Annotated in this window: 45 protein-coding genes; 15 read left to right on the top strand and 30 right to left on the bottom strand. The window is 34.4% G+C overall.

Going from position 1 to position 48975, the window contains the following annotated elements:
- The first annotated feature begins 49 nt into the window (after nucleotides 1-49).
- From B0A80_RS05105 to dusB, 5 genes are all read left to right on the top strand, one after another.
- A complete protein-coding gene (locus B0A80_RS05105) occupies nucleotides 50-3736 on the top strand; it encodes a 1-acyl-sn-glycerol-3-phosphate acyltransferase (RefSeq protein WP_089076644.1) in 3687 nt (1228 codons plus the stop codon).
- A complete protein-coding gene (locus B0A80_RS05100) occupies nucleotides 3733-5250 on the top strand; it encodes a phytoene desaturase family protein (RefSeq protein ID WP_089076643.1) in 1518 nt (505 codons plus the stop codon). The genes B0A80_RS05105 and B0A80_RS05100 overlap by 4 nt, the downstream gene beginning before the upstream one ends.
- A 6-nt stretch (nucleotides 5251-5256) precedes the next feature.
- Nucleotides 5257-6924 (top strand): C45 family autoproteolytic acyltransferase/hydolase, encoded by a 1668-nt coding sequence (locus B0A80_RS05095; protein ID WP_089076642.1) that lies wholly within the window; start codon nucleotides 5257-5259, stop codon nucleotides 6922-6924.
- Nucleotides 6921-8216 carry a phenylacetate--CoA ligase family protein gene (locus B0A80_RS05090; protein WP_089076641.1) on the top strand — a complete coding sequence of 432 codons (1296 nt, stop codon included), beginning with the start codon at nucleotides 6921-6923 and terminating at the stop codon, nucleotides 8214-8216. The genes B0A80_RS05095 and B0A80_RS05090 overlap by 4 nt, the downstream gene beginning before the upstream one ends.
- A gap of 143 nt (nucleotides 8217-8359) precedes the next feature.
- Nucleotides 8360-9352, top strand: coding sequence for a tRNA dihydrouridine synthase DusB (gene dusB / locus B0A80_RS05085; protein WP_089076640.1), 993 nt, complete (start codon nucleotides 8360-8362; stop codon nucleotides 9350-9352).
- 57 nt (nucleotides 9353-9409) lie between these two features.
- On the opposite strand, the gene B0A80_RS05080 is transcribed toward dusB, so the two are convergent.
- From B0A80_RS05080 to rbfA, 4 genes are all read right to left on the bottom strand, one after another.
- Complete coding sequence (locus B0A80_RS05080) at nucleotides 9410-10501, bottom strand: hypothetical protein (RefSeq protein ID WP_089076639.1); 1092 nt, start codon at nucleotides 10499-10501, stop codon at nucleotides 9410-9412.
- A 73-nt stretch (nucleotides 10502-10574) separates the two neighbouring features.
- Nucleotides 10575-12002 carry an MATE family efflux transporter gene (locus B0A80_RS05075; protein WP_070906198.1) on the bottom strand — a complete coding sequence of 476 codons (1428 nt, stop codon included), beginning with the start codon at nucleotides 12000-12002 and terminating at the stop codon, nucleotides 10575-10577.
- A gap of 169 nt (nucleotides 12003-12171) precedes the next feature.
- Entirely contained in the window at nucleotides 12172-13371 is a 1200-nt protein-coding gene (locus B0A80_RS05070) for an ABC transporter permease (protein ID WP_089076638.1), read from the bottom strand.
- A gap of 1 nt (nucleotide 13372) precedes the next feature.
- Nucleotides 13373-13765: a 30S ribosome-binding factor RbfA gene (gene rbfA, locus B0A80_RS05065; protein WP_017496883.1), complete on the bottom strand. Its 393-nt coding sequence runs from the start codon at nucleotides 13763-13765 to the stop codon at nucleotides 13373-13375.
- Between the two features lie 230 nt (nucleotides 13766-13995).
- On the opposite strand from rbfA, the gene B0A80_RS05060 reads away from it, so the two are divergent.
- Nucleotides 13996-14415 (top strand): CBS domain-containing protein, encoded by a 420-nt coding sequence (locus B0A80_RS05060; RefSeq protein WP_089076637.1) that lies wholly within the window; start codon nucleotides 13996-13998, stop codon nucleotides 14413-14415.
- Between the two features lie 134 nt (nucleotides 14416-14549).
- Here the strand turns inward: B0A80_RS05060 and B0A80_RS05055 are convergent, their stop codons facing one another.
- From B0A80_RS05055 to B0A80_RS04965, 18 genes are all read right to left on the bottom strand, one after another.
- A complete protein-coding gene (locus tag B0A80_RS05055; protein WP_026110032.1) occupies nucleotides 14550-15803 on the bottom strand; it encodes a murein hydrolase activator EnvC family protein in 1254 nt (417 codons plus the stop codon).
- Between the two features lie 23 nt (nucleotides 15804-15826).
- On the bottom strand, nucleotides 15827-16612 hold the full coding sequence (locus B0A80_RS05050) for a DUF4292 domain-containing protein (protein ID WP_089076636.1): 786 nt from the start codon (nucleotides 16610-16612) through the stop codon (nucleotides 15827-15829).
- 139 nt (nucleotides 16613-16751) lie between these two features.
- Nucleotides 16752-18104 (bottom strand): tetratricopeptide repeat protein, encoded by a 1353-nt coding sequence (locus B0A80_RS05045; protein WP_089076635.1) that lies wholly within the window; start codon nucleotides 18102-18104, stop codon nucleotides 16752-16754.
- Between the two features lie 49 nt (nucleotides 18105-18153).
- Nucleotides 18154-19170: a sugar phosphate nucleotidyltransferase gene (locus B0A80_RS05040; RefSeq protein ID WP_089076634.1), complete on the bottom strand. Its 1017-nt coding sequence runs from the start codon at nucleotides 19168-19170 to the stop codon at nucleotides 18154-18156.
- A gap of 82 nt (nucleotides 19171-19252) precedes the next feature.
- Nucleotides 19253-19687, bottom strand: coding sequence for a dUTP diphosphatase (dut, locus tag B0A80_RS05035; RefSeq protein WP_017496876.1), 435 nt, complete (start codon nucleotides 19685-19687; stop codon nucleotides 19253-19255).
- A gap of 28 nt (nucleotides 19688-19715) precedes the next feature.
- Nucleotides 19716-21176, bottom strand: coding sequence for a lipopolysaccharide biosynthesis protein (locus B0A80_RS05030; protein ID WP_089076633.1), 1461 nt, complete (start codon nucleotides 21174-21176; stop codon nucleotides 19716-19718).
- 94 nt (nucleotides 21177-21270) lie between these two features.
- Nucleotides 21271-21717: a GNAT family N-acetyltransferase gene (locus tag B0A80_RS05025; RefSeq protein WP_089076632.1), complete on the bottom strand. Its 447-nt coding sequence runs from the start codon at nucleotides 21715-21717 to the stop codon at nucleotides 21271-21273.
- 479 nt (nucleotides 21718-22196) lie between these two features.
- Nucleotides 22197-23057 carry an ATP synthase F1 subunit gamma gene (atpG, locus tag B0A80_RS05020; RefSeq protein ID WP_017496873.1) on the bottom strand — a complete coding sequence of 287 codons (861 nt, stop codon included), beginning with the start codon at nucleotides 23055-23057 and terminating at the stop codon, nucleotides 22197-22199.
- Nucleotides 23058-23140: 83 nt separating this feature from the next.
- Complete coding sequence (atpA, locus tag B0A80_RS05015; protein WP_017496872.1) at nucleotides 23141-24718, bottom strand: F0F1 ATP synthase subunit alpha; 1578 nt, start codon at nucleotides 24716-24718, stop codon at nucleotides 23141-23143.
- A gap of 38 nt (nucleotides 24719-24756) precedes the next feature.
- A complete protein-coding gene (gene atpH, locus B0A80_RS05010; RefSeq protein ID WP_089076631.1) occupies nucleotides 24757-25290 on the bottom strand; it encodes an ATP synthase F1 subunit delta in 534 nt (177 codons plus the stop codon).
- A gap of 4 nt (nucleotides 25291-25294) precedes the next feature.
- A complete protein-coding gene (locus tag B0A80_RS05005; RefSeq protein WP_017496870.1) occupies nucleotides 25295-25795 on the bottom strand; it encodes a F0F1 ATP synthase subunit B in 501 nt (166 codons plus the stop codon).
- Nucleotides 25796-25884: 89 nt separating this feature from the next.
- Nucleotides 25885-26082 (bottom strand): ATP synthase F0 subunit C, encoded by a 198-nt coding sequence (atpE, locus tag B0A80_RS05000; protein WP_008465835.1) that lies wholly within the window; start codon nucleotides 26080-26082, stop codon nucleotides 25885-25887.
- A gap of 33 nt (nucleotides 26083-26115) precedes the next feature.
- On the bottom strand, nucleotides 26116-27294 hold the full coding sequence (gene atpB / locus B0A80_RS04995; protein WP_017496869.1) for a F0F1 ATP synthase subunit A: 1179 nt from the start codon (nucleotides 27292-27294) through the stop codon (nucleotides 26116-26118).
- A gap of 566 nt (nucleotides 27295-27860) precedes the next feature.
- Complete coding sequence (locus B0A80_RS04985) at nucleotides 27861-28088, bottom strand: AtpZ/AtpI family protein (RefSeq protein ID WP_070906207.1); 228 nt, start codon at nucleotides 28086-28088, stop codon at nucleotides 27861-27863.
- A complete protein-coding gene (locus tag B0A80_RS04980) occupies nucleotides 28036-28464 on the bottom strand; it encodes a bactofilin family protein (RefSeq protein ID WP_089076630.1) in 429 nt (142 codons plus the stop codon). Before B0A80_RS04980 ends, B0A80_RS04985 begins: the two co-directional genes overlap by 53 nt.
- A gap of 2 nt (nucleotides 28465-28466) precedes the next feature.
- Entirely contained in the window at nucleotides 28467-31085 is a 2619-nt protein-coding gene (porW, locus tag B0A80_RS04975; RefSeq protein WP_089076629.1) for a type IX secretion system periplasmic lipoprotein PorW/SprE, read from the bottom strand.
- Between the two features lie 88 nt (nucleotides 31086-31173).
- Nucleotides 31174-31869 carry an ABC transporter ATP-binding protein gene (locus tag B0A80_RS04970; RefSeq protein WP_089076628.1) on the bottom strand — a complete coding sequence of 232 codons (696 nt, stop codon included), beginning with the start codon at nucleotides 31867-31869 and terminating at the stop codon, nucleotides 31174-31176.
- A 98-nt stretch (nucleotides 31870-31967) separates the two neighbouring features.
- Nucleotides 31968-33428 carry a DUF5687 family protein gene (locus tag B0A80_RS04965; protein WP_089076627.1) on the bottom strand — a complete coding sequence of 487 codons (1461 nt, stop codon included), beginning with the start codon at nucleotides 33426-33428 and terminating at the stop codon, nucleotides 31968-31970.
- Between the two features lie 127 nt (nucleotides 33429-33555).
- Between B0A80_RS04965 and B0A80_RS04960 the strand changes: the two genes are divergently transcribed.
- The 3 genes from B0A80_RS04960 (at nucleotide 33556) to B0A80_RS04950 (ending at nucleotide 35606) form a co-directional block, all read left to right on the top strand.
- Nucleotides 33556-34608 (top strand): ferredoxin--NADP reductase, encoded by a 1053-nt coding sequence (locus B0A80_RS04960; protein WP_070906211.1) that lies wholly within the window; start codon nucleotides 33556-33558, stop codon nucleotides 34606-34608.
- 125 nt (nucleotides 34609-34733) lie between these two features.
- The gene (locus B0A80_RS04955) at nucleotides 34734-35042 is read left to right on the top strand and encodes a hypothetical protein (RefSeq protein WP_070906212.1); all 309 of its coding nucleotides are present in this window, start codon (nucleotides 34734-34736) and stop codon (nucleotides 35040-35042) included.
- A 150-nt stretch (nucleotides 35043-35192) separates the two neighbouring features.
- Complete coding sequence (locus B0A80_RS04950) at nucleotides 35193-35606, top strand: hypothetical protein (RefSeq protein WP_070906213.1); 414 nt, start codon at nucleotides 35193-35195, stop codon at nucleotides 35604-35606.
- Here B0A80_RS04950 and B0A80_RS04945 read toward each other — a convergent pair.
- Together B0A80_RS04945 and B0A80_RS04940 are read right to left on the bottom strand one after the other, a co-directional pair.
- Nucleotides 35595-36602 carry a glycosyltransferase family 9 protein gene (locus B0A80_RS04945; RefSeq protein WP_089076626.1) on the bottom strand — a complete coding sequence of 336 codons (1008 nt, stop codon included), beginning with the start codon at nucleotides 36600-36602 and terminating at the stop codon, nucleotides 35595-35597. The genes B0A80_RS04950 and B0A80_RS04945 overlap by 12 nt on opposite strands.
- Before the next feature lie 40 nt (nucleotides 36603-36642).
- Nucleotides 36643-37248: a DUF4254 domain-containing protein gene (locus tag B0A80_RS04940; RefSeq protein ID WP_070906215.1), complete on the bottom strand. Its 606-nt coding sequence runs from the start codon at nucleotides 37246-37248 to the stop codon at nucleotides 36643-36645.
- 111 nt (nucleotides 37249-37359) lie between these two features.
- Here B0A80_RS04940 and upp point away from each other — a divergent pair, with 111 nt between their 5' ends.
- Nucleotides 37360-38013 (top strand): uracil phosphoribosyltransferase, encoded by a 654-nt coding sequence (gene upp, locus B0A80_RS04935; RefSeq protein ID WP_017496857.1) that lies wholly within the window; start codon nucleotides 37360-37362, stop codon nucleotides 38011-38013.
- Here upp and B0A80_RS04930 read toward each other — a convergent pair.
- Complete coding sequence (locus tag B0A80_RS04930; protein ID WP_070906216.1) at nucleotides 38008-38937, bottom strand: DUF6427 family protein; 930 nt, start codon at nucleotides 38935-38937, stop codon at nucleotides 38008-38010. The two genes, upp and B0A80_RS04930, sit on opposite strands and share 6 nt — an antisense overlap.
- Nucleotides 38938-39078: 141 nt before the next feature.
- Here B0A80_RS04930 and B0A80_RS04925 point away from each other — a divergent pair, with 141 nt between their 5' ends.
- Complete coding sequence (locus B0A80_RS04925; protein ID WP_017496855.1) at nucleotides 39079-39309, top strand: DUF6341 family protein; 231 nt, start codon at nucleotides 39079-39081, stop codon at nucleotides 39307-39309.
- Here B0A80_RS04925 and purD read toward each other — a convergent pair.
- A complete protein-coding gene (purD, locus tag B0A80_RS04920) occupies nucleotides 39301-40575 on the bottom strand; it encodes a phosphoribosylamine--glycine ligase (protein ID WP_017496854.1) in 1275 nt (424 codons plus the stop codon). The two genes, B0A80_RS04925 and purD, sit on opposite strands and share 9 nt — an antisense overlap.
- Before the next feature lie 134 nt (nucleotides 40576-40709).
- Between purD and B0A80_RS04915 the strand changes: the two genes are divergently transcribed.
- The 4 genes from B0A80_RS04915 (at nucleotide 40710) to B0A80_RS04900 (ending at nucleotide 44974) form a co-directional block, all read left to right on the top strand.
- Nucleotides 40710-42020, top strand: coding sequence for a phenylacetate--CoA ligase family protein (locus tag B0A80_RS04915; protein WP_089076625.1), 1311 nt, complete (start codon nucleotides 40710-40712; stop codon nucleotides 42018-42020).
- A 41-nt stretch (nucleotides 42021-42061) separates the two neighbouring features.
- Nucleotides 42062-42592, top strand: coding sequence for an ORF6N domain-containing protein (locus tag B0A80_RS04910; protein WP_089076624.1), 531 nt, complete (start codon nucleotides 42062-42064; stop codon nucleotides 42590-42592).
- 106 nt (nucleotides 42593-42698) lie between these two features.
- Nucleotides 42699-43787, top strand: coding sequence for a non-hydrolyzing UDP-N-acetylglucosamine 2-epimerase (gene wecB, locus B0A80_RS04905; RefSeq protein WP_089076623.1), 1089 nt, complete (start codon nucleotides 42699-42701; stop codon nucleotides 43785-43787).
- Nucleotides 43787-44974: a glycosyltransferase family 4 protein gene (locus B0A80_RS04900; RefSeq protein ID WP_089076622.1), complete on the top strand. Its 1188-nt coding sequence runs from the start codon at nucleotides 43787-43789 to the stop codon at nucleotides 44972-44974. Before wecB ends, B0A80_RS04900 begins: the two co-directional genes overlap by 1 nt.
- 56 nt (nucleotides 44975-45030) lie before the next feature.
- Here the strand turns inward: B0A80_RS04900 and B0A80_RS04895 are convergent, their stop codons facing one another.
- The 4 genes from B0A80_RS04895 to B0A80_RS04880 form a co-directional block, all read right to left on the bottom strand.
- Nucleotides 45031-46014, bottom strand: coding sequence for a UDP-glucuronic acid decarboxylase family protein (locus B0A80_RS04895; protein WP_042564890.1), 984 nt, complete (start codon nucleotides 46012-46014; stop codon nucleotides 45031-45033).
- A 126-nt stretch (nucleotides 46015-46140) separates the two neighbouring features.
- Nucleotides 46141-47085: a hypothetical protein gene (locus tag B0A80_RS04890; RefSeq protein ID WP_089076621.1), complete on the bottom strand. Its 945-nt coding sequence runs from the start codon at nucleotides 47083-47085 to the stop codon at nucleotides 46141-46143.
- Nucleotides 47086-47156: 71 nt separating this feature from the next.
- Complete coding sequence (locus B0A80_RS04885) at nucleotides 47157-48272, bottom strand: glycosyltransferase (protein ID WP_089076620.1); 1116 nt, start codon at nucleotides 48270-48272, stop codon at nucleotides 47157-47159.
- The coding region (locus B0A80_RS04880; protein WP_133063718.1) for a glycosyltransferase family 4 protein at nucleotides 48273-48975 on the bottom strand (703 nt) is incomplete at its 5' end. It abuts the gene before it with no gap.

The following is a 48975-nucleotide window of genomic DNA, read 5'->3' as shown; positions in this document are numbered from 1 at the left end:
TTTCAATCTGTGGCAAAAAAACTGTAAGCAAAAACAATAATAAATAAACATGCATCAATACTTCTACGCCATTCATATGTTTGTAAACCGAAGAAAATCTTTATCGGTTGTTCTGGCTATTTTGATCCTTTTTGTTTTTGGATTTTTTGCCTCTCAAATTAAATTTGAAGAGGATATCACCAAACTGATTCCCACGAATGATAAAACTGATGTCACGGCAAAAGTGCTTAAACAGCTTAATTTTGCTGATAAAACTACCGTTATTTTCAAACTCGATAAAAACGGTACCGAAGACGATCTAAAAGAAATGGCAACTGCTTTTTCAGACAGTGTCACTCAATCCTGCAAGCCCTACGTAAGTGGTATTCAGGGAAAAATTGACGAAGAAAATATTCAGGAAACCATTGATTTCGTCTACCACAATCTGCCTCTTTTTCTGGAAAATAAAGATTATGAAGTCCTGCAAAGTAAACTTCAAAAAGACAGTATCGCGGCGACAGTTCAAGGAAATTATAAATCAATTATCGCTCCATCCGGATTTATCACGAAAGATTTTATTTTACAGGATCCGTTGGGAATCTCCTTTATCGCTTTAAAAAAATTACAGCAATTAAATATTGGTGACGATTTTACGCTTGACAATGGTTTTGTTATGACCAAAGACAAAAAGAAATTACTTCTTTTTATTACCTCAAATCTTCCTTCAAGCGAAACCGAACAGAATACCATTTTTGCATCAAAACTGAAATCCATTCAGGACAATCTGAATCAGAAATTCAAAACCAAAACCTCGATTCATTATTTTGGCTCTGCCCTGATTGCAGTTGCAAATGCCAATCAAATCAAAAGTGATATCATCCTGACCACATCAATCGCGATGTTTACACTGATGCTCATTTTGATTTTGTTTTATAGAAAAGTATTGATTCCGATAATTATTTTTCTTCCTACTGTTTTTGGCGCTTTGTTTGCCATCGCCTTTTTATATTTTGCAAAAGAACAAATTTCTGCTATTTCATTAGGAATTGGTTCTATTTTACTGGGAATCACCATTGATTATTCCCTTCATATTCTCACACACTACAAGCACAACAGCGATATAAAAACCTTGTACAAAGACATTACTATGCCGGTCATCATGAGCAGTTCAACAACGGCTGTTGCCTTTTTGTGCCTGCTTTTTGTAAAATCAGATGCCTTAAATGACTTGGGGATTTTCGCTGCCGTTATCGTAATGGCTTCGGCATTTTTCTCTCTTTTAATTATTCCGCATCTCTACAAACCGAAAGAGAATAACGTAGAACACAAGAAAAATGTGATTGATAAACTGGCTCATTTTTCCTTTCACAACAACAAATTTCTGATTGGTTTTTGTGTTTTAATAGTCATTGTTTCCTGCTTTACTTATAAGAATGTGGGATTCAACAACGATTTGTCACAACTGAATTTTATTCCGACAGAAATAAAAGCGGCTGAAAAAGATCTGGAAGAGAGTACAAGCCTCACCTCCAAAACCATTTATGTAGCATCCTATGGAAATAGTATGGAAGAGGTTTTACGAAATAACTCTGCCCTGTTCTCCGATTTATCAAAAGAAAAACAAAACGGCAAAATATTGAATTTTAGTTCTGTTGGCGGTATTATGCTTTCGCAAAAGGAGCAACAGCAAAAAATCGATCGCTGGAATTCGTTTTGGGACACCAACAAAAAACAGCTTTTACAAACACAACTAATTGCCGAAGGTTCCAAACTCGGATTTAAACCTACTACTTATACCGCTTTTTTTGAGCATTTGAATTTCAAATTCAAACCCATTTCCGCACAGGAATATTTGAAAATACAGGCTTTACAGCTGAAAGAATTTGTAACCGAAAAAAACGGATTCTTCACCATTTCTACGCTCGTAAAAGTGAGTCCTCAACAAAGAGATTCTTTCGTAAAATCAACTGAGACCAAACAAAATCTGATTGCAATTGATCGTCAGCAGATGAATGAAACGTTTTTCAGTACTTTAAAAACCGATTTCAACACACTGGTAAATTATTCGTTTATAGCGGTGATTCTGATTTTATTTTTCTTTTTCCGAAGACTGGAATTGGTTATTGTAAGCTGTATTCCAATTGCTTTAACGGGAATTGTTACGGCTGGGATTATGGGTGTTTTTGGACTTCAGATGAATATATTCAGCTTGATTGTCTGTACCCTGATTTTTGGTCACGGCGTCGATTTCAGTATTTTCATGACCAGCGCCCTTCAAAAAGAATATACAACCGGAAAAAACGAAATTGCTATTTATCGAACCTCTATCATTCTTGCAGTAATCACAACAATTTTAGGAATCGGTGCAATGATTTTTGCTAAACATCCGGCGTTGAGATCTATTTCATCCGTGTCACTAATCGGGGTTTTTGCGGCACTTATTATTACTTTTATTTTTTACCCTATTCTTTTTAAAATATTCATTTCAAACCGCTCGAAAAAAGGAAATCCTCCGTTTGTCTTACGCACTTTTATACACGGTGTCATCTCTTTTTTCTATTACGGTATGGGCGGAATTTTGATGTCGCTTTTCAGCATCACTATTATGCCGCTGCTGCCGATTAAGGAGAAAACAAAAATGAAAGCCTTCCGATACGTGATCTCAAAATTCATGAAATCGGTATTGTATTCCAATCCGTTTATTCATAAAAAAGTCGTGAATAAATTTGGAGAAACCTTCGAAAAACCCGCCATTATTATTGCCAACCATTCTTCTTTCATTGATATTTTGGCAATGGGAATGTTGAGTCCTAAAATTATATTTTTAGTAAGTGACTGGGTGTACAACTCTCCTATTTTTGGCGGTACCGTCAGAAAAGCAGGTTTTTATCCGGTTTCGGAAGGAATTGAAGGCGGAGTAGAACATTTGCGCCAAAAAGTAAACGAAGGGTATTCGTTAATGATTTTCCCCGAAGGAACACGTTCTGAGAGCAATCAGGTTAAACGTTTTCATAAAGGAGCCTTTTATCTGGCTGAGGAATTTAATCTGGATATTATTCCTGTGGTCATTCACGGAGCTTCAGAAGCGATTCCAAAAGGCGATTTTGTCATTCATCACAGCCATCTTACGATTTCAATCCTGGAACGAATTTCTCCGGACAATACTTCTTTCGGAAAAAATTATGCTGAGAGAACCAAGCAAATGAGTGCTTTTTTCAAAGAAGAGTACCAAAAAATCCGTCAACAATTAGAAGGCCCGGACTATTTCAAAAAAATGCTTTTACACAGTTTCGATTATAAAGAAATCGAAATCATCAATAACGTCAAGAGCGATTTAAAAGAGCATCTGGAAGTCTATTATCGTTTAAACAAACAGCTTTCGGCGAAAGACAGAATACTCCATTTATCCAATGATTATGGACAATTAGATGTGTTACTAACCTTGCAGGAGCCTCAGCGAAAAATAACTTCGCTTAATTTTGACGAAGAAAAACGAGCGATTTCAAAAACCAATTATTTCCTCAAAAAAAGAAAAATCTCTTATTTAGATACGCTTGAACCGGCTTTGCAAAATCAATATGATGTTCTTTTGATTTCCGATAAAAATCAAGCGAATGATCTTGAAAAAATCATTTCTCTGACTTCTACGGTAATCTTGCTCCACCATTCTGATTTAAAAAACACTTTGATTACATTTGATTTTGAATGTATTTTTGAAGATAACAGTATAATTGTATTAAAGAAAAAAGGAGCATGAAAGAACATTACGATGTTGTAATTGTTGGCAGTGGATTGGGTGGATTAGTCTCTTCGATTATTCTCGCCAAGGAAGGTTATAGCGTCTGCGTGCTCGAAAAAAACAATCAGTATGGTGGAAATCTCCAGACTTTTGTACGCGATAAAACCATTTTTGATACCGGAATTCATTACATCGGAGGCTTAGGAGAAGGACAAAACCTGTTCAAATATTTCAACTATTTGGGCATTATGGAGCATCTTAACCTCAAAAAAATGGACGATAACGGTTTTGACATCATCTCTTTTGAAGACGATCAAAACGAATATCCTCATGCACAGGGTTACGCTAATTTTACTTCCCAATTGGAACATTTTTTTCCGGAAGAAAAAACCGGTATCGAGGAATACTGCAAAAGAATAAAAACAATTTGCGAATCTTTTCCGCTCTACAATTTAGAATGGGAAGGTAAATACGATAACGAAATCTTAGGCTTAAACGCCAAACAGACGATCGATGAATGTACCCAAAATGAAAAACTGAAAGCAGTTCTTGCCGGTTCTAATTTTTTGTATGCCGGAATTGCCGACAAAACACCTTTTTATGTTCATGCACTTTCTGTAAATTCCTATATTCAAAGTTCGTGGCGCTGCATCAATGGCGGAAGTCAGATTACCAAGCAACTTTTAAAACAGCTCAAAAAATACGGTGGTGAATTTTACAAATACAAAGAAGTTACCCATTTTAATGTTGAAAATAAAAAAGTAACTTCGGTAAACATGAAGGGCGGGACCAATGTTTCCGGGTCCTATTTTATCTCTAACATCGAGCCAAAAACAACTTTGAAAATGACCGGCGAAGAACACTTCCGAAAATCATTTTACAGTAGAGTTCAAAGTCTTGAAGGTGTAATTTCGGCGTTTAGTCTGTACATCGTTTTTAAACCGAAAACTTTCAAATACATCAATCATAACCATTATCATTTTAAGAAAAGCAGCGAAGTCTGGACCGCTCATAACTATGATGATGATTCCTGGCCAAAAGGCTTTATGGCCTCAATGAATGCTTCCAAAAAGCAGGAAGAATGGGCAGAAGGTATGACTTTTATTACCTACATGAAATACGATGATGTAATCCCGTGGGCAACTACTTTTAATACTACGGTTGAAGAAAATGACCGTGGGGAGAGTTACGAAGAATTTAAAGCCAAAAAAGCGGCAAAGTTTTTAGAAGAAATCGAACTGAAATTTCCGGGGATCAAAAACTGTATTCAATCCGTTCATACCTCGACGCCGCTCTCCTATCGCGATTATATTGGCGGGCACAATGGCAATATGTACGGATATGTTAAGGATTCAAATAATCCGATGAAAACGCTGATTCCCTCAAAAACCAAACTGGATAATTTGTATCTTACGGGCCAAAGTATCAACATGCATGGTGTTCTCGGAGTAACTATTGGAGCCGTGGTAACCTGTTCTGAAATTGTTGGTAAAGAATATTTGGTAAACAAAATCAATCAGGCATCTGAATAAAAAGCTATGAAAAACCGAATTATATTCTTTTTATCTATCGGTTTTTTAACGATGCTCGCCTCTTGCGGAACATCAAAATCAATGCGGCACCAGCCTGAGATTGCCAAGTACAATGCGACAAAACCTGTTGTCACTAAACTTTCCGACAGTATTTTTATTTCCGGAAAAAATTCACTTTTAAAAAACAAGCAAGGCCTTTGGGAATTATATGCCGAAGGCGATCCGTTAGAAATCGGACTCAACACTGGGGCTTTATCAGATTCGCTTTTAAAAAAACAAGAACGTATTTTCTTCTCTAAAATACAGGATATTGTTCCGTCAAAATTTCAACAGAAGCTTCTTCGTCATTTCCTGAAATGGTACAATCGAAAACTATATTTGAATGTTCCGGAAGAATATCAAACCGAGATTTTTGGAGTTTCACAATATACCTCACCTGATTTTAATAACATTGCACCACAATACCATCGCAGTTTGTACCTGCATGCTGCACACGACATTGGTCACGCCTTGCAGGATTTGGCTTTAGTGGGCTGTTCGTCTTTTGCGGCATGGGGAGAAAAATCGGAAGACGGAAATTTAATTCTGGGGCGCAACTTTGATTTTTATGTGAACGATGCTTTCGCCGAAAACAAAATCGTAGCGTTTATCAATCCGAAAGAAGGTCACAAATTTATGATGATTACCTGGCCCGGAATGATTGGTGCGGTTTCCGGAATGAATGAAAAAGGCCTAACGGTTACCATTAATGCCGGAAAATCTGAAATTCCGTTAATTGCCAAAACACCCATTTCAATTCTTACGCGCGAAATATTACAGCACGCCAAAAACATAAACGAAGCAATTGCGATTGCCAAAAAAAGAGCCGTTTTTGTATCCGAATCAATTATGGTGGGAAGTGCCGAGGATAACAAAGCCGTTCTGATTGAAGTCACACCTCAAAAAATGGACGTTTACGAGACTCCAAACGGCAATCAATTATTTTGTTCGAATCATTTTCAGGGAGAAGATTTAAAAAACGAAAAACGTAACCAGTTTCAAATGGCCAACAGTCATTCTGAATATCGTATGGAAAAGATGAAGGAACTCTTTTCTGAAAATCCGAAAATCGACCCTGAAATTGCCTCTAAAATTCTTCGAAACAAAGAGGGTTTAAATAATATAAATCTGGGATATGGTAATGAAAAAGCACTTAACCAGCTGATGGCTCATCACGGTGTTATCTTTAAACCTGCTACAAAACAGGTTTGGGTGTCTACAAATCCGTATCAATTAGGCGAATTTGTGTGTTATAATCTGGATAGTATTTTTAAAGAAAGAAAAACGGATCACATTGTTTCCCTGCAGCAAGTAAATTTAGACATTCCAAAAGATCCTTTTTTAGAAACAATAGCCTATAAAAATTACCAAAAATTTAGAGTCGAAGACCACAAATTCGATTTGTATCTGAAAAACAAAGAAACCATAAGTCCTGAATTCATACCGAATTACCAATCGTTAAACCCTAACTATTGGGTTGTGTATTACAAAGCAGGGTTGTACTTTTATCAAAAAAAAGAGTACCGTCTTTCTCAATCCAATTTTGAAAAAGCACTAACAAAAGAAATCACAACTGTTCCTGACAAAACAGTCATTGAAAAATATTTAAAAAAAATCAAAAGAAAATTACAATGATTCCATTAATAGAAAAAAATTCTCTAGAAGAAATTAAAATTTTTCAAGAGCAGAAGTTAGCGGAACTATTACACTATATCAGTCAAAATTCTCCTTTTTACAAACGTCTTTTCGCTGGACAAAATATTGACCTTTCGAAGATTAAAACCCTTGAAGATTTACAGCATTTACCCGTAACAACAAAAGAAGATTTACAAGAGTACAACGATGATTTTTTATGTGTTCCGCAACATCAGATTATTGATTATGCTTCTACTTCCGGAACTTTGGGCGATCCTGTTACTTTTGGTTTAACCGATTCTGACCTGGATCGTCTGGCTTATAACGAAGCCATTTCGTTTGCCTGCGCCGGAATTGCCGAAGGTGATGTGGTACAACTGATGACGACAATTGACAGAAAGTTTATGGCCGGTCTGGCTTATTTTCTGGGACTGCGAAAATTAAAAGTGGGTGTAATCCGCGTTGGTGCCGGAATTCCGGAATTGCAATGGGATTCCATTTTAAAATACAAGCCTTCTTACCTGATTACCGTTCCTTCCTTTTTACTGAAATTAATCGAATATGCCGAGGCACACGGAATTGATTACAACAACTCCAGCATAAAAGGCGCCATTTGTATTGGCGAACCTTTGCGAAATCAGGATTTTTCAATGAATACCCTGTCAAACAAAATCATCGAAAAGTGGAATATTAAGTTGTTCTCCACTTATGCCTCAACCGAAATGAGTACTGCTTTTACCGAATGCGAACACGGTGTTGGCGGTCATCATCATCCGGAATTGATCATTGTAGAAGTTTTAGATGAAAATAATAGGCCTGTAAAAGAAGGTGAAATTGGCGAATTGACTTTTACCACTTTAGGTATCGAAGCCATGCCTTTGCTACGTTTTAAAACCGGAGATATTGTTCAATTACACAATGCTCCCTGCGCCTGCGGGAGAAATACCTTGCGTGTTGGTCCGGTTGTTGGCCGCAAAAAACAAATGATCAAATACAAAGGCACAACACTTTATCCGCCTGCAATGAATGATGTTCTGAGCGGATTTGACAACATCGAAAATCATATTATCGAGATCTCTACCAACGATTTGGGAACCGATGAGATCCTGATAAAAATAGCCGTGAAAAATCAGACTCCTGAATTCTTGCAGGAGATCAAAGATCATTTCAGAGCCAAATTAAGAGTAACCCCAAAAATTGAATTCGCTCCAAAAGAAGCGTTGAATCCTCTGGTTTTTAACCCTATGAGCCGAAAACCTATTCGTTTTTTTGATTACAGAGTTACTGTTTAAAGTTGCTAAGATACTGAGATTCTAAGGTTCTAAGTTTTTCTTTTACTATTAAATAAGAATGAAAACTCAGAACCTTAGCATCTTAGAGACTTAGAATCTTTTAAATTGAACTAAATGTTGTAATTTTGCAAAAAATATTGAAGATGGTCAAGATTGGCAACATAGAATTACCCGAATTTCCTTTATTACTCGCACCGATGGAAGATGTGAGCGATCCACCGTTTCGCAGATTGTGCAAAACACATGGCGCTGACTTAATGTATTCTGAATTTATTTCGTCGGAAGGATTAATTCGTGATGCTATCAAAAGTCGAATGAAGCTGGATATTTTTGATTACGAACGTCCTGTTGGAATCCAGATTTTTGGTGGTGATGAAGAAGCAATGGCACTTTCGTCTAAAATTGTTTCTGCCGTAAAACCGGATTTGGTGGATATTAACTTTGGATGTCCGGTAAAAAAAGTGGTTTGCAAAGGTGCCGGAGCAGGAGTTTTGAAAGATGTCGATCTGATGGTACGTTTAACCAAAGCGGTGATCAGAAGTACCGATTTACCTGTAACGGTAAAAACACGTTTGGGCTGGGATGACAGCTCTATTAATATTGATGAAGTAGCCGAAAGGCTTCAGGATATTGGCGTTCAGGCCTTGACAATTCACGCCAGAACCCGTGCACAAATGTATAAAGGTCATTCGGATTGGTCGCACATTGCACGTGTAAAAAACAACCCGAGAATCACCATGCCTATTTTTGGAAATGGCGATATCGACAGCCCTGAAAAAGCACTAAAATATAAAAATGAATACGGTATCGACGGGATCATGATTGGTCGTGCTGCGATTGGTTATCCGTGGATTTTTAACGAAATCAAGCACTATTTTAATACCGGCGAGCATTTACCTGCTCCTACCGTAATTGATCGTGTTGAAGCCGCCAGAAATCATTTGCAATGGTCTATGGATTGGAAAGGCGAACGCTTGGGAATTGTTGAAATGCGTCGTCATTACACCAATTATTTCAAAGGAATTCACTCTTTTAAAGAATACAAACAAAAACTGGTTACTACCGACGAACCTGAAAATCTTTTCGCTGTTATGAAAGAAATCGAACAGGTTTATGCCGGATATGAATTTGTTTAAATATTTAAATTAATCTTTGTCAAAGTTTAAAACTTCGACAAAGATTATTACTTTTTTTTATTTCTTTACTTTTTCTAACTGTGCCAGTCTTTTTTCAATATCAGAGAACCTTCTGTTTTCTTTTTGAAGTTCATTAATCTTTTTATTCTGTTCAATCGTATAAAGAGTTAACTCTTCAATTTTTTGTAAAAGTTTTATATTCATCTCTGACAAATTAATACCATTATTTTGCATTTCTGTAGCCGAAGCAATCTGAGGTAAATGTTTGTTTTCTTTGATATAATTATCCACAAATTCTAACGATGGTAAATTATAATCTTTCTCAAAAACAAAATCAGCACCGGCATCTACACTAACTCTAACTTCTCTTGAATTAATATCACCTGCTACAGTTAATTTTGCAGTTGGTTTCTGGGTTCCTATACCAACATTTCCATTTTCAGCAATTCTAACTTTTTCAGTTAAATTGCCATTATTATCTGCTTTTGTCCAAAAAGTTAAATATCCACTAAAATGCTCGCCGGATCTAGGCATTCCAATTCTTGCAATTTCTACATCTTCTTGTTTAACCATTATTCTCCCAACATCAACGAATTGTGAATCACCTCTGCTGCTTTTCAAAGAAATTACTGCCGGCCTAGTATCTGAATTGTAAATTTCAAGTTTTTCACTTGGATTAGCAACTCCTATACCTACATTGCCTGTAATAATTTGATCTCCAATAAAATTATTTTTCCCTCTGGTCGCTAATTCATGCCACTTTGGATTGATTGCAGTTGCAACACCAGAAGCTAATTTTCTAAAATATAATCTATCATTTTCCGCTATTGTTGAAGCTATTTGTAATTGATAATTATTGTTAGGATTCGGGTGTCTCACCACAAACAAATGCTGCCATTCATTTTCAGATATTGAACCAATTGCATTAAAACCATTATATGTTCCTGAAAAAACAGGCACTGTAAAATCACTGATGATATTAGACAATCCATTTCCTATCTGCTGTGAATGCATGGTAAAAGCGAACAAACCCACTCCAATTGTAATCTTGATTTTTTTAAATTGATTTTTCATTATTTTAAATTTAAATATTTTGATTGCTTTAAGATTCAAAAGTACCATTTTATCTACGTTTTTATAGTTTGCCACTATTTATACTAAACAAGAAAAACCTTCTATTTTGAAGGTTTTTCTAATATTAAAAAAATATTACTCTTAAGAATTACACCTGAACACGTTTCCATTTTCCTTTTTTATAAAAGAAAATCCCTGCTAAAGTAATAGCCGTTTCAGCAACCGGAATGGCAATGAAAACACCTTTTGGTCCCATATTAAAATGTTTTGCCAGCACAAATGCCAACGGAATCTGAAACAGCCAAAATCCAAAGAAATTAATTCCTGTTGGTGTCCAGGTGTCTCCTGCTCCATTAAACGTGTTGATCAAAACCATCCCGATTCCGTAAAAAATAAATCCGATACTCATAATCTGTAACGCTTCAACAGCAATGGTTTTTACCATTTCATCATTGGTGAAAAATGAGATGATATATTCTCCAAAACACAAGGTAATGATCATAATAGTCGCCATGAAGATGACATTGTATTTTGCTGTAGTATAAACAGATTTCTCCGCGCGCTCAATTTGTTTGGCTCCTAAATTTTGTCCTACCAAAGTCGCAGCGGCATTACTCAATCCCCAGGCCGGAAGAATAAAAAACATCATTATTCTAAGAGCGGTCTGATAACCTGCCGATCCGTGATCTCCTCCTGTTGTTGCCACCAGCTGTGCCAGAAAAATCCAACTGCAGGAAGCGATCACAAACTGTAATACGCCTGGTGCTGCAATTTTTACTAAAGCATTTATCTGTTTAAAATCCGGTAAGAGGTAGGACATTTTAATTTTCAAAACTCCATTTCCGTAGAACAAATGATAAATTTGATACAGGACACCAATACTTCTTCCGGTAGTTGTGGCGATCGCAGCACCAAGTAAACCAAGCGCAGGAATTTCGGCAAAACCATTAATTAGTATCGGGCATAAAATAATATTACAAATATTGGCAATCCAAAGACTTTTCATGGCGATTGCAGCATTTCCGGCACCACGGAAGATTCCATTAATCAGGAATAAAAGCGTAATACTTAAACTCGAACCAATCATAATCTGGGTATATCTAAAACCATGTTCGGCCGCGTCTGCAGATGCTCCCATTAAAAGGAGAATATCTTTGGCATAGATAATTCCAAAAATGCTTAAAAAAATACTTAACACAAATGCAATAACAATGGCCTGCATTCCTGCTTTTGCAGCAGCGACAGGATCTTTTTCTCCAATACGCCTTGCTACGACTGCAGTTGCTGCCATACTTAACCCGATGTCAATAGAATATATAATGGTTAAAACCGATTCGGTTAATCCAACCGTCTGGATTGCAAAACTGCTGTGCTCCAAATGCCCGACAAAATACAAATCGACAAGAGCAAAAACAGATTCCATCATCATTTCCAAAACCATCGGAATGGCTAAGAGAATGACTGCTTTTTTAATGCTTCCTGCGGTATAATCAAAAGACTCATCTCCCTGGAGAGCCTGTTTTAAAGTCGTGTAAATTTTAGAAAATAGATTTTTCTGTATGGTAGTTTCTGTCATAATAAATTAAGATAAATGATAAAATTTGTCCAAATGCAACGATCTGAACTCAAAAAACAAACGTAAGTATCCTAATTATTCTAAAAATAAAATAGGACTAAGCAGAAACTATCATATGCTGTAGATTTTTAAGACGGTAAATATAGGTAATATTTTTCTGGTAGAAATACTAATCAAGAAGCTTTTTACTCACACGGCTGCTGGCAATTAAAGAAGCAACAAAACCAAGTGATACAATGGTTGCCATCACGATGAGTACATTTTCTAAAGTAAAAACGACCGGATAGGCCAAAGTGGGTGTCAGCATAATCAAATTGTATTCTTGTTGAAGCAATACTAAAATGATTCCCAGAACAAGACCAATTATACCTCCAAAAACACTTAACAAAGTTCCCTGAAGAAGGAATATTTTGCGTAAACTGGTGATTTCTGTTCCCAGGTTAAAAAGCGTTTTCAGATTGTGCTTCTTCTCTAAAATCATCATAATTAAAGCACCCACTAAATTAAAAAGAGCCACAATAATTACCAGTGTAAAGATCAGGTACACTACAATGTTTTCGGTATTGAGCATCTTATACAAAGATTCGTTAAGTTGTGCTCTGTTTTTTATGGTGATTTTATTTTTGAATAATTTTTCCAGCTGAGATCTGATCTCAGTTTCATTGGCGTTTTCTTTCAGATTGAATTCTATTCCGGAAATCTGGTTTGTTTTATACATCAGTAATTCCTGCGTCAGACCCAAATCAGCAAAAACATATTTTGAATCTAAATCTTCACTGATGGAGTAAATTGCAACTGGTAAAACATCTGTTTTATTGAATGCTTCTTCCGGATTTTCGATCGCTCCTTTTCCTGGTTTGGGTGCAAATATTTGCAAAGGATTTTCGAAATCAAGAATTCCTAACGAAAAATCACGAGCAATTCCATAACCAATAACCACCTGATAAGTATCCGGTTTTAGCCATTCTCCGTTAAAAAGTTTTTTCCTGATATCGTTAACAACAATATAGTTTTTGTCAACGCCTTTTAAGTAGGTTACCAGCTGTTTGTCTTTAAACAAAAACAAAACCCGTTCTTCGATAATCTTACTGTAGGAAGCAATTCCTTCAATGTTTTTAAGCTGAGTTTCCTGATCCGGCGTTACAAAAAACGATTTTCCGTAAGTGCTTCTTATTTTCAGATCAGGATCTATTTCGTTGGTGAACGAAAGACTGAAAACCTTTAGTCCGCTAAAAACGGACAAAACCACAAACAAAGCCATCGTTCCAACAATAATTCCCATGCTGGCAATACGATTGATGATATTGATAGCATTGTTTTTACTTCTGCTAAAAATATAACGTTTGGCTATGTAAAGGGGGAAATTCAATTTATGATTTTCTTCTTTTTTCTAAAAGATCACGGTTTTCAATTGGGTTTTCTCTGTTAGATAACGCATTATCAATCTTTTCGATATAATCTAAAGAGTCATCAATAAAAAACACCAGGTTAGGTACACGACGCAATTGCAAACGCACACGTTGTGACAAATCGTGTTTGATTAAAGTTGTATTTGACTTTATGCCTTCTAAAGTTTCTTGGGCTTTATCCTGAGGAAAGATGCTTAAATAAACTGTCGCTACCGATAAATCTGTAGTAACACTAACTTTGGATACTGAAATTACTAAATTAGTAATTCCGTTTTTTCGCACTTCACCTTGCAAAATATCAACCAAATCTTTTTGGATGACACCGCCTATTTTTTTCTGTCTGTTTGTTTCCATACTGCAAAAATACTATTTTTAAATTTCAATCGGTGCAATTTCAAATGAACAATAGGATGATTTTTATATTCTCGTTCAATTTCTTTCAAAAATAGCTCTCCTACTAAAGAAAATTCATCCAATCCTCTACTTGTTTCAACATTTTGAGAAGTTGTAAAACATGATAAAGGTCATTTGTTTTATGTGAATTATTTCACAATTTTAATGGAGATAATACAACACTTCCTATTATGAAAAAGAGAGAACCTATCAGTCATATTATGACTAAAAGCGTCATTACTGCAAGTGAAAATGACGACCTTAAAAAAATCGTTGAACTTATAAAACAACACACTATCCGGCATATTCCAATCGTTAGAGGCAAAGAAGTAATTGGTATCATAAGCCGCACGGATATTAATCGCCTAACTTTTGGTGCTTTGTTCGAAGGACAGGAGGAGGCAGACGAAGCTATTTTGGAAATGCTCAGTATTTCTCAAATCATGACTTCAAAGCCAAAAACCGTTTCATCAGATACCAATATTCGGGATTTAGCTCAAATTTTAGTTACGGAGGAATTTCACGCACTTCCCGTTGTCGACAATGGTAAACTTACCGGAATTGTAACGACAACAGATGTTATAAAATATTTACTTGAACAATACGATTAACTTTAAATAAAAAAACCTTTTCACCAGTCTATTTCCGGTGAAAAGGTTTTTATTTAAGTTCTGAATCAACTTTATTATAACACGGTTTTTGGAAACTTTTTAAAAGTTAAACTTAAAACTGCAGTTGACTACTATTATCTGTTTTGCAACCATCCTTCCGGATTGTTATTGGATGTATTTTGAAGAATCAAAAACTTAATGATTGTTTTTCCGGTGTCACCACTGGTTCTCACTTTTCCTATGCTTTGTTTTACATTTACTTTATCACCTTTCTCCACAAAAACCTGACTAAGATTTTGATAAACTGTAAAATAATCTCCATGCTGAATCATAACAGCTCTGTTGATTGGAGACAAAACAATTACACTCGATACTACACCTTCAAATACGGCACGGGCACTTGCTCCTTGTTCTGTTGTAATCTCAACTCCTGAATTATGCACCGTTAAGGACGGATAAAGAGGGTGAGGTTGATCACCATATCCTAATGAAATAAATCCTTTTTCTACCGGCCATGGTAATTTTCCTCTGTTGGCTTTAAAGTCGGCAGCTAAAATTTTTCCTTCCGGAGTCAATGCAATTTTAGAAGAAGAAACCGGAGTTTTAGATGCTGTCGAACCAGGATTTTCTTTTGCTCTTTCCAAGGCAGCTTTTCTGTTGGCTTCTGCAATGGCTTCACGAATCAAACGATCAATTTGTCTGTCAATTCTTTTGGCTTCCTGCTGTTTGCTTCTCGTATCGGCAATAATTTTGTTCTTGTCCTTTTTAATCGAATTAACTAGTTTTTGCTGCTCTTTCTTTTCCGTTTCTAAACTTTGTTTTTCTTTTTCATTTTCAGCAATAATCTTCTTCTTCACAATACGCTGACCATTTAATCTGGCATTATAGTCTTCCAGCTCCGCGGTTTTAGATTGAATTTCTAATCCCTGATTTTTTCTGAAATTGGTATATTGTTTCAAATATTGCGCTCTTTTGTAGGCTTGCAAAAAGCTCTCTGAAGATAAAATAAACATGGCTCTGCTTTGCTCAGATCGGCTTTTGTATGATTTAAGAATCATTTTTGAATAATCTGCCTTTAATACTTCCAGCTCTTTTTTAAGTTTATTAACCTTAACCTGATTGATATACATATCATTACTCAAAAGTTTTTCCTGTTTTGCAGTAGTATTAATCAGCTTTTCTTTCAGCTTGATTTTATTGGATTGAATTAAATAAACATTTACTGCCGATTTTTCTTTTTTCTTTACCGATTGCAGCATCTTTTCATTATCTCTAATTTCCTGCTGAATCTGCGCTTTACGCTGTTCCAGTTTTTCTTGTTGCGAATCTTGTGCCCACATAAAAGTAGTGGCACATATAAAAATTAGGCTTAGGAGAAATTTTGGCATGTTTATATTTTCTTTTTGCAAATTTACTTAATTATAACTTTCTTATAACCACTTGGCACACTGTAAGGAAAAGAAAGTTCTTCGTTAAACGAAATCGTATTGTAATTTAAACTAATATTTGTTTTTCCTTTTGGCTGAATTGCACTGATTTCAATACTTGTTGGAAGTATTCCCTGATTGAAAACCTTACTGTCGGCATAGGAAATCTGCAGGAATCTGTTTTCTGATGGCTGTGAGATCTCTTCTTTTTGCAGCAGGTATTTTTCAGGATCCAAATAGAATGTTTTTTTCAAATTAGAATCTTTTTCATCTTCTAAACGAAAAAGATTATCTACTATCGTTTGGGCATATTTTCCTTTTCTCAAATCATCTAAAGCTTCACCAACCAACAGGTTCTGAACTTTACTGTAATCCAGTTCTGTTCCCAGCCATTTACTTAGACTTGTAAAATCGCCTTCGTAATAGGTACCGTTTATTTTTTCGTAGTAGCTTACTGCTGTTGGCGTAATCAAAGCTTTTGCCATAGTAATACCAAGGAAACGAACACTTACTAAAATTTGTTTGTCTTTTTCAATTTTAATCTCAGCCGTAACATTTTGACTTTGTTTATCGTCAACATATCTCGCACCGGCTTTTACGTACAGCGTTGAAAAATCTAACTTATTGTTATAATGATTCTCTATTACTTTTTTTTCTTCTTTTGGAGTAATTTCTTTTACTTCGCTGGTATTGTTCTGCACTGCAACCGCCTTTGATTTACAAGAAATCATAAAAACGGACAATACCGCTATCGCTATATATTTTTTCATTTACCGCCTTTTTTAATTTTGAATCTGGACAAATCAAAATCTGTTTAATTGTTTATAGTGTTGTTTCAGGTTGTAGAAAACTAAAAATCAAAATCTTAGCATATAAACACATCCCCCTCTTTCCTCTATTTTCTTTCCTCTATTTTCTCTTTTTCAATAATTCATTTGCCTTCAAAAAGTATTCCTCTTTTTTCTTTGCATCTCCCAATCCATTGTAAGTCTCTCCTATTTGAATATTAAAATTTGCCTCCAGTGTTTTGTCCTCTACCACATAATCGAGTCCTATTTCTAAAACGGTTTTTGCGTTTTTAAATTGCTTTAACTGATTGTTTCCTAAACCGGCATAATAATAGAACTGCGGCTGACTTGGATAAACCTCTATCATGCTCATCGCTCTTTTTGTCATTGGCTCAAATTGTTTCGTCTGAGCATACGCTTCAAGCAAAAGCAAATTGGTTTCACGGTCTGTCTCTGAATTGGCTTTTAAATCTTTTTCATAATATTTAATCGCATTTTCAAACTGACCTTTACTGTGATAGAATTTTCCAATTTCTTTGGCCACATCCACATTAGGATCGTTATCAAAATACGAAATGGCTTTCTCTAAATCCGGAGCATACTGTGGGTTTTTGTTCGTATAGATCAAAAACTCATTTAAGGTACGATGTTTTATTTTGGAATCAATTTTTGAACTTCCTAAAATTACATTCATTGTCTTAATCGCTTTATCAGCCTGATTCCCGTCCAGATACACTTTAAACAAACTTACCTGCGCCCATTCTGAAGTTGGAATTTCCTTTGCCAATTGTTTCGCAACATTTAGCGCCTTATCTGTTTCTTCTGATTTTGAATATAAAAAAATCAGATTTACATAATTTGATTCTTCTTTTGGATGCTGCTTTATCTGCTCAATCAAATTATCAATTTCTGCATTTTGATATTTCCCCTGAGATAAGATTTGCAATCTATAGCGATCACGATCTTCTGATTTCCCATACTTCTCATTCATTTCATTGATCGCCACCAACGCTTTGTCAAACTGATTGGTAATCATATACAGCGAAATCAAATCATCTTTGTACTCTTCATCAAAAACCATTATTTTCTGAATGGTTTCAATCGCCAAAGGATAATTTTTGGTTTCATAACTTACGTCATAAATTCCCAACCAATACCATTTGTTTTTAGGATCAAGCTGAGTTGCTTTTTCAAACGAATCCTGTGCACTTCGATAATCTTTTAAGGACAGATAATTTTTCCCAAGTTCAAAATAAGCTACCGCATCATTTGGCTTTAGTTTGATACACTTTTGTAATGAAGTGACAGCCTTATCATAATTTTCAATTCCTTTTTGTTTCAACGATTCATAAAAAGCATCCTGATACTCATCGGTTGCCATAGCAATATCTTCCGGCTCTGTTTGAGCCATAACCGAAATGGGATTGCCAAGCAAAACGAAAAATAAAATTGCGATAACTCCTTTTTGTATCATTTTTTTAAATTTATTTTTAAACAAAAACGAATCTATTCCAACTGATAATCTATTCTAAAACTGAATAATCTCCAATGCTAACACTGCTAAACTTACCATCATAAACCACATGATTTCCAATCATTGCATTGTCAAGCTGTGCATTTTTTATTTGAGAATAAGTTTGTATTAAACTGTTGCTAATTGTACTGTCTGTAACGTGACAACCTTTACCAATGGATACATTTGGACCAACTGTTGTGTTTTTCAACACTACATTTTCGCCAATATAACACGGTGGAATGATAGTTGAGTTTTCCAATTTCACGTCGTAATCTACTAAGTGCTCCCCATCATTGTGTAAAAACCCTAACATTCTTGAATTTGTTTCAACGGTAACATCTTTATTTCCGCAATCCATCCATTCATCCACACTTCCGGTTTTAAACACTTTACCGTTTGCCATCATGGCTTTGATACCGTCGTTAATTTGATATTCTCCACCATTTTGAATGTTATTATCCAAAACTCCCTGAAGTTCCTTTTTCAAATCACCTACTTCTTTAAAATAATAGATTCCAATCACCGCTAAGTCACTAACAAATTCTTTTGGTTTTTCTACTAATTCTATAATTTCATTATTGGCGTTTAACTTTACTACACCAAATGCTTCCGGCTGATCTACTTGTTTTACCCAAATAACGGCATCCGCAGCAGGATCTAATTCAAAATCGGCTCTGATTAAAGTATCTGCGTAAGCAATTACTGCCGGACCTGATAAAGATTCTTTGGCACACATAATCGCGTGACCTGTTCCTAAAGGTAAATCCTGACGGTAGATGGAAGCTTTAGCTCCTAAACTTCCAGCCAATTCTTCTAAACTTGCTACAAGATCGTCTCCAAAAAAAGCCGCGTCTCCTAAAATAAAAGCAACCTCTTCAATAGGTTCTTTTAAAATTTTGGCAATGTCTTCCACCAATCGGTGCACGATCGATTTACCTGCAACTAGAATTAATGGTTTTGGAACTGTTAAAGTATGTGGTCTAAGTCTTGATCCACGACCCGCCATTGGAACGATTATCTTCATTTTTTTATTGAAAGATTAAAAAATTGAAAAATTAAAAAAATAGCAAATCTTTTAATTTTTCAATTTTTAAATTATTAAATTTTTATTTTACTCCTGTACTGCCAAATCCGCCTTCTCCTCTTGACGTTTCAGAAAGTTCTTCAACTTCAATCCACTCTGCTCTTTCATGTTTTGCAATGATAAGTTGTGCGATTCGCTCTCCGTTTTCGATTACGAATTCTTCGTTGGATAAATTTACTAAAATTACGCCTATTTCACCTCTATAATCTGCATCAACAGTTCCTGGAGAGTTTAAAACGGTTACTCCTTTTTTCGCCGCCAGTCCGCTTCTTGGTCTCACTTGTGCCTCATAACCAATGGGTAACTCTATAAAAAGTCCGGTTTTTACAATGGTTCTTTCTAAGGGTTTTAACGTAATAGCTTCTGTTAAATTGGCACGCAAATCCATTCCTGCCGAAGCTATCGTTTCGTAGTTCGGTAAAGCGTGCTGTGATTTATTGATAATTTGTATTTTCATTTTTATTATAAAAGATTAAAAAGTACCCTTACTTTTTATTCATCATTCCTTTGATTGTTTGTTTTTCGTTATGATACACAAAATAGACAAAGCCCAAAAACAACGGGATTCCAACGAAATAGTTTTCTCTAAATCCATAAAAAGAAATAGCCGAAAATACGATTGAAATTCCTAAGTAAGCTCCAATTTTGTTCATATCATAAGGGATTGGATAGTATCTGTTTCCTAAAATATACGAAATCAACATCATACTTCCGTACGCTGAAATAGTCGCAATTGCAGAACCGTAGTAACTGTACTTTGGAATTAAAACATAGTTTAAAATCAAAGTCACGATGGCTCCCGCAATCGAGATATACGCTCCAATTTGTGTTTTGTCTGTCAGTTTATACCAAACCGATAAGTTGTTGTAAATCCCTAAAAAGAAGTTTGCCAAAATGATCAACGGTACCACTTTCATGGCCTCCCAATACGATTTATTATCTAGTAATAAATATTTTAAAACGTCTGCAAATACAATGACACCTAATAAAATCAATGATCCTAAAATCACGAAGTATTTTGTAATCACGGCATAGGTCTGAGGTGCATTTTCGTTTTTCGCATGACTGAAAAAGAAGGGTTCGATTCCTAATCTGAATGCCGTTGCAAATAAAACCATGAACAGTCCAAGTTTATAACAAGCGGAATACGCTCCAACTTCAGATTTTGCAAGATTCTCAGGTAATAGATAACCCAATAAAATTTTATCAAAATGTTCGTTAACCGCAAATGCAAGTCCCGCCACTAAAATAGGCAAACCGTATTTCATCATTTTTTTCCAAAGTACCGGATCAAATTTACGCCCAAGGTAAAGATAGTTTGGTGAAAGCACAATAAAAGTCGCTAAACTCGCTAATAGATTTGCAATGAATATATAAGCAATCTGAAAATTTTCGACATACAAATTATCCCAAACAGAATTAGGGTTTGATGCTGCCAGTTTAGGAAGGTATATCAGGAAGAATATATTCAGTAATAGATTGATTATAACATTACCTATTTTAATAGCCGCATATACCATTGGCCGCTGATTGGCTCTTAACTTAGAAAAAGGAATTAAAACCAAGGCATCTAAAACCAGTATCCATACGGTGTACGTGATGTACTGTACGTCTACTTCGGCCAGAGTTGCCAATGTATTTCTAAAAATTAAGGCTGCAAAAAGGAAAATTATGGACGACCAGAATATTGAAATTGTGGAAGTAGCTATTACATTTTTCTTATCGTCTTCGGCACTGTAAAACCTAAAAAATGCAGTTTCCATTCCATACGAAAGTACCACATTAAAGAAAACCATCCAGGACAAAACAATCGAAACTTCACCGTATTCTGCAGTTGGTAAAATACCTGTGTACAATCTGACTAACAGAAAACTCAGCATTCGCGGCAAAACCGTCGCTAGTCCGTAAATAGCCGTTTGTTTGAATAGATTTTTATATAATCCCAAAATATATGTGTGTAATAAAATTTATAAAACAAAAATAACCAATTCTTTGGTTTATTATTGATTTTGCGCTTCAATAAAAGAACTTGCCGGAATTTTAGTGAGTTAATTTTTCTTCGTCCAAAATTTTAACAAAATGAAAACCTCTTGGCGCGTACCCCTGATTGTAATAGAAACGATGCGCGGCAAAATTTCCGGTAAAAGCATCCAAAACGATACTGCTGCAATCTAAATCCAGGGCTTTTTGCTCGATATAATCCGTCAGTAATTTGCCAATACCTTTTGATCTAACGTCCGGATTTACGACAAAATTGTCTATTTCAAGATATTTACCTGTCCATAGTTTGGTAGCCGACCAGCAACCGGTAATTCCTAAACAAACGCCCTCTTCAAAAACACCTATCTGGATGTAGTTATGTGGAACCATTTCTGAAAGATATGCTGTGTACTTTTCTACTGAAAGATTTGGATAAAGAAATCGCATGGTTTCAATTTGTTCCAGCATTTCTTCGACTGTAGTGAGTTCTTGTATTTGTAGTTTCATTGTTTAAAAAAATAGATTTCAAAAATACTCAATTTTTTCCATTGCTCCTCACAAAATTGAACCGCAACTTCACCTGTAAAATGTATAAAAAAGTTCGAAAATTATATAAATTTCTAAAACCGGTTCTATCTTAACTTTGTAACAAAGGGAATGAGAAAAGCTAGAATACAACCCTTAAAAAAAGCAAAGCATGAGGACAAATAAAGCTAGTTTGTTCCTATAAAAGACAAAGCAACGGGATTGATTCTGCTGAAATGTAACCCTCAAAAAAACAGAGCATTGGGATTAATAAAGCTAGTTTGTTCCCAGAAAAGACAAAGCACTTGGTGATTTATAAAATGGTATTGATTCTCTTTTTTTGACTAAATTGAGAATCACCATTTTATAAGCTTCATTTCCAAAAACAACAACCCTATATATAAAAAAGGAGCCGACATTGATATGCCGGCTCTTTTGCTTTTTCTTATACTGAAATTTTCTTATCCATTTAAAGCTTCCGCTCCACCAACGATTTCTAAGATCTCGTTAGTAATCGCAGCCTGACGTGCTTTGTTGTAAGTTAATTTCAACTGGTTTCTTAATTCAGTTGCGTTGTCAGTTGCTTTGTGCATTGCTGTCATACGTGCTCCGTGTTCTGAAGCAAATGAATCGCGGATTCCTTTATATAATTGTGTTTTCAATGATTTAGGAATCAATGTCAACACGATTTCTTCTTTTGAAGGTTCAAAAATGTAATCTCCTGTAGAAACTGCAGCATCAGATTTAATTGGAGCTAACGGTAAAAACTGTTCTGTCTGAACAATTTGAGTCGCAGCATTTTTAAACTGATTGTAGATCAATTCGATTCTGTCGTACTCTCCAGTAAGGAATTTCTCTGTTAAGTTATCAGCAATTCCGGCAACATTTTCAAAAGTTAAATGATCAAAAATTGCATTATGATGACCGTGTACTTTATGCGTTTTGCTTAAAACATCATTTCCTTTTTTACCAATAGCAAAAACGTCAACTTGTTTTCCTGCGTAAAATTCGGTACGATTCTTAACCTCTTTAATTACGTTAGAATTGAATGCACCACATAAGCCTCTGTTCGAAGTTATGGCTACAAGCAATACTTTTTTTACTTCACGTTGAGTAGTGTAATCACCTCCAACTTCACCATCAAGTGTAGCGGAAAGATTTTGCAACAACTCCGTTAATTTCTCGGCATAAGGGCGCATCGCAGTGATTGCATCTTGTGCTTTCTTAAGCTTTGCAGCAGAAACCATTTTCATAGCCGATGTAATCTGCATCGTCGATGAAACGGAAGTAATTCTATTACGGATTTCCTTTAAATTTGCCATTAATTTTATGTTTATTGTTTGTTGTTTTTAGTTTATTGTTGGGACAAACCACAAACAATAAACTAAAAACTATAAACTAAATATTAGTTATATTTTGCTGAAATTTCTTTTGCTGCTTTTTCGATAACATCAGTAATGTTGTCATCTAACTTACCAGCTTTTAACGCGTTAAGCGTATCTTTATGTTTGCTGTTTAAGTAAGCTAAGAAATCAGCTTCAAATTCTTTTACTTTATTTACAGGTACATTTCTTAATAAGTTTTTAGAACCTGCATAAATAATAGCTACTTGATTTTCAACAGGATAAGGATCATTTAAACCTTGTTTCAAGATTTCAACGTTTCTTTTTCCTTTTTCAATTACGTTTAAAGTAACTGAATCTAAGTCAGAACCAAATTTAGCGAAAGCTTCTAATTCACGGAATTGAGCTTGATCTAATTTTAAAGTTCCTGAAACTTTTTTCATTGATTTAATCTGAGCATTACCTCCAACACGAGATACAGAGATACCTACGTTGATCGCAGGACGAACTCCAGAGTTGAACAAATCTCCATCAAGGAAAATCTGACCATCTGTAATCGAAATTACGTTTGTTGGGATATATGCAGAAACGTCACCAGCCTGAGTTTCGATAATTGGTAATGCAGTTAATGAACCACCACCTTTTACGATAGACTTGATAGAATCTGGTAAATCGTTCATGTTTTTAGCAATTCCGTCATCAGCAATTACTTTACAAGCACGCTCTAATAAACGAGAGTGTAAGTAGAAAACGTCTCCAGGATAAGCCTCACGTCCCGGTGGTCTTCTTAATAAAAGAGAAACCTCACGGTAAGCAACAGCTTGTTTAGATAAATCGTCATAAACAATTAAAGCCGGACGACCTGAATCTCTAAAATATTCTCCGATTGCAGCACCTGCGAAAGGAGCATAAACTTGCATTGGAGCCGGATCAGAAGCATTAGCTGCAACAATAACTGTATAAGCCATTGCACCTTTTTCTTCTAACATTTTAGCAATTCCTGCTACAGTTGAAGCTTTTTGCCCAATTGCAACATATATACAAAATACAGGTTTTCCTGCATCGTAAAATTCTTTTTGATTTAAGATTGTATCGATACAAACAGTTGATTTACCTGTTTGACGGTCACCAATTACAAGCTCACGTTGTCCACGACCAACCGGGATCATAGCATCAACTGCTTTTACTCCAGTTTGTAATGGCTCCGTTACCGGCTGACGGAAGATAACACCAGGTGCTTTTCTTTCTAAAGGCATCTCGTATAAGTCTCCACCAATTGGTCCTTTTCCATCAATTGGAAAACCAAGAGTGTTTACTACACGTCCTACCATTTGCTCACCTACTTTAAGAGAAGCAATACGTTGCGTTCTTTTTGCTGTTGATCCTTCTTTGATTCCAGTTGATGGTCCTAAAAGTACCACACCAACGTTGTCTTCTTCAAGGTTCAATACAATAGCTTCAAGTCCGTTGTCAAATTCAACTAACTCACCATATTGTACATTCGATAGCCCGTAAATACGAGCAATACCGTCTCCAACTTGAAGTACTGTTCCTACTTCCTCTAGCGTAGCACCAGATTCAAAACCTTCTACTTGCTTTCTTAATATTGCTGAAATTTCAGCAGGTTTGATTTCCGCCATCTTAATTTATAATTTAGACACTTTTATGTGTAATAAAACTAATTACTTAACTCTCTTTTTAATACCTGCAATCTGTTTGCCACAGAAGCATTGTATTGTTGATCACCTATTCTTAAAATAAACCCTCCAATGATAGATGGGTCTACTGTATTTTCAATTGTTATTTTTTTATCTGATAAAGTTGCCACTTTTGCCAAAACTTTAGCTTCTAAAGCGGCATCCATTGGGATTGCTGTTGTAACTTTAGCTACTTCAACACCATTACCTTCGTCAAATATTTTTTTGTATTCTAAAGCAATAGCTTCCAGAATTTCAAATCTTTTGTTTTCAAATAATAAATGAAATAACCCTTTAGTTACACCATTTACATCTGCGAAAACTTCTAAAAGAGCACTTTCTTTAACTTCAACTTTTGTAGTTGGGTTTTGAATAAAGGCACTTAATTCTTCATTATTTTCAATTGCCGTTGCAATTGACTTCATATCGTTATTGACAGCTTCGGCAACACCTTTAGAGTTTGCTAAGTCCAGAATTGCTTTTGCATAACGAATTGCTGCTCTTGTACTTGCCATAATCTTAGTTTAGCTTTACGTCACCCAACATTTTCTCTACTAATTTAGTTTGAGATTCTTTGTTAGATAATTCTTCTTTCAATAATTTTTCAGCGATGCTTAATGATAAAGTTGAAACTTGTGATTTCAATTCAGCCATAGCAGCATTCTTTTCACTTTCGATAGCAGCTTTAGCTTGCTCGATCATTTTTTGACCCGCTTCTTGTGCTTCGTTTTTAGAATCAGCAATCATTTTCTCTTTCATTTCACGAGCTTCTTTTAGCATCGCGTCACGCTCTGCACGAGCTTCATTCAAAATTCTTTGATTGTCAGCTTGTAAGTTTTCCATTTCTCTCTTTGCATTTTCTGCAGAAAGTAATGCATCTTTAATACCTTCTTCTCTTGCTGTAATAGATTCCATAATTGGTTTCCAGGCAAACTTTACTAAAAGTAAAATCAAAACCAACAAGATTAGCGCTTGCCAAAAGAATAAACCGAATGAAAAATCGTTAATTAACTTATCCATTTTATAACTATATTAAATATTTAATTTCTTTTTTTAAAAGTAACAACACCTTTAACCAACCGTTAAAGATGTTGTTAGTTCTTTCTTTATTATTTTCCTAAGATTAAAGCAGCAAACGCTAAACCTTCTAATAAAGCCGCGATAATAATCATCGCAGTTTGAATTTTACCAGCAGCTTCTGGTTGACGAGCAATCGCGTCCATAGCAGATCCACCGATTTTACCTAAACCTAAACCTGCACCGATTACTACTAAACCTGCACCTACTAAAGTTGGAATTGTTCCCATAAGTATTTATATATATAAAATTAAACTTCTAAATTAAATAATAACATTGTCTTCGTGTCCGTGCCCATGATCATGGTCGTGATCTGCAACAGCCATCCCTATAAATAATGACGATAACATTGTGAAAATGAACGCTTGCAAAAATGCAACTAAAACTTCAATTACCGAAATAAATAATGTTAGTCCTAAAGAGATTGGTAAATCTGCTGCTAAATTTTTACCTACGAAAATCATCGCGATCAAACTCATAATTACTACGTGACCTGCAGTAATATTTGCATACAAACGAATTAATAATGCAAATGGTTTTGTTAATGTTCCCAAAACTTCGATTGGAGCTAAAATAATTTTCATCGGAACTGGTACTCCTGGCATCCAGAAAATGTGTCCCCAATAATCTTTGTTAGCACTAAACTGAGTAATGATAAAAGTAAATACAGCTAAACAAACTGTGATTGCAATATTTCCTGTAACGTTAATTCCTAGTGGAGTCATACCTAATAAGTTTAACAACCACACAAAGAAAAACACCGTTAAAAGGTAACCCATAAATTTTCTGTATTTTTTCTCTCCAATATTTGGAACGGCGATCTCATCTCTGATGAAAATAATAAGCGGTTCTAATACTCTTCCGAAACCAGTTGGGATTGGTCCTTTTTTATAGGACTTCGCTAATCCGGTAAACATTAAAAATAATAATACCGAAACAAAAAGCATTGACACTACATTTTTTGTAATCGAAAAATCTAATGGTTTTTCGTTTTCAGGATGTCCATGGTCATTAAAAGTAATAGTTCCCGCAGCATCTGTTTTGTAAATTTTACCGTGAACTAATTTGTAGAAGTTTCCGTCAACTTCAGCAACTGCTTCACCGTGGTGTAATTTTGAAGAAGAGAAAATTTTCAAACCTCCGTCAATAAGAATTACAGGTAATGGAAAACCGTAATGTTTATTTTCTTTTTCATCTGAGAAGAAAACAAAATCATGAGAATCTTGTAAGTGATGATCAATAAAAGCGTCCACTTTTGCTTTTGGGTCAAGAGCTGCATGCTCCTCTTCTGACGGCGCGTTATGTGAAATTACTTTTTCTTCATGAGCGGCTTCAGCATGTACATGCGTTGAGTCATTCTCTGAATTTGCAAAACTCATTACTGGAGAACAAGCTACTAAAGCTGCAAGAATAAATTTGAGCGGTTTGTTTGAAATCACCATATCTGTTAAAAATCTTATTTTTTACGTTTCTAAAATTTGGTGCAAAGGTACATTTTTTATTAATATTCAAAAGGATATGAAAAATTATTTTTGAACCTTCTTTTGCATAATCCCCATTTTAATGCTTTTCATTTAATAATCGGACAGTTAAAAGCGTCTGAAATAACAAAAACAAAATAAATGTTATAAAAAAATTGATTTTTTCAACCATCACCTCGCCACTTTTGTTTTCCAAAATCGGTCTTAAAATTAAATAGGCTAATAACATTTGGCTGGCGGTCCCGAAAAGGAAAGCCATTCCGACAATTTCAAAATTCTTCTTTTTTACTACTAATAATATAAGGTATAAAAATGCTGACAGCGTGAAAAAAATCAAATACAAAAAGGCTGTACTATAATAAAAGTTTTGGGTATTAATTTCTAAAACTGAAAAAAGTGCTTTGTGCAATAAATAAGCCGCCAAAGCAAAAAAGAATAAATATAAAATGGGTTTGTAGTTTTTTAAAAGCATTTGAATTTTTTTTTGCAAAGATGCAATATTTATTTCAAGCTGTTTAAAAGATGATTTACTTTGTTTTATTGATTTCGTTAACCTGACGAATTACATTGTACAAAGCCAATCCAACTCCAATCATGACAAAGATGGTGTTGTAATTTAATTTTGGACTGGGATGATTTTCATCCAGCCAGGTACCAAAATAGGAAAATAAAAAAATAATGATCCCCATTTGAACGGGAATATTAATGAGCGGAAGCCACTTGTTCCTTTTGTTTTTGTTCGGTTCCTTTTCCATCTTTTAGGGTTACATCTTTAGTATGAGTTAACATGGTACAGGTAGCGGTAAAATTTGCGCCTGGTTCAATAGATAGTTTTCCTATGGCAACTTCTCCATGAATCTGTGCCGATGCTTTTATATTAAGGACTTCTAAAACTTTAATTTTTCCTTGAAATACTCCTTCAATATCGGCATTATTACAAACTATTTCACCTTTAACAACGCCGGAGACTCCAATAACCAATTTACCTTGTGAAGTAAAATTTCCTATCAATTCTCCATCCAGTCTAAAATCGTCTTTAGCAACGATGTCTCCTACAATAGAGGTTCCTTCAACTATTCGATTCGTTTTTCCTAAAAGTTCTGTTCCGTTTTTTTTTACTTTATCAAACATGATTATGGTGTTTTGGGGGCTAAGTAGGTGTCGAGATTTTTCTTAATTTGAACCAATTTGTAATTATCACTCGATATGATAATTGCGGGATTCGGTATCTTATACTTTTTATCGTCTCTAAAAACTCCTGAAATATCTCTGGCGTATGCCTCTGATTTTAAACCGTGAATCACCACAAAACTTTCGGTTCTATTGTATTTATCAAAAGAGGTTGTCAATCTCTCATAATTTTCAACTAATAAAAAGACTCTGATCGCTTCTTCAATTTTTTGACGAGTTTTAGTGTCATTATTAGCAACTACATATACAATTTTCCAGTTTTTACTGTCAACTGAAGTAAAATCAAGTTTTTCTAAAGCCGGTATTTGCTTTTCTAAAATCTCGCGCGCATTTTTCCCTTCATCACTGTTTGGATAATTATCGGCAACTGATTCTAAACCTTTTTTGTATGCCGTTAAACCATTTACTTTTCCTAAAGTATTGGCTTTTAACAATTCATACTTTGAAACAATTTCATCACCTGAATATTGATTGATCAGATTGTCAATATTATCTAAGACGGTATCAAACTGTTCCTCCTGAAACAATTTATACCATTTTTGGTACTCTTTATCCGGTGATGCTAAATCGGCCGCATTGGTATTGTTTAAAATTTGAGCGTATCTTGAAGTCGGATAATTGTTTGTAATATCTGATTTTATCCTTTCGGCGCGTGCAGGATTTGTAATTTGATATATTTTGTACAAATTATACATCGCCGGTAAAATCAATTTTTCCTCCGGCTTATTTTTTAGTAATTGTTCCAGTTTGTCACTCGCCAGATTGTATTCCTTAAACTTTTCTTTGTAGATAAGCCCTAATTGATAGTACGCAAAATTACGTTCTACACCAATACTATCAATTGCAACTTGTGTTTGAGGGAGCTGTTTTTCGTAGAAATCTGTAGTATATTTTTCAATAACTATAGTGTCTTTAAGTGCATTTGCAGCGTTATTATTTAACGTATCATTTAATGCGGCATTATTGGCTGATTTCACAGCGGCCAATCTCCAGTTGCCTTCTAAAACCCGATTACCCCATAATTTCTTAAACTGTAATTTTCCGTAAGCAACTGTGGTAGGATTGTAAAAATAAAAAGTACTCGTACTGGTACTTGCCGTTTCATTTCCTGACGGCGGATTAAATGCTCCTATTCCGGGATTAGCCGTTCCAACTGACTGAGGGTTAACCGCTGTTGGTCCTCCATTAGCATTTGTGTTACGATCGATATTGGCCAGTTTTTCCTTTTCTTTTTCTTCTAAGATTCGTTTCTCCTCGTCTTTTTCTTTGAGAACAGCTATATAATCATTAAAATAACTTTTTCTGTCAGTCGGAGACAAACCGTATACTTTTATGATGCTATCGTTACGTTTTGCAATTGCTTCGTACTTGATAACATTGTCCAGATTTTTTCTGTTTTTTTCAATAAAAGCAAACTCTCTGGATTTAGGATCTAATTTTACTAACGTACTGTCATAATATTTGGCAGCGATAGTGTAGTTGGTATTCTTAAAATACATGTCGCCAATATTTCTATAAGTCGACGCTATTAAATAAGGGTCTTTTGATTTTCTTCCCAATGACTTGTTGTAGAAAACCAAAGCATCCTGCTGTTCGTCATTTTTGTCAAAGAAGACTCCCATTTCATAAAATAAAACATCCAGATAAGGTCTGTTTTCACGATCTGCCACTAACTTATTGTACATTTCTAAAAACAAATCCTGATCTCCATTTTTATAATCAAACATTTGCGCCTTTTTTGCGTAGGCATGCATCATGTATTTTCGATCCGCTTTTCTGTTCATGTCAATTACACCGTCATAGTAAGAGAAGGCGCTGTCTCTTATTCCGGCTTCCTGATACATCTGACCTAAGATAAAACGGTAACGTGCGCGGTCCTCATTTATTCTGGTAAACTCCTCCGCGATTTTAAGTTTGGCAACTGCACTGTCCTTTTTTTCCAAATTCAAATAAGCTTCTGCCAATAAAGCATTTGCATCCGAAAAAGTCTGCTTGTTCAGATCTGTATTTTTTAAGAGCAGATTGATATTTTTTACCGCAATAGCATCATTACCTAAACGCATATTGGTTTTCTCGCGCCAGATTTTCGCTGTATAAATATTACTGCTGTTCGGGTATTTGTACAATATATAATTGAATGCCTCCAAAGCCGGAATAAACCTCTGATCGTAGTACCTGGCTTTTCCAAGCATCAGATAAGCCTCGTCGATTTGTGAATTTCGCTCTCTTCCTCCAATATTCATGGAGTGTTTTTGAATCGCTTTTGTGGCCTTGGTCTCCGCCTTTTCAAAATCAGCATTTTTGGGTTTATCCCCTTGTGAAAAGTTCTCATCAAACTGCATCTTTTCAATCGGAAGCATTTTCCAGAAGTTATCCTGATTATTCGCATGAACAGCCTTTAATCCTTTGTCAAGACCAATTCCGCCATTGTACAGAATATTATATTTTGTACTTAGCGCATGGGAATTTCTGGCCAAAAAATTATTTTTCTTGGTAGAACAGGCTATCAAAAAGAATAAAAAAACAATAAAAAAACTATATTTAAGAGTATTCTTTTTCAATAGAAAAGAGTTTATATCAATTAACTTCTAAAAAGGATTTTTAGTATATTGACTTGTAAAAATACGCTTCTTTTTGAAATATAGAAACTTATACTGCAAAAAACAATTCCAGTTCTTGTAAGGTTTCTTTTGAAGTTTGAATATCTTTTACAATTTCCCCTTTATTTAAGGCTACTATTCGGTCACAAACCTCTACGGTGTGCTGCAAATCATGACTGGAAACCAGTACGGTAACATTTGGATTATCGGCCAAATCCTTAATAATTTTTTTTAATCGGCTTACCGTTGTCGGATCCAGATTTGCAAAAGGTTCGTCTAAAATAACGACTTCCGGATTTCCGATAAGTGTAGCAATGATACCTACTTTCTTCTGATTTCCTTTAGATAAATCTCTTAAATATTTTTTATTGTTCAGGATTTCTCCGTTAAAAAACTCTTCATGCTGCTGTAATAAAGCATCAATATCGGCTTTGTTCTGGTGGCGTAAATCCCCAATAAAATAAAAATATTCCTCGGGAGTTAAATACCCAATCAAAAAACTTTCATCGAGAAAAGATCCTGTGAAAGATTTCCAGTTCTCGTTTGCATTTACCTGAATATTGTTGTTTATTATATTTCCTGTTGAAGGCTGAATCAAATCAAGTAACAAGCTGAAAAAAGTGGTTTTTCCCGCCCCGTTATTTCCTACTAGTCCAAAGCTCTGCCCTTTTGGAATTTCAAGATTGTTTATGTTTAAAACTGTTGTACCGTTGTATTTTTTTGAAAGTTGGTTTACTTGTATCATTTTTGAAAGTTTAATTGTTGATTTAATTAATAGTTAATTTGTTGATTTACAACTATATGATATCAATTTTATAATTGACACATTTTCTAATTAACTAATTAGTTTTTTTGCTTATAAGCGCTTATGGTGCTGTACTTCTCTATTTTATATCTTTTTTCGATCAGTGAAAATACTTTTTCTTTAAAAGCAAAACCTAAAACTCCTGCCCCGGCTACAAGTGCTAATCCTATGGTTTTGTTTCCTAAATACAATCCGATTCCATAAAGTCCTAAAGGCACTAATATCTTTGGTAATGTCAGCAGCATTGCATTAACATTAAACGCTTTTTTATCTCCAAAGGCACCTCCCGCCGAACTCAAATCAATTGGCGTTTTTGTAAAAGCACCGCCCAAAAGTACCAGATGCGAATTGACTCCTATATTGTAAATTGCTCCAACAACAACCGTTAAATAAATTTGCCATCCAAAGAAAAGATAAAAAGACGCCAGTATTGTAGAGATGAAAGTAGCAATAACAATCAACCACCATTTTGACGTTATGTAACCGCGATACGGAATATTCTGGGTCATCATTAATTGGTAATACGAACTATCCCAGCTCGGTACAAACTGTCCGAAGACAAATAAGAATCCACCTGAAACAAATATTCCGGCAAAAATGGTCATCACCTCAGGCTGTTGTTTGTTTCCGAAAAAGATAAGTCCGTAAAACAAAAAGATAAAACTCATTACCAGAGTCGTTTTTGATCTTTTGTTTCTCTTAATCAATTTGATATCGTTTTTAAGAAAGGTTCCTAATGTTCCGAATTGATTCAGCCACGAAAGATTTTCAGTGGTAGCGATGTCTTCTTTTTGTGAAAGTCCTGCATCTAAAAACAAATTATTCTTGAAATATTTGAAAGTAAACAGATAGAGCCCTATCAGAATCAAAGCAGGAATCAAAAACAATCCTTTTGTCGTATAAAAACCCTGGAAAATTGGCGTTGTAAAACTGGTAATATCAAAGAGTTTATAATACTGTGCGGCTCCTAAAGCGATAATTGCTCCAACAAAAACAACAAACAACTTGTCGATATTACTTAGAATAATATTCAAAAAATTGTTGATATAAATCAAGGAGAATGCTGCTAAAAACCAGAAAATAACTCCCAAAAGATCATAACCTTCTAAAACTAACACTATTGAGAAAGGAATAAAAAACAGTGCATGAACCCAATTGAAAAAAGACAATGCTGTTTTGCCTAATGAAAAATGAACGATGGTCGGTTTTTTGAAGGGTAGAATTAATAATGGTTTAATATTCAAAACCGGAATTGCTTGCATCAATAAACGAATCACCAGATCGAAAAGAAAATAGTAAATCAAAAATTGGTTGATTGTCACCAGAGGCTCCAGTTTCATTTTTTTTAAAATATAGAATGCCCCTATTCCGGCTCCAACAAAAAGCAAGGAAAAATAGATCATTAAAAAACCTAATAAAACTTTCATCACGACGCTTGTGCCGAATGATGCAGATCTAACAAAGGCTTTCCATTCCAGATAAATAAACTTTTTAATCATGGTTATTTGTTTTGAGTTTTCTAGTATGTGATCAAATGTAAGAAAACGTTACAAAAAAAGTTAAAAATAATCGTTTAGTGCCTGTCAATTAACTGTCGTTTGCTACTTTTGCATAAAAAATACAATCATGCCTTCATTCTTAAAACTAATAATTAAAGAGGTAAAACGCGAAACTGCCGATGCTGTTTCTGTACTTTTTAATGTTCCTGAAGAACTAAAATCGGACTATAAATTTATAGCCGGACAATACATAAATTTAAAACTAACTCTTGATAACCAAGAGATTCGTCGTGCTTATTCTATTTGTTCTGCACCGGAAAGCAACGAATTACGCATTGCTGTAAAAGCAGTAAAAAATGGTTTATTTTCTCAATTTGCCAATACGAGACTTAAGGCTGGAGATGTTCTTGAAGTAGGTCATCCGGAAGGGAAATTTACTTTTGAACCAGATGCTGAAAGACAAAAAAACTATGCGGCTTTTGTGGCCGGAAGCGGAATTACTCCGGTACTTTCTATTATTAAATCGGTTTTAAAAAGTGAGCCAAAAAGTTCATTTGTATTGGTTTATGGAAACAAAACTCCTGAAGATACTATTTTTTACCAGGAATTACATGATTTACAATTACAGTATGTAGGCCGTTTTTTCATCCATTATGTTTTTAGTCAGGCTAAGGCTGAAAATGCTTTGTTTGGAAGAATTGATAAATCGGCAGTAAATTTTGTACTGAACAACAAACACAAAGAATTACAATTTGACAAATTTTTCTTGTGTGGTCCTGAAGAAATGATCGATACGGTTTCGGGAATTTTAAAGGAAAAGAATGTAAAAGAATCGGCAATTAAATTTGAACTTTTTACTTCTTCTACTCAGGAAAATAAAATCAATACTTCATTAGAAGGACATACAAAAATTACGGTTTTGGTTGATGATGACGAAGTTTCATTCGAAATGTCTCAAAAACAAACCATCCTTGATGCCGCTTTAAAACAAGGAATCGACGCTCCATACTCTTGTCAGGGTGGAATTTGCAGCAGCTGTCTGGCTCGTGTAACTTCCGGAAGTGCTGAAATGACTAAAAACTCGATTTTAACGGATAGCGAAATCGCTGATGGTTTAATTTTAACCTGCCAGGCACATCCTACTTCAGAGTCTATTTATGTAGATTATGATGATGTTTAATCGTTAAAATTTCAAAATATTCAAATTCCAAATCCCAAACTTACAATTGGGATTTGGAATTTTTTTTGTTTTATAATTATTAGCAACCTTTGTAAAATTTGAATTTGGAACTTAAAAATTATGCTATGAAATCTGTACAAGAAATTTTTAAAAATAAAGAATATCTTCTGGATGAACCTGAAGTTGAAAAACTTGTAGAATATTGTGAAGAACTTCAGGATGAACTTATAGAATTTAAATTTCAGAAGACAAACAACAAAGAACTCGCCATGCTGGATATGCTTAAAGAAGTTATAAAAGGCTGTGATGCTGTCGAAAAAGAACAAATGGAACACGAACGATTTGGTTATGAAGCACCAAATTATCAAGCCACGATTTCGAATCTAAAAAGTTATATTTATAGCAGATGCCGGGATGAGAAAATTTGGCTCTAATTGCAATTATAATAAAAGCATTTTTTCGATAAAATATTGCTGAATTTTTATTATATTAGAGGTAAAATTATAGCAATCACAATCTCATGTGTTCTTCTCTAGATTTGTAGCGCTAAATCAAATTTGTCAACAGTTTAAATCTTAAATATTATGACAATACATCACTTACTTCGTTTATCCTTTATAGCAATTTTTGTAATAACAGCTCTTTTTTGTATCTACTTTATCATTAAGAAACAACAAAATAAAAAAGGTCCCAAGTTACTTACCAAAGAAAAATATAGTGCCACAATGATTGGTAAAATGACTGAAATAAATGTTTCTGAGAAGAATACTTTTAATATCTGGCCCTACATAAGCAAATTAAAAGCTGCTAAAATACTATCGAACAAAATTAAAGAGTCACAATTGGTGCACAAAATCTACAGAAATTCAACGGAAGATTTTGAGCACATTTTATTGTCTACAGAAAAAGAAAATCATTTTGTTGTAATCGTTGCTAATAAAAACAAAAAGAAAACAGTTGGATACTTTCTCTATGATTTAAACGGATTATATGCTTAACTGAATCTTCCTGACTATGTCTTTGGGTGAAATCGATCTCATAGCGTCTTCGTAACCTTCAACGATTTTGTTTCCATAAACAGATGTTGGTAATTTTGGATATTGATTTCTGTCTGAAACCAAAGCATTTTCCATTGTTTGTCCGAATGGTAAAAATCCAGCATATGGATGTGTAGCACCCCAAAGTGTAATGACTTTTACTCCCAGCATTGCTGCAATATGAGCATTTCCGGAATCCATAGAAAGCATAACGTCTAAATTACTAATGAGCTGTAGTTCCTGTTGAAATTTAATTTTTCCAGCCACATTAACTACATTTTCAAAGGATTGTGAAAACGAATCCAGGATTTCAATTTCTTTCTTTCCTCCACCAAAAAGTAAAATGGTATACGTTTTATTCTCCGCCAATTTTGCAATTACTTCCTGCATTAAATCTTGTGGATATACTTTAGAATTGTATTGTGCGAAAGGTGCAATCCCAATTAATTTTTGGTTTTGATCGCCAATGATTTCTAAAATATCTGAGCCTAATTTTGCTTTTTGCGGGAATTCAGGATTTGATAGGTCTAAAGGAAAACCAAGTTTTTCAAATACTTTTGCATGCCTTTCAAACATGGTTGGCAATTGTGCAAAAATTTTATTCTCGGCACGAGTTAATTCTTTTTTACCTTCTCGTCCTTTATCCACTGTGGCTCTTTTTTTTCCGCTTAAAGCAAAAAGAAGGCTTACAATTTTGGATCTCAGAACATTATGAAGGTCTGCAAAAGCATCGATTTTGAGTTTTTTTACATCACTGTATAATCTAAGTAGCCCTGCAAATCCTTTGTGACGTTGCTTTTCATCAAAAGCAAAAAACTCAAGATTTGGGATTCCTTCAAAAAATGGCTTAAAAAACGGTCGTGAAATTACGGTGATTTTAACCGTTGGATACTGCTTTACAAAAGCTCGTAAAACAGGAACCGTCATGGCGACATCTCCCATTGCGGATAGTCTCATGACGGCTATATGCTTTATTGTATTGGACAACTCTGCCAAATTATTTTTTGTTTTGATATAAAACAGGATTCAATTCATCGTCATTGTACATTTTCATTTGTTTGTACACTTTCATGAATTTATCTCCATTTTCAATGTCAGTCAATAAATCATCGATTGCAGTTGATAAATCGCTTCTTTGTTCTAAAAGTACATTTAATTTCTCCTGACATTTATCTCTGTGCTCCTGTGAAGCTTCAACACGCGTTGCCTCCTCATGCATGTGATAAATTTTTAAAGCTAAAATAGACAATCGGTCAAAAGCCCAAGCCGGACTTTCAGAATTGATTTTTGCCCCGTCTTTTACTTTTACTTCACTGTATTTTTGTAAAAAGTAGCTGTCGATATATTCCACCATATCTGTACGCTCCTGGTTTGAGGCATCGATTCTTCTTTTTAGAGTCAAAGCCGCTACCGGATCAATTTGCGGATCACGAATGATATCCTCAAAATGCCATTGAACAGTGTCAATCCAGTTTTTCAAATACAATAAATGTTCAAATTTATCCTTTGGGTAAGGATTGTTTATAGGTTGATCAACATTATCAAATTGATGATAATCTTTAATGCTTTGTTCGAAAACAGAATATGCTAATTTTGAAAACATGTCTTTATTTATTAGAGTCACAAAGATACTTTTTATACTTTTATGGTGTGAAGAAAACGATTAATTTTTCGTTATTGCACTACAATCTATCCATAATTCTAAAAATTCAGTATGAAAATTCATTATATCTCCAAAAATAACAGCGTATTAAATCACTTTTTAGGCCAAATCAGAAATGTTAATGTTCAGAACGACAGCATGCGTTTCCGAAGAAATATTGAACGAATTGGCGAAATTATGGCTTATGAACTGAGCAAGGATCTGGCTTATAAAAATGTTGAAATTCAAACTCCGCTTGGCATTAAAAATACAACTGAAATAGAGAGTGATTTAGTTTTATGTTCTATTTTAAGAGCCGGTTTACCGTTGCATAATGGTTTTCTAAATTACTTTGACCATGCCGAGAATAGTTTTGTTTCGGCTTGCCGATACCATCCAAATAACGATGCCGAATTCGAAATTCGGGTTGAATACCAGGCTGTTTCAAACATAAACGACAAGACTGTTTTACTTCTTGATCCAATGTTGGCAACGGGTCAGTCTATCGTTGCGGTTCATGAGAAGCTAATTCAAAATGCAACTCCAAAAGAGATTCATATTGTTGTAGTTATTGCTGCACCGGAAGGTGTTGCTTTTCTGGAAGAAAATCTTCCGGAAAACTGTCATTTATGGGTTGCTTCTTTAGATGAAAAACTAAATGAAAAAAATTATATCGTTCCGGGTCTTGGCGATGCCGGAGATCTTGCTTACGGAAGTAAATTATAATTGAGAGAAAAATGTAAATAAACTACACAAAATCAACACATAAAAAACAATTTCATTATTGAGCTTTTGTTGCATATATTCTACATGACTTGCTGCCATAATAGTCAAGGGCGCAACACTAAAAAAGAGCAAATCGTTACTTTTATCCGGCGATAGAATATAAACAAAGGCTGCAATAAAGAAACAAGCTACTACTTTTTTGTATGAAGAATGCACTATTTGTGGTCGATTTGACAATGTAGTCAGCATCGAAACTACAAAAAATAAGGCTACGGCCACATAGATTGAAAGTGCTCCATTTTCATAATTGCTCTTGAAATAATCAATGTTAAAATCGATTACGGCACGTTTCTGAAAAAAATCTGTGATGTCGATATGGAAAATCAAAGAGACCAATAAAAAGATTATGGACACTGCTACAAGTGCTATAAAAGGTAAAATCCAATTTCTATAATCTCTGGAAACATGGAAAACTATCGAGATAAAAACTAAAATCAGGAAAAGAATACACCAAAATTGAAATAAAGAGGCTATTAAAATCCAAAATGATGCATCAAATATTTTTTCCTTAGAAGCTTTCAACGACTGCAGCGAAATCAATCTTCGAAGTGCCAGAAGTATAAAAAAGTTACCATATATTACATTGGCATTGTTAAATATTGTGGGGAAAAACAACAGAAACAATAAGTAAAAAAATATCGCGTATCCATTGTCTTTACTGAGTCCGTTCTTTTTTACGATAAAATTTATCAGGAAAAATGAGGCCAAAATAAAGCAAAGTAAGCTCACTTTTTGGAATGCCAAAAAATAAGATGTTATCCAGGAAGGTTCCTGAATTTGAAACAGAAAAAAGAAAACCAGTATTAAAATTACGACCAATGAATAATTTAATGGTGTAGATTTTTTAAAAACACTTGTTATCATAAGGATATTTTATACTTTTGTGATTGTAAATATAATACTTGTTTAAAAAGGAAAACCAACAAGTTGAAAAAAGATTCTGCGAGCAGACTTCTGGTTTCAATGCGTTACACAACAATAAATAACATATAATTTTATAAAATTATGACAGCTTTTTTTGAAGGAATACAGTACTTATTCGTTAACATTTTATTCGCACCACTTGATTTTTTACGTCGTTTGGAACTTGTTACATGGTTTGGTGCTAATACTATCAACTGGATTTTCATGATCATCTGTTCATGCGCAATCGTTTATTGGATTAAACAATTACGCATTTTTGATGATGCCGGAACAGAAAACCAAGATACTACGGCTCACTCTTTTTTAAAGTAAGTCGAAGCCGATATCTTTTCTAAAATACATCTTATCAAAGCTTAGTTTATCTATGTTTTGGTAAGATTTTTTTATGGCCTGTTGGAAATCGTCTCCATAAGAAGTTACCGTTAATACACGTCCTCCATTACTCACGATACTATCGTTTTCTAATTTTGTACCTGCATGAAAAACAATAGAATCTTCAATATTTTCTAAACCGGTAATTACTTTTCCTTTTTCAAATTCTTCAGGATATCCACCGGAAACCACCATAATGGTAGTTGCACTTCTTGGATCAACTTTTAATTCGAATGTATCTAATTTTTGATTGGCTACCGAAAGGAACAATTCCACTAAATCAGATTCTAATCTCGGTACTACAACTTCAGTCTCAGGATCTCCCATTCTTACGTTGTACTCAATTACTATTGGTTCATTTTTTACATTAATCAAACCAATAAAAACGAATCCTTTATATTCAATTCCATCCTTTTGAAATCCTTCGATAGTTGGTTTTACGATACGTGTTTCAATTTTTTCCATCAAAACAGCGTCAACATAAGGAACCGGAGAAACAGCTCCCATCCCACCTGTATTTAAACCTGTATCACCTTCACCAATACGTTTGTAATCTTTTGCTGTTGGAAGGATTTTATAGCTTTTCCCATCAGTCAAAACAAAACAGCTTAATTCAATTCCGTCCAAAAATTCTTCGATTACCACTTTTGAACTCGCTGCTCCGAATTTTTCGTGAACCAGCATGTTTCTCAATTCTGTTTTAGCTTCTTCTAAATCCTGAATAATCAAAACTCCTTTTCCTGCAGCCAAACCATCGGCTTTTAAAACGTATGGAGGTTGTAATGTTTCTAAAAAAGCACATCCGTTCTCTACCGTTTCAGCCGTAAAACTATCGTAAGCAGCAGTTGGAATATTATGTTTCATTAAAAACTCTTTGGCAAACTCTTTACTTCCTTCTAACTGAGCTCCTAATTTTGATGGCCCAATAACCGGAATATGTTGTAAACTCTCGTCGTTTTTAAAATAATCGTAAATCCCTTTAACCAAAGGATCTTCCGGGCCTACGACTACCATTTTTACATTCTCCTGAATTACAAATGCTTTGATTGCATCAAAATCTGTTGGAGACATTGCAACATTTGTAGCAATTGCCGACGTTCCAGCATTTCCAGGTGCAACAAAAAGTTTTTCGCAAAGCGGACTCTGAGTCATTTTCCAGGCAAAAGCATGTTCTCTTCCGCCTGATCCCAATAGTAAAATTGTCATGGTGTAGTTGTATTTAGTTGTGGTGCAAAAATAATTGCTTTTACACGTAAAAAATAATTAAATCTTAAAAAGTTGTTGATTGTTCTCTGTTAGTAATTTGATAGTATTATTTTTGACGAAAATTAGCTCCTCAAATGATTTCTCTTTTCGATATTTCGCTGCAATTAAATGGTTTTCCGATTAAGAAAGCCAAAACTCAATTGGATGAAATCAGAAATTTATCGGAAGAACAGTATGCATATTTTCTTCAGAATAGAAAAGAAGAAATCGTAGCTTTTCATTTGAAAAACAATTCTTTCTATCAGGAATTAGCTGGAGGTAATACAAAATTGGAATGGGAAAATTTACCCATCCTCAACAAACAAAATTTACAAAAACCACTAAAAGAAAGGCTTTCAAAAGGCTACACTTTAAAAAATGTGTACCTCAACAAAACTTCAGGATCTAGTGGAACTCCTTTTGTTTTTGCCAAAGATAAGCATTGCCATGCCCTGACCTGGATTTCGATTTTTATGCGTTTTGGCTGGTACAATATCGATTTTAATCGCTCGTATCAAGCTCGATTCTATGGTATTCCGATGAATTTTGCCGGATATTATAAAGAACGAATTAAAGATTTTTTGACGCATCGTTTCCGATTTCCGGTTTTCGATTTATCTGATGGCGTTCTCGAAAAATTTCTGCAAAAATTCAAAACTAAAAAATTCGATTATATCAACGGTTACACGAGTTCGATTGTTTTATTTGCTAAGTATTTAGAGCAAAAAAATCTTATCTTAAAAGAAGTATGTCCCTCTTTAAAAGCTTGTTTCGTTACTTCGGAAATGCTTTTCGAATCCGATAAAAAACTCTTAGAAAAGCAATTTAATGTTCCGATTATTAATGAATACGGCGCTTCAGAACTCGATTTGATTGCTTTTGAAAACTTAAAAGGTGAATGGCAGGTCAATTCGGAAACACTTTTTCTAGAAATTTTAGATGAAAACAATCAGATTCTTCCATATGGAAAAGAAGGCCGAATTGTGATTACATCTTTGTTTAATAAGGCACATCCCTTTATCAGATATGACATTGGTGACATCGGGATTTTGGATGAAAAAAGTACTCCGCAGAAACCCATTCTAAAAAAACTTGTTGGAAGGACCAATGATATTGCTGTCTTACCAAGCGGGAAAAAAGCACCGGGTTTAACCTTTTATTATGTTACTAAAAGTATTATTGAAGACGATGGAAACGTTAAAGAATTTACCATCAAACAAACACAATTAAATACTTTTGAAATTGAATATGTTAGTGATATTGAATTAAATGTAACTCAAATTCAAAAAATTGAAAAGGCAATTACGGTATATTTAGAACCAAATTTAACTTTCAGCTTTACCCGAAAAACAGTTTTAGACAGAAGTAAAAGTGGAAAGTTAAAACAATTTAAATCTTATCTTTGATATAAATAAAATCCTACATTTGTTTTTTTTAATGAAAACTTATGGAAGATCAATCTTTACTTTCTGAAGAAACTATTTCTAACAAAATATATTATATCCGCAATCAAAAAGTAATGCTTGATCGTGATTTGGCTTTACTTTATGGAATTGAAACCAAGGTTCTAAAACAAGCTGTTAAAAGAAACTTATTGAGATTTCCCGAAGATTTCATGTTTGAATTATCAAAAAAAGAGTCCGATTCTTTAAGGTCACAATTTGTGACCTTAAAAAAAGGAAGAGGTGAACATCAAAAATATTTACCTTTTGCATTTACTGAACATGGAATCTTAATGTTATCAAGCGTTCTAAAAAGCGATAAAGCCATTCAAACTAATATTCAGATTATGCGCATTTTCACCAAAGTGAGAGAAATGCTGCTGGATACAACTGAAATTAAAGTGGATATTCTTCAGATTCAAAAGAAGTTAGAAAATCATGATAAAAATATCGAATTGGTTTTTTCTTATTTAGATGAACTAACCGAGAAAAAAGAAGACGGAAATGAGAGAGTAAAAATTGGTTATAAAAAATAAGCAAATTCACAGTCCACTATTTAAGAAATTATTCCATTCTGATTAAATTCCAATTTAAACTTTACTTTTGCCGAAAGAATGTTTTTAGAAAGAATCAAATAGTCCCATGAAAATCACCCTAATCGCAGGTGCAAGACCTAATTTTATAAAAATAGCACCTCTTATTAATACTATAAAAGACAAGCAAAATGAAGGCTTTGATGTTTCCTTTCGTTTGGTTCACACGGGGCAGCATTACGATAAAAACTTAAGTGATACCTTTTTCGAAGAATTAAATATTCCAAAACCAAATGTAAATCTGGAAGTAAAAAGCGGTTCTCAGGCCGAACAAACGGCTGCAATTATGATTGCTTTCGAAAGGGAACTTATTCAAAACCCTTGTGATTTAGTTTTGGTTGTTGGCGACGTAAACTCGACGATGGCTTGTTCGATAGTGGCTAAAAAATGTCATACAAAAGTAGCACACGTTGAAGCGGGAATTCGTTCCGGAGATTTAACAATGCCGGAAGAAATCAACAGAATGCTGACAGATAGCATTACGGATTACTTTTTTACGACCTCCACATCCGCTTCAGAAAATTTATTAAAACTAGGATCAAATCCTGAAAATGTGCATTTCGTAGGAAATGTTATGATCGATACTTTATATCAGAACATCAATAGAATTTCGGCTCCGGATTTTTGGGAAGAACATCAACTTAGTGAAAAAAACTACATTGTTCTAACCTTACATCGTCCTGGAAATGTAGACGAAGTTTCTTCTCTTATTGCTTTACTACATGGAATTGATGATTTAGCTCAAGACAAAAAAATATTGTTTCCAATTCATCCCAGAACACAGACTATCTTAAGCGAAAGCTCAACTCAGTTTAAAAATATCCTCTTTGTTGCTCCACAAAGCTACCTGAATTTCATGTATTTAATACAAAACAGCTTTGCCGTTATTACTGATAGCGGTGGTATTTCAGAGGAAACAACCGTAATGGGAATTCCTTGTTTTACCATGCGGAATAACACTGAGCGTCCTGAAACCGAGACCATTGGTTCAAATACTATTGTTGGAACATCATTAGAAAATTTACAAAAAGTATACAGTTCATTTTTAAAAAATGGTCCCAAGAAAAGTGGTGTCCCGGATTTATGGGATGGAAAAGCATCGGAACGAATTGTTTCAATTTTACTGGCTAAAAAATAATGAAGGATATTCTAATCATATCAAACTATTATCCACCCGAAAAAGGTGCTGCGGCCAATAGAATAGAACAACTAGCTTTAAAATTGGATCAAAATGGTTATGAAGTTTCGGTAATTTCTCCGCTTCCAAATTATCCAAAAGGCGAATTATTTCCGGAATACAAAGGCCGGTTTTCTGTTACCGAAAAAATCCAGAATATTACCTTAAAACGTCTCTGGATCTATCCGAGTAATAGTTCGAATATCTTTAAACGAATTGTCTCGACACTATCGTTTTCAAGTACTTTGTTTTTTTATTTATTATTTTCCAAAACACCTAAAAAAATAATTGTACAATCACCGCCACTATTACTTTCCTTTGTTTCAGTTTTTGTACTTTGGATTAAGGGTAAAAAAATCCTTTTGAATGTTTCAGATCTTTGGCCAACTGCCGCTATCGAATTGCAGGTATTAAAGAAAAACAGTATTTCACACCAAATTTTGCTTTTTATTGAACGTTTTATTTACCAAAAAGCAACGCATATTTTTGGGCAATCTAGTGAAATCATTACCCATATTCATTCCATCTTTCCCGAAAAAAATTGTTTTCTATATCGTAATTATCCGGATCATTTTGTGGAAGGTTTCCTCGAAGAAAAAAACAATTCCAGCGAACCTATTAAACTATTCTATGCCGGACTATTAGGCGTTGCGCAAGGAGTTTTTGAACTTATTCAGCAATTGAATTTAGAAAATGGCAACATCGAACTGCATATTTTTGGTGATGGTGCCGAGAAAACTCAGATTGTGAATTACCTCAACCAAAATCCAACTAAAAAAATTGTTTTTCACGGAATGTTAGAACGAAATGTTTTACATGAAACTCTTAAAAATTTAGATATTGCCCTTGTTCCGCTCAAGACAAGGATTTACGGCTCTGTTCCGTCCAAAATATTTGAATATAGTGCTTTAGGATTTCCAATACTTTACTATGGAGGAGGCGAAGGAGAAAATATTGTAGAAGAGAATAACCTTGGTTGGGTAGTTCCCGTTGAAGATTTCCAACAATTAAATACAACTTTAGGAACAATCTCGGCACTAGGTAAGGCAGAAATTCAGAAGATGAAAAAGGCAATTTTTCTTCATGCCAAAAGTCATTTTAATTTGGACCAGCAAATGAAGGAACTCATCGAAAAGAATGCTTTTTAAGCAACTTAATAAAAAACGGGCAATTATTCTGGAAATAATTGCCCGTTTAAATTTTCTTATTTGATATAGTTCGAAAAATCTTTGTGTTCTTCTTTTGAAAGCTCTTCTTTTGAAAGTGATCTGAAATAGTCATATGTAATTTTCATTCCTTCAGAGCGGCTTACTTTTGCTTCCCAACCCAATAACTCTTTCGCTTTTGTGGTGTCTGGCTGGCGTTGTAACGGATCATTTATAGGTAACGGATGGTAGACTACCTTTTGATTGGTTCCTGTTAGTTTAATGATCTCTTCTGCAAAATCCTTAATCGTGATTTCATCCGGATTTCCAATATTTACCGGATATACATAATCTGAATGCAATAGTCTGAAAATACCTTCGACCTGATCGTCTACATAACAGAAAGATCGCGTTTGCATTCCGTCTCCAAAAATGGTTAAATCTTCCCCGCGTAATGCCTGTCCGATAAAGGCCGGAATTACGCGCCCGTCGTTCAAACGCATTCTTGGACCATAGGTATTAAAAATACGTACTATTCTGGTTTCTACCCCATGAAAAGTATGGTAGGCCATGGTAATCGATTCCTGAAAGCGTTTGGCTTCATCATAAACCCCGCGTGGACCAATAGTGTTTACGTTTCCGTAGTACTCTTCGGTTTGCGGATGAACCAGAGGATCTCCGTAAACTTCGGATGTTGATGCAATTAAAATTCTCGCTTTTTTCACACGGGCTAATCCCAATAAATTATGTGTTCCCAGAGATCCTACTTTTAAGGTCTGAATTGGAATTTTTAAATAATCGATTGGACTTGCAGGTGAAGCAAAATGTAAAATATAATCTAAATCACCTGGAATGTGCACAAACTTGGTGATATCGTGGTGATAAAATTCGAAATGTTCTAATTTGAATAAATGCTCTATGTTTTTAAGATCTCCGGTAATCAAATTATCCATTCCGATAACATAGTATCCCTCTTTGATAAAACGATCACATAAATGCGATCCCAGAAATCCGGCTGCTCCTGTAATAAGTATTCTTTTCATAGTAATTATTTATACCTCGCAAATGTAACTGATTTGAAAATTATAAAAACTATTCTATAAAAAAACTGCCTAAAAAATAATTAAGCAGCTCTTTAGAATATCACAAAGAAAAACATTTAAAAGCAATTACTTCTTGTCTAGCTTTGCTTCAAGTATTTCAATCCTTTTATTTTGTTCTATAATGTAAAGTGTTAATTCTTCTATTTTCTGCAAAAGTGCGTTGCTCATTTCTCCCACCTGAAGTCCTTTTTCTTTTATTTCCTGAGCGGAAGGGACACTTGGTAAGTGATTATTCTCTTTTGTGAATTTTTCTACCTCTGCTAAAGTTGGCATCACATAATCAGATTTTAAATCCGATTTACCTGTGTAGTACTTTTGAAAAACATAATCTGCAGGCACCCGTAAATCCACCCTCACCTCTTCAGCATGGATTTTACCTTTTACCGTAAGTTTTTCATCGGGATTGATTGAACCTATACCTACATTACCATCAATCCTAATTTTAATTCTCTCTAAACCATCAGTGAAAAAATTAATTCCAAAGTAACCAGAATGTGAAACTATTGGCTCATTCGCAACATTTTTTGAAATAGACATTCCATAATGAGCTATTGTCCCATTTCCACTTGCAAAGTTATCTGCTGTGCTAAAACCAATTTTTTGATTAGCCCCTACACTCGAAATATCACCATTTATCTGAAGTTTTGCATTTGGATTTGTGGTTCCAATTCCGACATTTCCGTTAGTATCAATTCTCATTCGTTCAGTACCTGAAGTAAAAAAATTCATTCCAAAATAACCTGAAGAAGACAACATTGGTATGTTTAATGCATCTTTTACATAAGACATTCCATAGTGAGCTACAGTACCTATTCCACTTGTAAAATTATCTATTGTGTTAAAACCAATTTTTTGATTTGCTCCGGTAACTGAAATATCACCCCCATTTACATGAAGTGCTGTACTTGGTGATAATGTACCTATTCCAACATTTCCACTAGATTCGATCTTATTTTGACTATAACCAAACGTTGTTACTAAAATAGCCGCTGGTAAAAACAAATATTTCATATTTTTAAATGTTTAAAGATTTGAAAAATTATGCAATTATAGGAATTATTCTACAGTTTAAAAACTTTAAACTAAAATCCTTTTTTTAATTTCTTCTCAACAAACTCTTCCATTTCATTTTCAAAACGTTCCTTCGAAAACTTCATCGCATGCTCCCGAATTACTGTCGAACTAAATTTCATCTTTTCAAAATCAATTACTGCTTGTTTAATACTTTCTGATGATTGTTCCTGAAAAAAAACTCCTGTCTTATTTTCAACAACTGTTTCTAAAGTGCCGCCTTTTGCTAAAGCGATAACCGGAGTACCACAGGCCTGTGCTTCGACTGGAATAATCCCAAAATCTTCTTCAGCGGCAAAAACAAATGCTTTTGCTTTTTGCATGTAGTTTTTTAAACTATTGGCTTCTACAAATCCAACAAATTCAATATTATTTTTAGCAATTGTCTGAAGTTTTTGAAACTCCGGTCCGTCTCCGGCAACAATTAATTTTAAATGTGGTAATTCATTAAAAGCTTCTACGATTAATTGCGTTTTTTTATAAGAAACTAAGCGTGAAGCTGTAAAATAATAATTATCCTTCTGTTCTTCTAAACTAAAAAATTCAACATCGACGGGAGGATAAATAACCGTTGCTTCACGATTATAAATTTTCTTTATTCTTTCTGCTATATAGTTAGAATTGGCAATAAAATAATCGACATTTTCAGAGTTTGAGACATCCCATTTTCTTATTTTCTGCAAAACATACTTTGCATAAAATCCTTTTAAACCCTTATCTAAGCCTGAATCTTTTAAATACTGATCCTGCAAATCCCAGGCATATCGCATAGGCGAATGACAATAACAAATATGAAGCTGATCTTTTCGGGTACTTACCCCTTTGGCTACAGCTGATGAAGAACTAATTATTAAGTCATAATCACTTAAGTCAAATTGTTCAATCGCTGTTGGAAATAACTGTAAAAATTTACGATGGTTTTTCTTTACCGTTGGAAGTCTTTGAATAAAGCTAGTCCTTGATTTTTTCCCATTTAGAATAAACTTTCGGTCTTTATCATTTAAAAAATCAATCAGTGCAAAGTGATCAAAATCATCCCAGATTGAATTTATGGAATGTATTACTTTTTCAGCACCTCCGTTTACATAATACCAATCGCTAATTAATGCTTTTTTCAAATCTCTCATCTAGTTATTTTTCAAATCGTCGAGTATGGAAATATAATTTTGTGACGCTTTTTCCCAGCTAAATTTCTGAGATGCCTCAAACGACTTTTTGCAAAGATCGTTATAACTTTGTGAACGAATTAAATCTTCGATTTTTTGTGCTAATTCTGCCGGGACATCTGGATTAAAAAATGTGGCAATTCCATCGTATAGTTCTCTATATACGGGAATATCCGACAAGATGCATGGGGTAGAAAGACTCATTGCTTCAAGCGCCGAAAGCCCAAATCCTTCATAAAAAGAAGCATTTATAAGTGCTTTTGCTCCTCTTATCTGTTTTTCTAGCTCAGAATCTGAAACTTCATTTAAGAATTCAACACTTGAATCATATTCTAAAATATCTTTTCTAAAGACATTATTAAAAGAACCTCCAATAATTTTCAACTTATAATGATTGAAATCCAATAGCTTAAAAGCTTCTAAAATTACTTTAATATTTTTTCTTGGATCTAAAGAACTTACCGCTATAAAATAATCTGCATTTTGATTTTTTTCATCATTAAAATCAAAAAAACTGGCCAAATAAATCACTTCTATTTTTGATTGTTCAATAATGGGGTAAAATTTTAAAATTTGTTTTTTTGAAAAATGACTAACTGTAATAATTTTTAGGGCTCTTCTTAAATTAAAATGAAACAAAAGGTTATAAACAAGAGCAAACTTC

Origin of the sequence: Flavobacterium tructae (genome assembly GCF_002217475.1) — a bacterium.
In the GTDB taxonomy this organism is placed as follows: Bacteria; Bacteroidota; Bacteroidia; order Flavobacteriales; family Flavobacteriaceae; genus Flavobacterium; species Flavobacterium tructae.
This window is presented reverse-complemented; position numbering and strand designations above follow the sequence as displayed.

Bases quoted from the DNA above. Each gene is read 5' to 3' on its own strand.
- B0A80_RS05105 (WP_089076644.1), top strand. From the start codon at position 50: ATGCATCAATACTTCTACGCCATTCATATGTTTGTAAACCGAAGAAAA.
- B0A80_RS05100 (WP_089076643.1), top strand. From the start codon at position 3,733: ATGAAAGAACATTACGATGTTGTAATTGTTGGCAGTGGATTGGGTGGA.
- B0A80_RS05095 (WP_089076642.1), top strand. From the start codon at position 5,257: ATGAAAAACCGAATTATATTCTTTTTATCTATCGGTTTTTTAACGATG.
- B0A80_RS05090 (WP_089076641.1), top strand. From the start codon at position 6,921: ATGATTCCATTAATAGAAAAAAATTCTCTAGAAGAAATTAAAATTTTT.
- dusB (WP_089076640.1), top strand. From the start codon at position 8,360: ATGGTCAAGATTGGCAACATAGAATTACCCGAATTTCCTTTATTACTC.
- B0A80_RS05075 (WP_070906198.1), bottom strand. From the start codon at position 12,002: ATGACAGAAACTACCATACAGAAAAATCTATTTTCTAAAATTTACACG.
- rbfA (WP_017496883.1), bottom strand. From the start codon at position 13,765: ATGGAAACAAACAGACAGAAAAAAATAGGCGGTGTCATCCAAAAAGAT.
- B0A80_RS05060 (WP_089076637.1), top strand. From the start codon at position 13,996: ATGAAAAAGAGAGAACCTATCAGTCATATTATGACTAAAAGCGTCATT.
- B0A80_RS05055 (WP_026110032.1), bottom strand. From the start codon at position 15,803: ATGCCAAAATTTCTCCTAAGCCTAATTTTTATATGTGCCACTACTTTT.
- B0A80_RS05050 (WP_089076636.1), bottom strand. From the start codon at position 16,612: ATGAAAAAATATATAGCGATAGCGGTATTGTCCGTTTTTATGATTTCT.
- B0A80_RS05045 (WP_089076635.1), bottom strand. From the start codon at position 18,104: ATGATACAAAAAGGAGTTATCGCAATTTTATTTTTCGTTTTGCTTGGC.
- B0A80_RS05040 (WP_089076634.1), bottom strand. From the start codon at position 19,170: ATGAAGATAATCGTTCCAATGGCGGGTCGTGGATCAAGACTTAGACCA.
- dut (WP_017496876.1), bottom strand. From the start codon at position 19,687: ATGAAAATACAAATTATCAATAAATCACAGCACGCTTTACCGAACTAC.
- B0A80_RS05025 (WP_089076632.1), bottom strand. From the start codon at position 21,717: ATGAAACTACAAATACAAGAACTCACTACAGTCGAAGAAATGCTGGAA.
- atpG (WP_017496873.1), bottom strand. From the start codon at position 23,057: ATGGCAAATTTAAAGGAAATCCGTAATAGAATTACTTCCGTTTCATCG.
- atpA (WP_017496872.1), bottom strand. From the start codon at position 24,718: ATGGCGGAAATCAAACCTGCTGAAATTTCAGCAATATTAAGAAAGCAA.
- atpH (WP_089076631.1), bottom strand. From the start codon at position 25,290: ATGGCAAGTACAAGAGCAGCAATTCGTTATGCAAAAGCAATTCTGGAC.
- B0A80_RS05005 (WP_017496870.1), bottom strand. From the start codon at position 25,795: ATGGATAAGTTAATTAACGATTTTTCATTCGGTTTATTCTTTTGGCAA.
- atpE (WP_008465835.1), bottom strand. From the start codon at position 26,082: ATGGGAACAATTCCAACTTTAGTAGGTGCAGGTTTAGTAGTAATCGGT.
- atpB (WP_017496869.1), bottom strand. From the start codon at position 27,294: ATGGTGATTTCAAACAAACCGCTCAAATTTATTCTTGCAGCTTTAGTA.
- B0A80_RS04985 (WP_070906207.1), bottom strand. From the start codon at position 28,088: ATGGAAAAGGAACCGAACAAAAACAAAAGGAACAAGTGGCTTCCGCTC.
- B0A80_RS04980 (WP_089076630.1), bottom strand. From the start codon at position 28,464: ATGTTTGATAAAGTAAAAAAAAACGGAACAGAACTTTTAGGAAAAACG.
- B0A80_RS04970 (WP_089076628.1), bottom strand. From the start codon at position 31,869: ATGATACAAGTAAACCAACTTTCAAAAAAATACAACGGTACAACAGTT.
- B0A80_RS04965 (WP_089076627.1), bottom strand. From the start codon at position 33,428: ATGATTAAAAAGTTTATTTATCTGGAATGGAAAGCCTTTGTTAGATCT.
- B0A80_RS04960 (WP_070906211.1), top strand. From the start codon at position 33,556: ATGCCTTCATTCTTAAAACTAATAATTAAAGAGGTAAAACGCGAAACT.
- B0A80_RS04955 (WP_070906212.1), top strand. From the start codon at position 34,734: ATGAAATCTGTACAAGAAATTTTTAAAAATAAAGAATATCTTCTGGAT.
- B0A80_RS04950 (WP_070906213.1), top strand. From the start codon at position 35,193: ATGACAATACATCACTTACTTCGTTTATCCTTTATAGCAATTTTTGTA.
- B0A80_RS04945 (WP_089076626.1), bottom strand. From the start codon at position 36,602: ATGAGACTATCCGCAATGGGAGATGTCGCCATGACGGTTCCTGTTTTA.
- B0A80_RS04940 (WP_070906215.1), bottom strand. From the start codon at position 37,248: ATGTTTTCAAAATTAGCATATTCTGTTTTCGAACAAAGCATTAAAGAT.
- upp (WP_017496857.1), top strand. From the start codon at position 37,360: ATGAAAATTCATTATATCTCCAAAAATAACAGCGTATTAAATCACTTT.
- B0A80_RS04930 (WP_070906216.1), bottom strand. From the start codon at position 38,937: ATGATAACAAGTGTTTTTAAAAAATCTACACCATTAAATTATTCATTG.
- B0A80_RS04925 (WP_017496855.1), top strand. From the start codon at position 39,079: ATGACAGCTTTTTTTGAAGGAATACAGTACTTATTCGTTAACATTTTA.
- purD (WP_017496854.1), bottom strand. From the start codon at position 40,575: ATGACAATTTTACTATTGGGATCAGGCGGAAGAGAACATGCTTTTGCC.
- B0A80_RS04915 (WP_089076625.1), top strand. From the start codon at position 40,710: ATGATTTCTCTTTTCGATATTTCGCTGCAATTAAATGGTTTTCCGATT.
- B0A80_RS04910 (WP_089076624.1), top strand. From the start codon at position 42,062: ATGGAAGATCAATCTTTACTTTCTGAAGAAACTATTTCTAACAAAATA.
- wecB (WP_089076623.1), top strand. From the start codon at position 42,699: ATGAAAATCACCCTAATCGCAGGTGCAAGACCTAATTTTATAAAAATA.
- B0A80_RS04900 (WP_089076622.1), top strand. From the start codon at position 43,787: ATGAAGGATATTCTAATCATATCAAACTATTATCCACCCGAAAAAGGT.
- B0A80_RS04895 (WP_042564890.1), bottom strand. From the start codon at position 46,014: ATGAAAAGAATACTTATTACAGGAGCAGCCGGATTTCTGGGATCGCAT.
- B0A80_RS04890 (WP_089076621.1), bottom strand. From the start codon at position 47,085: ATGAAATATTTGTTTTTACCAGCGGCTATTTTAGTAACAACGTTTGGT.
- B0A80_RS04885 (WP_089076620.1), bottom strand. From the start codon at position 48,272: ATGAGAGATTTGAAAAAAGCATTAATTAGCGATTGGTATTATGTAAAC.